The 54,985-nt window shown below is 71.0% G+C and carries 58 protein-coding genes and 1 tRNA gene (2 of these 59 only partly in view); 28 read left to right on the top strand and 31 right to left on the bottom strand.

Annotated elements, in window-relative coordinates; genetic code table 11:
- Nucleotides 1-536 carry the 3' portion of a DUF6578 domain-containing protein gene (locus BGO45_RS00545; protein WP_292689928.1) on the top strand. 121 nt of this gene lie to the left of the window's left edge, so 536 of the gene's 657 nt are visible here — the last part of the coding sequence; its start codon lies off the left edge, out of view; the stop codon is at nucleotides 534-536.
- Here the strand turns inward: BGO45_RS00545 and BGO45_RS00540 are convergent.
- Together BGO45_RS00540 and BGO45_RS00535 are read right to left on the bottom strand one after the other, a co-directional pair.
- Nucleotides 453-764 (bottom strand): hypothetical protein, encoded by a 312-nt coding sequence (locus BGO45_RS00540; RefSeq protein ID WP_292689926.1) that lies wholly within the window; start codon nucleotides 762-764, stop codon nucleotides 453-455. The genes BGO45_RS00545 and BGO45_RS00540 overlap by 84 nt on opposite strands.
- Nucleotides 765-792: 28 nt before the next feature.
- Complete coding sequence (locus BGO45_RS00535; protein ID WP_292689924.1) at nucleotides 793-954, bottom strand: hypothetical protein; 162 nt, start codon at nucleotides 952-954, stop codon at nucleotides 793-795.
- 252 nt (nucleotides 955-1,206) lie between these two features.
- Between BGO45_RS00535 and BGO45_RS00530 the strand changes: the two genes are divergently transcribed.
- From BGO45_RS00530 to BGO45_RS00520, 3 genes are all read left to right on the top strand, one after another.
- On the top strand, nucleotides 1,207-1,968 hold the full coding sequence (locus tag BGO45_RS00530) for an NAD-dependent epimerase/dehydratase family protein (RefSeq protein WP_366515017.1): 762 nt from the start codon (nucleotides 1,207-1,209) through the stop codon (nucleotides 1,966-1,968).
- Nucleotides 1,969-2,052: 84 nt separating this feature from the next.
- Nucleotides 2,053-2,970, top strand: a complete 918-nt coding sequence (locus BGO45_RS00525) for an AEC family transporter (protein ID WP_292689920.1) — start codon at nucleotides 2,053-2,055, stop codon at nucleotides 2,968-2,970.
- Between the two features lie 79 nt (nucleotides 2,971-3,049).
- On the top strand, nucleotides 3,050-3,601 hold the full coding sequence (locus tag BGO45_RS00520) for an HdeD family acid-resistance protein (RefSeq protein WP_292689917.1): 552 nt from the start codon (nucleotides 3,050-3,052) through the stop codon (nucleotides 3,599-3,601).
- Between the two features lie 58 nt (nucleotides 3,602-3,659).
- Here the strand turns inward: BGO45_RS00520 and BGO45_RS00515 are convergent, their stop codons facing one another.
- Together BGO45_RS00515 and BGO45_RS00510 are read right to left on the bottom strand one after the other, a co-directional pair.
- On the bottom strand, nucleotides 3,660-5,630 hold the full coding sequence (locus tag BGO45_RS00515; protein ID WP_292689915.1) for a S9 family peptidase: 1,971 nt from the start codon (nucleotides 5,628-5,630) through the stop codon (nucleotides 3,660-3,662).
- 2 nt (nucleotides 5,631-5,632) lie between these two features.
- Complete coding sequence (locus BGO45_RS00510; RefSeq protein WP_292689913.1) at nucleotides 5,633-6,397, bottom strand: SDR family oxidoreductase; 765 nt, start codon at nucleotides 6,395-6,397, stop codon at nucleotides 5,633-5,635.
- Between the two features lie 177 nt (nucleotides 6,398-6,574).
- On the opposite strand from BGO45_RS00510, the gene BGO45_RS00505 reads away from it, so the two are divergent.
- From BGO45_RS00505 to BGO45_RS00490, 4 genes are all read left to right on the top strand, one after another.
- Nucleotides 6,575-7,048 carry an NfeD family protein gene (locus tag BGO45_RS00505; RefSeq protein ID WP_076490551.1) on the top strand — a complete coding sequence of 158 codons (474 nt, stop codon included), beginning with the start codon at nucleotides 6,575-6,577 and terminating at the stop codon, nucleotides 7,046-7,048.
- Nucleotides 7,045-8,034 (top strand): SPFH domain-containing protein, encoded by a 990-nt coding sequence (locus BGO45_RS00500; RefSeq protein WP_292689911.1) that lies wholly within the window; start codon nucleotides 7,045-7,047, stop codon nucleotides 8,032-8,034. Before BGO45_RS00505 ends, BGO45_RS00500 begins: the two co-directional genes overlap by 4 nt.
- Nucleotides 8,031-8,813 carry a glycerophosphodiester phosphodiesterase family protein gene (locus BGO45_RS00495; protein ID WP_292689910.1) on the top strand — a complete coding sequence of 261 codons (783 nt, stop codon included), beginning with the start codon at nucleotides 8,031-8,033 and terminating at the stop codon, nucleotides 8,811-8,813. Before BGO45_RS00500 ends, BGO45_RS00495 begins: the two co-directional genes overlap by 4 nt.
- A gap of 109 nt (nucleotides 8,814-8,922) precedes the next feature.
- On the top strand, nucleotides 8,923-9,291 hold the full coding sequence (locus BGO45_RS00490) for an RNA polymerase-binding protein RbpA (RefSeq protein ID WP_076490554.1): 369 nt from the start codon (nucleotides 8,923-8,925) through the stop codon (nucleotides 9,289-9,291).
- A gap of 14 nt (nucleotides 9,292-9,305) precedes the next feature.
- On the opposite strand, the gene lnt is transcribed toward BGO45_RS00490, so the two are convergent.
- From lnt to BGO45_RS00445, 9 genes are all read right to left on the bottom strand, one after another.
- On the bottom strand, nucleotides 9,306-10,868 hold the full coding sequence (gene lnt, locus BGO45_RS00485) for an apolipoprotein N-acyltransferase (RefSeq protein WP_292689904.1): 1,563 nt from the start codon (nucleotides 10,866-10,868) through the stop codon (nucleotides 9,306-9,308).
- 70 nt (nucleotides 10,869-10,938) lie between these two features.
- Nucleotides 10,939-13,413, bottom strand: coding sequence for a DEAD/DEAH box helicase (locus BGO45_RS00480; protein ID WP_292689902.1), 2,475 nt, complete (start codon nucleotides 13,411-13,413; stop codon nucleotides 10,939-10,941).
- Entirely contained in the window at nucleotides 13,410-14,168 is a 759-nt protein-coding gene (tatC, locus tag BGO45_RS00475) for a twin-arginine translocase subunit TatC (protein WP_076491790.1), read from the bottom strand. The genes BGO45_RS00480 and tatC overlap by 4 nt, the downstream gene beginning before the upstream one ends.
- 63 nt (nucleotides 14,169-14,231) lie before the next feature.
- On the bottom strand, nucleotides 14,232-14,486 hold the full coding sequence (gene tatA, locus BGO45_RS00470; RefSeq protein ID WP_292689899.1) for a Sec-independent protein translocase subunit TatA: 255 nt from the start codon (nucleotides 14,484-14,486) through the stop codon (nucleotides 14,232-14,234).
- A gap of 79 nt (nucleotides 14,487-14,565) precedes the next feature.
- The gene (locus tag BGO45_RS00465; protein ID WP_292689897.1) at nucleotides 14,566-15,549 is read right to left on the bottom strand and encodes a YafY family protein; all 984 of its coding nucleotides are present in this window, start codon (nucleotides 15,547-15,549) and stop codon (nucleotides 14,566-14,568) included.
- Nucleotides 15,546-16,538, bottom strand: a complete 993-nt coding sequence (locus BGO45_RS00460) for a YafY family protein (protein ID WP_076490558.1) — start codon at nucleotides 16,536-16,538, stop codon at nucleotides 15,546-15,548. Before BGO45_RS00460 ends, BGO45_RS00465 begins: the two co-directional genes overlap by 4 nt.
- Before the next feature lie 26 nt (nucleotides 16,539-16,564).
- Nucleotides 16,565-17,512, bottom strand: coding sequence for an FKBP-type peptidyl-prolyl cis-trans isomerase (locus BGO45_RS00455; protein ID WP_292689892.1), 948 nt, complete (start codon nucleotides 17,510-17,512; stop codon nucleotides 16,565-16,567).
- A 9-nt stretch (nucleotides 17,513-17,521) separates the two neighbouring features.
- Nucleotides 17,522-18,547, bottom strand: coding sequence for a tRNA (adenine-N1)-methyltransferase (locus tag BGO45_RS00450; RefSeq protein WP_292689890.1), 1,026 nt, complete (start codon nucleotides 18,545-18,547; stop codon nucleotides 17,522-17,524).
- Nucleotides 18,544-19,236, bottom strand: a complete 693-nt coding sequence (locus tag BGO45_RS00445; RefSeq protein ID WP_076490561.1) for an HAD family phosphatase — start codon at nucleotides 19,234-19,236, stop codon at nucleotides 18,544-18,546. The genes BGO45_RS00450 and BGO45_RS00445 overlap by 4 nt, the downstream gene beginning before the upstream one ends.
- 99 nt (nucleotides 19,237-19,335) lie before the next feature.
- On the opposite strand from BGO45_RS00445, the gene BGO45_RS00440 reads away from it, so the two are divergent.
- On the top strand, nucleotides 19,336-20,202 hold the full coding sequence (locus tag BGO45_RS00440) for a PAC2 family protein (protein WP_076490562.1): 867 nt from the start codon (nucleotides 19,336-19,338) through the stop codon (nucleotides 20,200-20,202).
- Between the two features lie 53 nt (nucleotides 20,203-20,255).
- Here BGO45_RS00440 and BGO45_RS00435 read toward each other — a convergent pair whose 3' ends face one another.
- Entirely contained in the window at nucleotides 20,256-21,107 is an 852-nt protein-coding gene (locus tag BGO45_RS00435; protein WP_292689887.1) for an undecaprenyl-diphosphate phosphatase, read from the bottom strand.
- Nucleotides 21,108-21,115: 8 nt separating this feature from the next.
- Nucleotides 21,116-22,417: a M20/M25/M40 family metallo-hydrolase gene (locus BGO45_RS00430; protein WP_292689885.1), complete on the bottom strand. Its 1,302-nt coding sequence runs from the start codon at nucleotides 22,415-22,417 to the stop codon at nucleotides 21,116-21,118.
- A 138-nt stretch (nucleotides 22,418-22,555) separates the two neighbouring features.
- On the opposite strand from BGO45_RS00430, the gene BGO45_RS00425 reads away from it, so the two are divergent.
- Together BGO45_RS00425 and BGO45_RS00420 are read left to right on the top strand one after the other, a co-directional pair.
- Nucleotides 22,556-22,640: transfer RNA gene (locus BGO45_RS00425), tRNA-Leu, on the top strand.
- Between the two features lie 146 nt (nucleotides 22,641-22,786).
- Nucleotides 22,787-23,830: a 2-oxoglutarate and iron-dependent oxygenase domain-containing protein gene (locus tag BGO45_RS00420; protein WP_292689883.1), complete on the top strand. Its 1,044-nt coding sequence runs from the start codon at nucleotides 22,787-22,789 to the stop codon at nucleotides 23,828-23,830.
- Nucleotides 23,831-24,026: 196 nt separating this feature from the next.
- On the opposite strand, the gene BGO45_RS00415 is transcribed toward BGO45_RS00420, so the two are convergent.
- Together BGO45_RS00415 and BGO45_RS00410 are read right to left on the bottom strand one after the other, a co-directional pair.
- Nucleotides 24,027-25,106, bottom strand: coding sequence for a VIT1/CCC1 family protein (locus BGO45_RS00415; RefSeq protein ID WP_292689880.1), 1,080 nt, complete (start codon nucleotides 25,104-25,106; stop codon nucleotides 24,027-24,029).
- 171 nt (nucleotides 25,107-25,277) lie between these two features.
- On the bottom strand, nucleotides 25,278-27,188 hold the full coding sequence (locus tag BGO45_RS00410) for a DEAD/DEAH box helicase (RefSeq protein ID WP_292689878.1): 1,911 nt from the start codon (nucleotides 27,186-27,188) through the stop codon (nucleotides 25,278-25,280).
- Nucleotides 27,189-27,459: 271 nt separating this feature from the next.
- On the opposite strand from BGO45_RS00410, the gene BGO45_RS00405 reads away from it, so the two are divergent.
- Complete coding sequence (locus tag BGO45_RS00405) at nucleotides 27,460-28,317, top strand: SGNH/GDSL hydrolase family protein (protein ID WP_076490567.1); 858 nt, start codon at nucleotides 27,460-27,462, stop codon at nucleotides 28,315-28,317.
- Nucleotide 28,318: 1 nt separating this feature from the next.
- On the opposite strand, the gene BGO45_RS00400 is transcribed toward BGO45_RS00405, so the two are convergent.
- Entirely contained in the window at nucleotides 28,319-29,125 is an 807-nt protein-coding gene (locus BGO45_RS00400) for an RNA methyltransferase (RefSeq protein WP_292689876.1), read from the bottom strand.
- Nucleotides 29,126-29,197: 72 nt separating this feature from the next.
- Here BGO45_RS00400 and BGO45_RS00395 point away from each other — a divergent pair, with 72 nt between their 5' ends.
- Complete coding sequence (locus BGO45_RS00395) at nucleotides 29,198-30,046, top strand: Sir2 family NAD-dependent protein deacetylase (RefSeq protein ID WP_292689874.1); 849 nt, start codon at nucleotides 29,198-29,200, stop codon at nucleotides 30,044-30,046.
- Between the two features lie 132 nt (nucleotides 30,047-30,178).
- The gene (locus BGO45_RS00390) at nucleotides 30,179-30,766 is read left to right on the top strand and encodes a histidine phosphatase family protein (RefSeq protein WP_076490570.1); all 588 of its coding nucleotides are present in this window, start codon (nucleotides 30,179-30,181) and stop codon (nucleotides 30,764-30,766) included.
- 11 nt (nucleotides 30,767-30,777) lie between these two features.
- On the opposite strand, the gene BGO45_RS00385 is transcribed toward BGO45_RS00390, so the two are convergent.
- From BGO45_RS00385 to pdhA, 5 genes are all read right to left on the bottom strand, one after another.
- The gene (locus tag BGO45_RS00385) at nucleotides 30,778-31,245 is read right to left on the bottom strand and encodes a MaoC family dehydratase (protein ID WP_076490571.1); all 468 of its coding nucleotides are present in this window, start codon (nucleotides 31,243-31,245) and stop codon (nucleotides 30,778-30,780) included.
- Nucleotides 31,242-32,420 (bottom strand): acyl-CoA dehydrogenase family protein, encoded by a 1,179-nt coding sequence (locus tag BGO45_RS00380; protein ID WP_292689869.1) that lies wholly within the window; start codon nucleotides 32,418-32,420, stop codon nucleotides 31,242-31,244. Before BGO45_RS00380 ends, BGO45_RS00385 begins: the two co-directional genes overlap by 4 nt.
- An 88-nt stretch (nucleotides 32,421-32,508) precedes the next feature.
- Nucleotides 32,509-34,032, bottom strand: coding sequence for a dihydrolipoamide acetyltransferase family protein (locus tag BGO45_RS00375; protein WP_292689866.1), 1,524 nt, complete (start codon nucleotides 34,030-34,032; stop codon nucleotides 32,509-32,511).
- 55 nt (nucleotides 34,033-34,087) lie between these two features.
- The gene (locus BGO45_RS00370) at nucleotides 34,088-35,095 is read right to left on the bottom strand and encodes an alpha-ketoacid dehydrogenase subunit beta (RefSeq protein WP_292689864.1); all 1,008 of its coding nucleotides are present in this window, start codon (nucleotides 35,093-35,095) and stop codon (nucleotides 34,088-34,090) included.
- 58 nt (nucleotides 35,096-35,153) lie between these two features.
- Nucleotides 35,154-36,317: a pyruvate dehydrogenase (acetyl-transferring) E1 component subunit alpha gene (pdhA, locus tag BGO45_RS00365; RefSeq protein ID WP_292689861.1), complete on the bottom strand. Its 1,164-nt coding sequence runs from the start codon at nucleotides 36,315-36,317 to the stop codon at nucleotides 35,154-35,156.
- Nucleotides 36,318-36,493: 176 nt separating this feature from the next.
- On the opposite strand from pdhA, the gene BGO45_RS00360 reads away from it, so the two are divergent.
- On the top strand, nucleotides 36,494-36,967 hold the full coding sequence (locus tag BGO45_RS00360) for an Lrp/AsnC family transcriptional regulator (protein WP_076490574.1): 474 nt from the start codon (nucleotides 36,494-36,496) through the stop codon (nucleotides 36,965-36,967).
- 70 nt (nucleotides 36,968-37,037) lie between these two features.
- On the opposite strand, the gene BGO45_RS00355 is transcribed toward BGO45_RS00360, so the two are convergent.
- The gene (locus BGO45_RS00355) at nucleotides 37,038-38,030 is read right to left on the bottom strand and encodes a DMT family transporter (RefSeq protein WP_292689859.1); all 993 of its coding nucleotides are present in this window, start codon (nucleotides 38,028-38,030) and stop codon (nucleotides 37,038-37,040) included.
- Nucleotides 38,031-38,102: 72 nt separating this feature from the next.
- Here BGO45_RS00355 and BGO45_RS00350 point away from each other — a divergent pair, with 72 nt between their 5' ends.
- The gene (locus tag BGO45_RS00350) at nucleotides 38,103-38,663 is read left to right on the top strand and encodes a CGNR zinc finger domain-containing protein (protein ID WP_292689855.1); all 561 of its coding nucleotides are present in this window, start codon (nucleotides 38,103-38,105) and stop codon (nucleotides 38,661-38,663) included.
- Between the two features lie 81 nt (nucleotides 38,664-38,744).
- On the opposite strand, the gene BGO45_RS00345 is transcribed toward BGO45_RS00350, so the two are convergent.
- Nucleotides 38,745-39,629: an alpha/beta hydrolase gene (locus tag BGO45_RS00345; protein WP_292689854.1), complete on the bottom strand. Its 885-nt coding sequence runs from the start codon at nucleotides 39,627-39,629 to the stop codon at nucleotides 38,745-38,747.
- Between the two features lie 88 nt (nucleotides 39,630-39,717).
- Between BGO45_RS00345 and BGO45_RS00340 the strand changes: the two genes are divergently transcribed.
- The 4 genes from BGO45_RS00340 to BGO45_RS00325 all read left to right on the top strand — a co-directional run bounded on the left by BGO45_RS00340 (nucleotide 39,718) and on the right by BGO45_RS00325 (nucleotide 43,358).
- Nucleotides 39,718-40,452, top strand: coding sequence for an exonuclease domain-containing protein (locus BGO45_RS00340; RefSeq protein ID WP_292689852.1), 735 nt, complete (start codon nucleotides 39,718-39,720; stop codon nucleotides 40,450-40,452).
- Nucleotides 40,453-40,469: 17 nt separating this feature from the next.
- Nucleotides 40,470-40,862: a VOC family protein gene (locus BGO45_RS00335; protein ID WP_292689849.1), complete on the top strand. Its 393-nt coding sequence runs from the start codon at nucleotides 40,470-40,472 to the stop codon at nucleotides 40,860-40,862.
- A 135-nt stretch (nucleotides 40,863-40,997) separates the two neighbouring features.
- Nucleotides 40,998-42,464, top strand: a complete 1,467-nt coding sequence (locus BGO45_RS00330; RefSeq protein ID WP_292689847.1) for an HNH endonuclease signature motif containing protein — start codon at nucleotides 40,998-41,000, stop codon at nucleotides 42,462-42,464.
- A gap of 72 nt (nucleotides 42,465-42,536) precedes the next feature.
- A complete protein-coding gene (locus BGO45_RS00325) occupies nucleotides 42,537-43,358 on the top strand; it encodes a carbon-nitrogen hydrolase family protein (RefSeq protein ID WP_292689846.1) in 822 nt (273 codons plus the stop codon).
- Nucleotides 43,359-43,409: 51 nt separating this feature from the next.
- On the opposite strand, the gene BGO45_RS00320 is transcribed toward BGO45_RS00325, so the two are convergent.
- The 3 genes from BGO45_RS00320 to glgA all read right to left on the bottom strand — a co-directional run bounded on the left by BGO45_RS00320 (nucleotide 43,410) and on the right by glgA (nucleotide 45,893).
- The gene (locus tag BGO45_RS00320; protein WP_076490581.1) at nucleotides 43,410-43,664 is read right to left on the bottom strand and encodes a type B 50S ribosomal protein L31; all 255 of its coding nucleotides are present in this window, start codon (nucleotides 43,662-43,664) and stop codon (nucleotides 43,410-43,412) included.
- A gap of 124 nt (nucleotides 43,665-43,788) precedes the next feature.
- On the bottom strand, nucleotides 43,789-44,571 hold the full coding sequence (locus tag BGO45_RS00315; protein WP_292689842.1) for an ABC transporter ATP-binding protein: 783 nt from the start codon (nucleotides 44,569-44,571) through the stop codon (nucleotides 43,789-43,791).
- Nucleotides 44,572-44,702: 131 nt separating this feature from the next.
- The gene (gene glgA / locus BGO45_RS00310) at nucleotides 44,703-45,893 is read right to left on the bottom strand and encodes a glycogen synthase (RefSeq protein WP_292689841.1); all 1,191 of its coding nucleotides are present in this window, start codon (nucleotides 45,891-45,893) and stop codon (nucleotides 44,703-44,705) included.
- A gap of 76 nt (nucleotides 45,894-45,969) precedes the next feature.
- On the opposite strand from glgA, the gene glgC reads away from it, so the two are divergent.
- Nucleotides 45,970-47,214, top strand: coding sequence for a glucose-1-phosphate adenylyltransferase (gene glgC, locus BGO45_RS00305; RefSeq protein ID WP_076490584.1), 1,245 nt, complete (start codon nucleotides 45,970-45,972; stop codon nucleotides 47,212-47,214).
- A gap of 64 nt (nucleotides 47,215-47,278) precedes the next feature.
- On the opposite strand, the gene BGO45_RS00300 is transcribed toward glgC, so the two are convergent.
- Entirely contained in the window at nucleotides 47,279-47,752 is a 474-nt protein-coding gene (locus BGO45_RS00300; protein ID WP_076490585.1) for an S-ribosylhomocysteine lyase, read from the bottom strand.
- A gap of 102 nt (nucleotides 47,753-47,854) precedes the next feature.
- Between BGO45_RS00300 and serB the strand changes: the two genes are divergently transcribed.
- Nucleotides 47,855-48,496 carry a phosphoserine phosphatase SerB gene (serB, locus tag BGO45_RS00295; RefSeq protein WP_292689837.1) on the top strand — a complete coding sequence of 214 codons (642 nt, stop codon included), beginning with the start codon at nucleotides 47,855-47,857 and terminating at the stop codon, nucleotides 48,494-48,496.
- 48 nt (nucleotides 48,497-48,544) lie between these two features.
- Nucleotides 48,545-49,216 (top strand): alpha/beta hydrolase, encoded by a 672-nt coding sequence (locus BGO45_RS00290; RefSeq protein ID WP_292689836.1) that lies wholly within the window; start codon nucleotides 48,545-48,547, stop codon nucleotides 49,214-49,216.
- A 75-nt stretch (nucleotides 49,217-49,291) separates the two neighbouring features.
- On the opposite strand, the gene fabG is transcribed toward BGO45_RS00290, so the two are convergent.
- Nucleotides 49,292-50,002 carry a 3-oxoacyl-ACP reductase FabG gene (gene fabG, locus BGO45_RS00285; protein WP_076490588.1) on the bottom strand — a complete coding sequence of 237 codons (711 nt, stop codon included), beginning with the start codon at nucleotides 50,000-50,002 and terminating at the stop codon, nucleotides 49,292-49,294.
- 133 nt (nucleotides 50,003-50,135) lie between these two features.
- Between fabG and BGO45_RS00280 the strand changes: the two genes are divergently transcribed.
- From BGO45_RS00280 to BGO45_RS00265, 4 genes are all read left to right on the top strand, one after another.
- On the top strand, nucleotides 50,136-50,741 hold the full coding sequence (locus BGO45_RS00280) for a DUF4190 domain-containing protein (RefSeq protein WP_292689833.1): 606 nt from the start codon (nucleotides 50,136-50,138) through the stop codon (nucleotides 50,739-50,741).
- Nucleotides 50,742-50,784: 43 nt separating this feature from the next.
- Nucleotides 50,785-51,153 (top strand): DUF3099 domain-containing protein, encoded by a 369-nt coding sequence (locus BGO45_RS00275; protein WP_292689831.1) that lies wholly within the window; start codon nucleotides 50,785-50,787, stop codon nucleotides 51,151-51,153.
- A complete protein-coding gene (locus tag BGO45_RS00270) occupies nucleotides 51,150-51,356 on the top strand; it encodes a hypothetical protein (protein WP_292689829.1) in 207 nt (68 codons plus the stop codon). The genes BGO45_RS00275 and BGO45_RS00270 overlap by 4 nt, the downstream gene beginning before the upstream one ends.
- A 150-nt stretch (nucleotides 51,357-51,506) precedes the next feature.
- A complete protein-coding gene (locus tag BGO45_RS00265; protein ID WP_292689827.1) occupies nucleotides 51,507-52,391 on the top strand; it encodes an SURF1 family protein in 885 nt (294 codons plus the stop codon).
- Between the two features lie 273 nt (nucleotides 52,392-52,664).
- Here BGO45_RS00265 and BGO45_RS00260 read toward each other — a convergent pair whose 3' ends face one another.
- Nucleotides 52,665-54,263 (bottom strand): ABC-F family ATP-binding cassette domain-containing protein, encoded by a 1,599-nt coding sequence (locus tag BGO45_RS00260; protein ID WP_292689825.1) that lies wholly within the window; start codon nucleotides 54,261-54,263, stop codon nucleotides 52,665-52,667.
- Nucleotides 54,264-54,440: 177 nt separating this feature from the next.
- On the opposite strand from BGO45_RS00260, the gene BGO45_RS00255 reads away from it, so the two are divergent.
- On the top strand, nucleotides 54,441-54,985 hold the 5' portion of the coding sequence (locus tag BGO45_RS00255) for an iron-siderophore ABC transporter substrate-binding protein (RefSeq protein WP_292689823.1). Its footprint extends 490 nt past the window's final position; 545 of the gene's 1,035 nt are visible here — the first part of the coding sequence; its start codon is at nucleotides 54,441-54,443; its stop codon lies off the right edge, out of view.

Genomic DNA, 54,985 nt, shown 5'->3' with positions numbered 1-54,985 from the left:
GCGCACCCTCGACCGCCTTCGTCGAGAGTGTGGGCCTCGAACTGGCGGCGACCATCGACGCGATCGAATCCCGCCACCAGGAGACGCAGACGATCCCGGAGGACCGCGTGCGGGGTCGGGTGCGCGGCATCCATGCGGTCGTTCAGGAACACCTCGAGACGCGACATCTGCGCCGTCCGGGTTACGGTGCGCCTGCGGATGCCGAGATGCCCGCGGAGGGGGAGGAGTGGCCGTTCTCCGGGCGAGACCTCGGCAACGGCTTCATGGTCGGCTCGCGCCCGACGAAGTGGATGATCGAGAGCGTGCCCGTTCTCGGCGCCGTCACGCTCGCCCCACGGGATCGCGTGCCGGGTCGGACCGCGGAACAGGCCACCGAGCCGTCCGATGAGAACGCGGAGCCGCCGGCCGAGCGACGCACGACGTCGGTCGTGGCGTGGGTCGTCGACGTGGCGTCAGAGCCGCGAGATGAGCAGGAGCCCCACGACGATCTCGAGGAGCACTCCAATGGCGAGGAGGAAGGGGAGCGTCGGGCGTGAGGCCGTGGCGCCGAGACCGAGAGCGATGAAACCGGCGATCCCGAAGACCACCGACGAGCCCCAGAACACGACCATCGGCAGAATCAGCGCCATGCTGGACGCGCCGGACACCGAGGCGTTGAGAGCGAACGTCCACAGCAGCACGAAGGTCAAGGCCGAGAGCGAGATCGTCGAGAGCACGATCGACGTGGTACGTCCGCGGTCACGGGGGAGTCGGGGGGAACTCATCCGCTCAGGCTAGCCAGGAAAGCCCGCCTCACACGCTCATCGGCGCGACGGTGAAGGCCGCGGCCGACATCACGAGGGCCACATAGCCGCAGACGACGATCATCCAGCGACGGAGATCGGCGCCGTCTTCGGCGAACTTCCGGCGAAGGGTCTCGAGGAGACAGCAGCGAGCCTGAGGTGCCGGCCACACGATGGCGAACAGCCGGCGGGACCATGAACGTCAGCCCCGCCACAACGAAGACGAGCCCACCCACCGGCATGCCCGCCCCCTCCGCCGACGTCGGACGAAGTCGACGGCCGGGGAGGGCAGCGCCGTGACGAGAGGCACGGCTCTCGACTCAAGCTGACATAATGTGCATTATCGGCTCTCTCGAGATCGAAGCATCACACACACCGCGCGCCCGTCACGCTGCCAGGATGAGCGGGTGAACCAGGGAGCACGATGAGGGTCGCGATCGCGGGCGCCACGGGAACCGTCGGCAGACACGTCCGGCGCGTCGCCACGGAACGCGGTCATGACGTCGTCCCCCTCTCACGAGCCACGGGCCACGACCTCACGCGAGACGATCTGACGGATGCCCTCGAGGATGTCGACTGCGTGATCGATGTCGTCGGGATCCCCACCTTGTCCCGCGCGCGTGCCACGGCCTTCTTCGAAGCGACGTCCCGACAGCTGCAACGCGGAGGCGCCGCCGCCGGCGTCGGGCATCTCGTCACGCTGTCGATCGTGGGAATCGACGGCGTGCACTCGGGTTACTACGGCGCGAAGCTGGCGCACGAACGGGCGGTGAGCTCGGGCGTCGTGCCGTTCTCTCTGCTCCGCGCCTCTCAGTTCCACGAGTTCGCCGAGCAGACCATCGCCCGCGGGCGCATCGGCTCCCTCGTCCTCGTCCCCACGGCCCCTGTGCGACCGATCGCCGCCGAGGATGTGGCGGAGCGCCTCGTCGACCTCGCCGAGGATGCGCCGAGCGGTCGGGTCGACGACCTCGTCGGACCGCGGGACGAACGCCTGATCGACATGGTCCGCTCGGTCCTCGCTCACGACGGGAGATCGCTCCGGACACGGGAGCTGCGCCTGCCCGGCCCGATGGGCGCCGCGATGGCCTCCGGCGTGCTGCGCGGAACGGACGACGCGCGCCGCGGTCGCCTCACTTTCGGCGAATGGCTGCAGCAGCGCGACCGCGAGCGACACTCCCGGGCATAGCCCCGACCCGCGCGCCGGTAGGCTCGCCTCGATGGAATCGCGATGTCGCCCCCGCGACGTGCGGGTCTGCCCGGGAGCTGCGGCATGAGCGGCATCCTGACCGGGTTCGCCGTCATCGGACTCGCCGTGGTCGTCGGCTACGTCATCGCGCGCATCGATCTGCTCGGGCCGCACGCCCGCCCGGTGCTCAGTCGCCTGACGTTCTTCGTGCTGTCGCCGTTCCTGCTGTTCGTCGTGCTGGCCCGCGCCGACGTCAAGACGCTGTTCTCGGCGCTGCTGCCGGTGTCGATGATCACCGCGGCGGTCATCATCCTCGGCTACGCGCTGGTGTCGCGGTTCGTCCTCCGCCGCCGCACGGCCGAGACGGTCATCGGCTCGCTGTCGGCGGGCCAGGTGAACAGCAACAACATCGGCATCCCGATCTCGCTCTACATGCTGGGCGACGCGGCGTACTCGGCGCCCGTCATCCTGTTCCAGCTGCTGGTGCTCATGCCCATCGCCCTCGGCATCCTGGATGCCGCGACCTCCGGCTCGCGTTCCCCGCGGCGCATCCTCACGCAGACGGCGAAGAACCCCATGCTCATCGGGTCGGCGCTCGGTGTGCTCGTGGCGGTGCTCGGCATCCATCTGCCGCCGATCGTGATGGACCCGCTCGCGTTCTTCGCCGCGGCGTGCGTGCCGATCCTGCTGATGTCGTACGGGATGTCGCTGTACGGGCAGCGTGTGCTGACCGAGCCGGGTCGCCGGGTCGACGTGGTCATCGCGTCGGCTCTCAAGCTCGTCGTGATGCCGGCGGTCGCGTGGGTCGTGGCGCTGGCGTTCGCGTTGCCGGCGGATCAGGTCCTGATCGTCGTGACGCTGGCCGCGCTCCCGACGGCGCAGAACGTCTTCAACTTCGCGCAGCGCTACGGGGTCGGCGAGATCCTGGCCCGCGACGTCGTGTTCATCTCCACCCTCGGGTGTCTCCCGGTGCTGTTCGGAGTCGCCCTGTTACTGGGCTGAGACCGCTCCCCCACAACGTTCACTCCAGGGTCTAAGGTGGGGCTCGAAGCTCTCAGCGTTCACACAGGAAAGGCTCGCCATGTCCACCTCCACCTCGTCCGGCACTCCCGCACTGCGCGCAGTGCGCACGGCTCTGGCCGTCAGCGGTGCGATCTCGCTGATCGTGGGTCTGCTGATCCTGCTCTGGCCCGGGCGCACCGCCCAGGTCGCCGTCGCCATCATCGCCGTGTACGTCATCATCGCCGGTCTGGTCAACATCGGAATCGGCATCTTCTTCCGCGCGGGCTGGGCCCGGATCGGCTACATCGTGCTCGGTCTGCTCTTCATCGTCGCGGGCATCTTCTCGTTCGCGAACCTGGCCGCCACCACCGTGTGGTTCGGCGTCTTCGTGGGCACCCTCGTCGGCATCCTGTGGATCATCGAGGGCGTCGTCTCCCTCACGACCCTCAGCCACGGCTCGGGACGCGGATGGACGATCTTCTTCGCGATCATCAGCATCCTCGCCGGCGTCGTACTGCTGTTCTCGCCGCTGCTCGGTGCGGTCACGCTGTTCATCCTCATCGGCGCCTCGCTCATCGTCCTGGGCGTGTTCCAGATCGTCCGGGCGATCCAGTTCGGCAAGACCGCCTGAGACATCGAACGACGAAGGGGCCGGGAAGCCATGGCATCCCGGCCCCTTCTCGCGTCCGTCAGGCGACGGGAAGGTGTCGCGCCCACCAGTCGAGGACCGCGTCGAACCGCTGCACGCGGTGACGTGGACGGCCCGCGCGGGTGAGTTCGTGGTCCTCGCCGGGGAAGACGAGCATCTCGGCCTCGACCCCGTTGCGCTTCAGCGCCGCGTAGTAGCGCGTCGCCTGTTCCAGCGGGCAGCGGTAGTCGAGCTCCGAGTGCAGCACGAGGGTGGGCGTGCGCACGTCGTCGACCCGCGCCATCGGGCTCTGCGCGGCGATCCGCGCGGGATCCGTGCCCACGTACTCCTGCCCGAAGAACGAGCCGATGTCGCTCGACCCCGGGAACGCCGTGGGATCGAGGAACCCGCGCTCGACGATCGCGCCGGCGAACCGGTGGTCGTGCGCGATGATCCACGCCGTCATGTATCCGCCGTATGACCCGCCCTGGATGCCGACGCGCTCGGCGTCGAGGCGCGGATCGGAGGCGACGACGCCGTCGAAGAAGTCGATGACGTCGAAGTAGTCGAGCGTGCCCATCGCCTGACGGATCGAGCGGCCGTGCGCGCGGCCGTATCCGGCACTCCCCCGCGGGTTGCTGTAGACGACGGCGTAGCCGGCATCCACGAGCACCTGCGTCTCGTCGAAGAGGTGCACGCCGTACGACGCGTACGGTCCGCCGTGGATCTGCAGGATCACCGGGAACGGTCCCTCGCCCTCGGGGACGGCGACCCAGCCGTGGACCGGGTACCCGTCGCGACCGGCGATCTCGCGCTCTTCCGGGACCACGACGCCGCGCTCGCGCGCCGCCGCACCGTGGTCGGTGAGAGTGTGCCGCGCGTCGTCGTCGACGAGGACGAGCTCGCCGAACGATTCCGGAGCAGCGACGGCGGCGACGATCCGCCCGCCGCCGGCCGCGTGTCCGCTGACCTCCACATCACCGCCGAGGAGCTCGGTGATCTCCCCGCCGCGCGTGACGCGCAGCAGACGCAGACGGCCGCGCGTGCGGTCCTGCACGAGCACGTCGTCGCCCGGGAACGACAGGTGGGAGCCGACCTCGCCGAGGTCGATCGTCTCGGGGTCGGTGAGCGGACGTGGACCGTCGGCCTCGAGCAGCCACACGGCCGTGCCCGGTGCCACGAAATCGACGCCGGACTCGCCCACGTCGTTGCCGCGCAGGAAGATCGCGCCGTCGGGGGCGACCGCGACCTCGTCGATCGAGAGGTGCGCCGCGGTTCCCAACAGCTCGTGCTCGGCTCCCCCGTCGACCGACACCGCGACGACCCGCGACCGCAGGTCGGCGACGCGGTCCTCGATCACGTCGGGCACGCTCAGGAGCTCCCGCCCGTCCGCCGTCCAGGCCACGCCCGACCAGCTCGTCGCGCCGTCCGTGAGCTGGCGCGGCGCGGACGCGACGATCCGCTTCTCGGCGGTGACGACATCGGGCGCGGGCTCATAGAACGGCTCGGCGTCCGCGGCCGGTGCGTCCACGACGAACAGATGAGCGGGCCGATCCAGGTAGCCGTGGCCGTTCGCGTGCCACCGGATGCCGGTGATCCGGCGCGGCGGCTCGGCACCGGCATCCCGACCCTCCACCGTGCCGTAGCGACCGGGCTCGACGATCCGGGCGGTGAACGCCAGCCGTGTGCCGTCGGGCGACCAGGACAGATCGGTCACTCCCCCGGCCTGGTCGGTGACCTGCACGGGCTCTCCGCCCGCGGCCGGGACGACGAAGACCTGCGCGCGTCCCCGCGCATCGGAACGCAGGAAGGCGAGCGTGGAATCGTCGGGCGACAGCCGCGGGGCGCGGTCGGCGACACCGCGGGTGAGGCGACGCGGCGCCCCGCCCGGGAGGTCGATCCGCCACAGCTGGCCCACCGCGCGGTCCGCCCCCAGGTCGGGGCGGGACGTCGCGTAGACGCTGAACGCGCCGTCGGACGAGAGCGCGGGGCGCCCGACCGACACGAGGGTCTCGATGTCGTGGGCGCGCATGCTCACTCGCCCCCGAACGAGTCCGTGTCCCCGACGAGGCGCGTGTGATCGGCGGGCACCGGGTCGAGCGCCGCGCGGGCGACCTCCGCGGCGAACTCGGCGACGTTGTAGAGCTTCCCGGCGTCTTCGCGCCGCGCGGCGATGGCGCCGGGGTTGGCGCGCTCGAGCAGCGTCGCCGTGATGGTGCCCTCGATCATGTCGCCGGACACGACGGTGAAGCCGATGCCGCGCTCCTCGAGGGCGGGGATGCGCTCGCGCAGGGCGTCCTCGCCGGCGCGCTTGGACAGTGCGACGGGCTCGTACTCGGGCATCGTCGGCGTCGTGCGGATGAAGTGGGCCTGGTGGCTCGTGACGAACACGACGCGGGCGCCCTCGCGCAGGATCGGCAGTGCCGACTCGAGCACGTTGACCTGCGCGTCGCGGTTGAGCTTCAGCGCGTAGTCCTCGGCCATTCCCGACTCCATGCCGCCCGAGGCGTTGAGCACCAGCACGTCGAGACCGCCGAACGTGCGCTCCACCTCGTCGAACATCGCCTGCACCGACGCCGGGTCGGTGAGGTCGGCGCCGACGACGAGGGCCTCGACGCCCAGCTCGCGCAGCTGCGCCGCGAGCTTCTCCGCGCGGGGGGCCTTGTTGCGGAAGTTGATGACGACGTTCGCGCCGGCCTCGGCGAAGTAGCGGACCGTGTCGGCGCCGATGCCGCGCGACGAGCCGGTGACGAGCGCGGTCTTGCCGCTCAGGGAGCCGGACGGGAGGGTCTGGGACACGGGAACTCCTGATGGTTCGGGATCGGATGCCGCCCACCACGACGTCGGCGGACACGACAAGAGTCCAGCCTACCGACCGGGATGCCGGCAGCCCGAGGAGGACGCCGTCCGAACGGTCCGCGGCATCCGGCCTCGACGTGGGAGGCGCGTGCTACGTTCGGGCACAGGAGGTGCGATATGGACGTTCTCTCCACCATCGACACGTTCGCCTGGATCCTCTGGCTCGTGCTGATCCTGGTCTTCCTCGTCATCGAGATGCTCACGGTCGAGCTGACCTTCCTCATGCTGGCCCTCGGCGGCATCGTCGGACTCGTCGCCGATCTCGGGGGCGCACCGCTGTGGTTGCAGGTGATCATCGCCGCGATGGCGGCCATCGCTCTCGTGGTGTTCCTGCGGCCGCGGATGCTCCATCGGCTGCAGCGATCCGCGGACACCCGCCCCTCGAACGTCGAGGCGCTCCTGGGTCTCGAGGGCGAAGTGCTGATCACCGTCTCACGGGTCGCCGGGCAAGTGAAGCTCGCCAACGGCGACGTCTGGACCGCGCGCAGCGACGGCGACGCGCACCTCGACCCCGGCGCGCGCGTCGAGGTCGCCCGCATCGACGGCGCCACCGCCGTCGTCCGTGCCCGAGGGCAGGAGAACACACCATGAACGCCGAGAATCTGATCCCCGCCGCCATCGGCTGGGCTCTCGCGATCGCCGTCGCGATCCTGGCGATCGTCACGGTCTTCCGGGCGATCCGCATCATCCCGCAGGCCCGCGCGGGCGTGGTCGAGCGCCTCGGTCGCTACCACAAGACGCTTCTGCCGGGTCTCAACATCGTGGTGCCCTTCGTCGATCGCGTGCGACCGCTCATCGACATGCGCGAGCAGGTCGTGTCGTTCCCTCCCCAACCCGTGATCACCGAGGACAACCTCGTGGTCTCGATCGACACGGTCGTCTACTTCCAGGTCACCGACGCCCGCGCGGCGACGTACGAGATCGCCAACTACCTGGGTGCCGTCGAACAGCTCACGACCACGACCCTGCGCAACGTCGTGGGCGGCCTGAACCTCGAAGAGGCGCTGACCAGCCGCGACAACATCAACGGGCAGTTGAGGGTGGTGCTCGACGAAGCCACCGGCAAGTGGGGCATCCGGGTAGGCCGCGTCGAGCTCAAAGCCATCGACCCGCCCGTCTCCATCCAGGACTCGATGGAGAAGCAGATGCGCGCGGAGCGCGACCGCCGCGCCGCCATCCTCACCGCCGAAGGGTCGAAGCAGTCCCAGATCCTCGAGGCGGAGGGGCGCCGACAGGCGTCCATCCTCCAGGCCGAGGGCGACAAGCAGGCCGCCGTCCTCCGCGCCGAGGGCGAGGCCCGGGCCATCCACGCCGTGTTCTCGGCGATCCACGAAGGTCGACCCGACGACAAGCTTCTGGCGTACCAGTACCTCCAGACGCTGCCGAAGATCAGCGACAGCGCCTCCAGCAAACTGTGGATCATCCCGAGCGAGTTCACCGAGGCGTTGAAGGGAATCTCGGGCGCGTTCGGACCGCGCGCGGCCGGGGACGCGGAAGCGGGGGCGGCCGCGACGACTCCGACCGCCCCGTCCGTGGTGACCGACGAGCGCGGCGCCGCCGCCCCCGCCGAGTCATGACGCGCCACCCGTACCTCTCCCCCGCGCCGCCGCGCGTGCTCGCACACCGCGGACTCGTGACCGCGGACGACGCAGCCCACGGGGTCGTCGAGAACTCCTTCGCCGCCGTCGCCGCAGCGCACGCCGCGGGCGTCGCGTACGTGGAGTCCGACTGTCACCTCACCGCCGACGGCGTCGTCATCCTCTTCCACGACGACGATCTGAGCCGCGTCACGGGAGACCCGCGCAAGATCGCCGACGTCCGTCTCCCCGAACTCGAAGAGCTCATGGCCGGCCGCGGAGGCCTCGTGACCCTGCCGCAGGCCCTCGAGGCGTTCCCCGACGTGCGGTTCAATCTCGACGTCAAGGCGGAGGCCGCCGCCGAACCGGTCGGACGCCTGATCGCCCCGCACGCCGAGCGCGTGCTCGTGACGAGCTTCTCCGACGACCGACGGCGCGGGGCGCTCGCTGCCGCCCGGACGGCGGGCGCCGCCCTCCGGCCCGCGACGTCTCCCGGCTCATCGACCGTCGCGCGACTTGTGGCCGCCCAGAGACTCGGGCTCCGCGGGACGGTGCGGCGTCTGCTCACGGATCTCGACGCGCTCCAGATCCCCGAGCGCCAGGGCCCCGTGCGCGTCGTCACCCGCGGGCTCGTCGGCGCCGCGCACGCGGCCGGCGTGGAGGTTCACGTCTGGACGGTGAACGACCCGGAAGACATGCAGCGATTGCTCGATCTGGGTGTCGACGGGCTCGTCACCGACCGCGCGGACCTCGCGCTCGCCGTGGTGAACGAGCGCTGAACACATGATGGCCTGAGCATCCTCTGTGAATCTCGTCGCGCAGCCCCCCGTTCGAATAAAGCGCACAGGTGCGGCCGTTATACATGGGGACCGACGAGAGGACCACACAATGGCAGATCGCAGTCTTCGAGGCATCCGACTCGGCGCACAGAGCCTTCAGAGCGAAGACGGGGTCGTTTTCCACGACCGAGCCCAGCACACCTACGCCTGCAGCACCTGCGGGCGCGAGACGGTGCTCACCTTCGCCGCCGATGCCGAGGTTCCCCCGGCGTGGGAGTGCCGCACGTGCGGCGCCGAGGCGCTGCTGCGCATCGGTGACGGAACCGCCACCGTCGACCACAGCGACGACAAGGCGCCCCGCACGCACTGGGACATGCTCCTGGAGCGTCGCACGATCCCCGAGCTCGAAGAGCTTCTGGAAGAGCGCCTCGCGTTCCTGCGGGCCCGCCGCGGCGGAGATCAGAAGATCAGCGCGTAACGCGGATCACGGATTCAGACGCCGGTTCCCTCGGGAGCCGGCGTCTTGTTCGTGCGCCCGCGCACCAGCACGCCGACACCCGCGGCGATGAGGGCCACGAGACTCCCCCACCCCAGGACGATCTTGATCGCCGGGCCGATGACCACGGCGGGGGTGAGGCCCGTCCGCAGCGGCACGTCGGTCAGCATGTGTCCGGCCGTGTCGACGGGCAGCTGGTCGAGGGTCGCCCCGTCGGGCGCGATGACCTGACTCGTGCCCACGGTCGACAGGTTCACGACCGAGCGCCCCGTCTCGATGGCGCGCATACGCGCGAACGCGAGTTGCTGCAGGTTCTCGTCGGTCCCGCGGAAGTCGGCGTTGTTGGTCTGGAACATGAACACCTCGGCCCCCTGATCGGCACCGTCCCACACCACGTCGTCGTAGATGACGTCGAAGCAGATCGCGAGCCCCACGCCCACCCCGTTCACATCGAACACGGGACTGGCCGTGCCCGGGGTGTACTCGCGGCCGATGAGTCCGATCAGGTCGGGGGCGAACGGCTCCCAGAAGGACCGGTCGGGCACGTACTCGCCGAAGGGCACCGGGTTGCGCTTGTCGTAGGTCTGCTGCGGCCCGCCGTCCGCGGTCCACAACAGGGCCGAGTTGTACAGGCGCGGCCCGCGCTCGGTCACCGCCGAGACCAGGAGCGGCGCGTCGACGCGTCGGGACAGCTCGCCGAGAACGGCCGCGGTGGCCTGGTTGCGGGTCGGATCCGAATCGACGCCGCCCTCCGGCCACAGCAGCACGTCCATGTCCTGGCCGAAGAGCGGGGCGGATGCCGCCAGCTGCGCGTTCAGCACCGCGTTGCGCGCGCGCTGGTCGAAGTAGCCCGCCGGGCCGTTGCCCTGGACCGCGCCGACGCGCATCGAACCCACCGCGGTGGTCGGGAACTGCGGCAGCGCCACGAGGATTACGAGCACGAGTGCCGCGGGCACAGCGGTGAGCAGGCGGCGGAACCGGGCGACTCGGACGTACTCGACGGCCATCGCGCAGAACAGGACGACGAGGAAACTGAGCCCCGACATCCCGACCCACGACGCGACCTCCGCGAACGGCCCGTTGACCTGCGACACCCCGATGCGCCCCCACGGGAAACCGCCGTACGGCCACGAGCCGACGACCTGCTCCCGGAGGGTCCACAGGGCCGCCACCAGCGTCGGCAGCAGCACGAGGCGCCCCCACGGCCCCGGCGCGATCCGCGGCATCCATCGGTACGCCAGCGCGATCGGGACGGCGAACGCGGCCGTCAGCAACGACTCGAGCACCGACAGGGCGATCCACGGGATCGGACCGAGATACCGCGCGGTGAAAAGGAGGTTGACCGAGAAGAACGCGGCGCCGAAGAGGAAGCCCACGAGCGCGGCCGACCACACGCGTCGACCGGCGAGGGCGATCAGCGCCATCGCCACCGCCGGGAACGCCACCGGCCAGAGAGCCGGGGCGGGGAACGCGGCGACCAGGAGCAGGCCCGCGGCCGTCGAGAGCGGCGCGGCGAAGGCGAGGCGGAGGATCGGTCGCGGCACGTCGGCGAGGGGCACCCGTCCAGCCTAAGCGGCGGGGCCGGTGACATCGCCGCGGTCGGGCGACGCCCGCCGTCGAGGGATGCCGCTACGCCGAGGTGTAGGCGACGATTCCGCGCCGCACCGAATCCAGCGCCGTCCGGGCCGTCTTCGCGAGCTTCGGCTCGGCGACGAGCGAGATCTGGTCGAGCAGATCGATGGTCTGCTTCGCCCACCGCACGAAGTCTCCGGCCGCCATGTCGGCGAGCGTCAGCACGCTGTCCAACGGCAACCCGCGGGCCCAGCCGTGCATGGCCGGAGCGAGGCCCGACGCGGGCGTCTCCGACCCCGGGAGACGATGGTCGCGTTCGAGGTCGTCGAGTTCCTGCCACAGCGTCTGCGTGGCATCCAGGGCCGCACGGAAGGGTCCGCGCGGCAGGCCCCGCTCCCCCGGACCCGCCTCGTCGCGACGCGGTTCGTAGACGAGGCAGCACGCGAGGGCGGCGAGCGACGGTGCGTCGAGGGCGCTCCACAGCCCCTGGCGGAGCGACTCGGCCACGAGCAGATCGCGCTCGCCGTAGATGCGGCGCATGGTGCGTCCGGCGGGCGTGAGCGTCGTGGCCCCGTCGGCGTCGACCTCGACGTACTCCAGGGCGGCCAGGACGTCGACCACGCGGTCGAACACCCGCGCCACCGTGCCGGTGCGCTGGTCGATCTGCTGCCGCGTCTTGTCGGTGGAACGCTTGAGCTTCCAGTACCGCTCGGCCCAGCGGGCGTGAGCCTCGCGATCGGGGCAGGAGTGACACGGATGCCTCTGCATGCGGCGCCGCAACGACTGGATCTGCTGCTGCCGCTCGTCGCGCAGGCGACGCGGAGCCGTCGCGTCGCGCCGGTTGATCTTCTCGAGGTCGGAGAGCTCGCGGCGGATCGTGGAGTACTCACGGAAGTCGCCGCGATCGCACGTCATCGCGGTCTCGTACCCCGAGAGCGACTCCTCCGCCTCCTTCACCTGACGAGCGAGGCCGACGACCGAGCGGTCGGCCTGGAACTGCGCGAAAGACGACTCGAGGATCTCGCGGGCACGGGCGCGACCGAACCGGTCGATGAGGTTGACCGCCATGTTGTACGTCGGCCGGAAGCTGGAATTCAGCGGATAGGTGCGGCGCGACGCGAGCGCGGCGACGGACTGCGGTTCGAGCCCCTCGGTCCACTGCACGACCGCGTGACCCTCGACGTCGATGCCTCGACGACCTGCCCGGCCGGTGAGCTGCGTGTACTCCCCCGAGGTGATGGCGACCCTCGCCTCGCCGTTGAACTTCTCGAGCTTCTCCAGCACCACGGTGCGGGCGGGCATGTTGATGCCCAGCGCGAGGGTCTCCGTCGCGAAGACCACCTTGACGAGCTTGCGACGGAAAAGCTCCTCGACGACCTCCTTGAACGCCGGGAGGAGGCCGGCATGGTGGGCGGCGATGCCCCGCTCGAGGTTCTCGCGCCACTCCCAGAAGTGCAGGACCGCCAGGTCTTCGTCCTTGAGCGCGAACGTGAGCTCCTCCACGACCCGACGGATCTCGGCGCGCTCCTCCGGCGAAGTGAGCCGCACGTCGGCCCGTCGCAGCTGCTGCACGGCGGCGTCGCAGCCGGCACGACTGAAGATGAAGAAGATCGCGGGGAGCAGGTGGTTCCGCCGCAACAGGTCGACGACCTGCGGGCGATCGATCCGTTCGATGCGCGGGGCGTGCGCCGCGCGCAACGGTCGCTGCCCTCCCCGCGGCTGACGCTTCCCGCCCGCGTGACGGGCCGAGCGGTACTCCTGCGCGCGCCGGTTGCTCTCGAACGTCGCGGCGTGACCCCCGCGGATCCGCAGCAGCTCCTGGTTCACCTGCGCGGTGGCGACTCCCGCGCGGTCGTCGAAGAGCGGAAGCAGATCTCCGCGGACGAGGACGTGCTGCTCGAGCGGCACGGGGCGCGTCTCGGACACGATGACCTCGGTGTCACCGCGGACGGTGTCGAGCCAGTCACCGAACTCCTCGGCGTTGGAGACCGTTGCCGACAGCGACACCAGTCGGACCGAGCGGGGAAGGTGGATGATGACCTCCTCCCACACCGCGCCGCGGAAACGGTCGGCGAGATAGTGCACCTCGTCCATCACCACGAACCGGAGCCCGCGCAGCGCCGGGGAATCGGCGTAGAGCATGTTCCGCAGCACCTCGGTGGTCATCACCACGACGCGCGCCGACGCGTTGATGTTGGTGTCGCCGGTGAGCAGCCCCACCTCGTCCTCGCCGTACACCTCTTGAAGCTCGCGGAACTTCTGGTTCGACAGCGCCTTGATCGGCGTCGTGTAGAACGCCTTGTCACCCGGCTCGAGCATCGCCAGATGAATGGCGAACTCCCCCACGATCGTCTTCCCGGCTCCGGTGGGGGCTGCCACCAGAACGCTCCTGCCGTCCTCGAGGGCCTGGCATCCGGCGATCTGGAACGCGTCCAGGTCGAATCGCTGGGACTCCGCGAAATCGGCGGTCAGGGGGTGCCGGGCACGGGCCGAGGCCCGCGCGAATCGATCTGCCGCGCTGAGTCCGCTCACACGATCGATTTTGGCAGACCCATCGCGTCGAGGCGCTTGGCCTTGCGGCGGTCGAAGAGCAGGGATACTCCCGCGGCGGCGAAGAAGAGCACGACGAGGATGCCGGCGAGCATCACCATGCTGATCACGTCGGCGGCCGGCGTCGCCAGGGCGGCGAACACGGTGGCGACGATGATGGCGACGCGCCACCCCTTGAGGATCGCCTTGCCGGTCAGGACCCCCGCGACGTTGAGCGCGACCAGGAACACCGGCAGCACGAATGCGACCCCGATGACGAGCATGAGCTTGAAGACGAAGTCGTAGTACTCGGTCGCGCTGAACAGGTTCGCCGCCCCGTCGGGGGTGAAGCCCGCCATCAGCTCGATCACGTGCGGAACGATCAGGAGTCCGACCCAGCAGCCGATGAAGAACAGCGGGATGGCCGCGCCGACGAAACTCGCCGTGTACCGGATCTCTTTGCGCGTGAGACCCGGCACGACGAACGCCCAGATCTGCCAGATCCACACCGGGGCGGAGAGGAAGATGCCGATCGTGAAAGCGATCCGGATGCGGAGATCGAACGCCGACGTCACCGTCGGGAAGTTCAGCATCGATTGCGCGTCGCCGCGCTGCTCGTTGATCACACGGATGGGCTCGGTGATCAACTGGATCACCGGATCGGTGATGATGAACGCGATCACCATGCCGACGACCAGGCCGAGCGCGGCGATCACCAGCCGCTTGCGAAGTTCGACGAGGTGAGCGCCGATCGACATGCGCTTGTCGCGCCGCGGTCCTTCCGGCACGTCGATCCGCGGCGGCCCTGCCGTGGCCACGCGCTACGCGGAGGTGTCGTTCGACGCCCGCTTCTCGGGCGTCACAGACGAAGCGGTTCCGGCCTCGGTGGCGCGGGGAGCCTCGGGAGACGGTGCGGCGACCTCGTCGTCGCGCTTCATCTCCTTCATCTCGCTCCGGAAGACGCGCGCGGACTGCCCCATGCTCTTGGCCAGGGCGGGGAGCTTCGCGGCACCGAACAGCAGCAGGATGACCGCGAGAACGATCAGCAGGTGCCATCCGTTCAGATTGCCTAGCATGAGGACTCCTCAGTCTCGTTCGGGCGTGTCCTCCAGTGTAGCCCGTGCGCTTCGACGGCGGTCGGAGAACGCTCCGCGTTCACCCCTCGGGCGAGACGTCGCCGCGGTACTGCGCGAGACCCGCGGCCGCCCACGCCGCCGCCGCGGTGCGCGCACCGGTCGGTTCGAGCAGCTCGACCTCGCCGCCGCGGCGGGCGGCCAGGCGCTTCAGGCTCTGCTCGTCGGCGAGACGGAGAGAGGCGACGGCCACCTCGCCCTCGCCCTCGATCGTGGCGCGCTCGAGGTAGTCCGACAGCAGCGGCGCCACCGCGCGGGGGAACCGGAAGCGGGCGACCACCTCGTCGTCGGAGGGGGCGAAGAGCTCGGGCACGGGGTCGGCGCCATGGACGGCCGGGATGTCGGTGAGCTCGGGATCGCCGACGCGTTCGAGATGGAAGGTCCGCACCGCCTCGCGCGTGTGGCACCACCCCTGCAGATACCACTGCCCGCCGGCGATGTGCACCTTGATCGGGTCGACGGTGCGGATCGTGGGTTCCGCGCCCGGAGCGCGGTAGGTGAACGAGACCGCCACTCCCCGCCGGAGCGCACGGTCGACCACGTCGCGGACGCCGTCGACCGGTCCCGGCGCGACGATCACGGCGGGCGGAGTCGACGAGGCCCCGCGCCGCAGCTTGGCGAGCAGGCCCGTGAAGAGCGCGCTGTCGCCGACGCCCGGGAGGGTGCGGGTCAGCTGGAGCCCGGCGAGCAACGCGGCCGCCTCGCGGGCGGTGAGGCGCGGCGACCGCTCGAGACCGACGGTGTTCGTGATCGAGATGACGTCGTCCCGGTCGAGGAGATCCCAGTCGATGTCGAACAGTTCGTTCGGGAGCTGCCAGTAGCCGCCCTCGCCGGGCAGTCCGATGACGGTCAGTCTCTCGACCATCGCCCGCATCTGGTCGGCGGTGACGTCGAAATCGGCCGCGGCCTCGGCGATGGACACCTCGCCCTTGCCGATGATGTAGGGCACGAGTTGGAGCAGGAGGGCCGCTCGGTCGAGGGCCGGGAGCGCGCGGTCGGAACTCATGCGGCACCCCCGTGCAACGCGAGCGTCGCGCTGAGGCGGCGGATCACCTGGTCGCGGAGGTCGTCCGGCGCGACGACCCGCACCTCGGGCCCGTAGGACGCGAGCTCGTCGGCGAACACGTGCAGGTCGACGTACGGGACGATGATGCCCTGGGGGGCGGACTCCGCCCGACGCGACAACCGCAGCGCGGCCTCCGTCCCGGGATGGACCTCCAGCAGCGCCCGCTGCCGCCGCGCGACCGCCTCGAGCCCCGCGAGCGCCCGCTCCCCCGCTCCCACCCGCAACGCCTCGTCGAAACGCTCCCGGGTCACCGCGACGTCCCCGACGATGCGCGAGAGCAGGAACGTGCGCTCGGCATCCATCGTCAGATCGAAGCCGAACACGTGCCACCGGGCTTCGTACTCCAGGAGCGCCAGTGGACGGATGCGACGCTCGCGCGACCGCGCGTCACCGGGACGCAGGTAGCTGAACGTGACCACGCGGCATTGCTCGATCGCGCGCTGCAGCGCGGGGAACGCGGCATCCCGCGCCCGGATGCGCGGCGCGTAGCCGATGATCGGCTCATCGACGGGGATGCCGAGCGCGCGGATCTTGCGCAGTCCACTGCGCGCGTCGAGGGAGAGCGATTCGCTCCCCCACACGCTGCCGGCGATGTTCAACAGCGCGACCTCGGCAGGGCTGAAGGAGATGTCGTCGGGGAGGGCGTATTCGGCGGTCGGCACGCGATAGCGCGCCTCGCGCAGGTCTTCGGGGTCGGCACGGTCGCCGATGGTCTCGATGGGAACGCCGAGCCCGCGCAGGTTCTCTTTGTCGCGCTCGAACATCTTCTCGAGCGCGTCCTTCGACGCCCCGGCCTCCCACTGCTCGCGGTAGCCCGCGACCGACGACAGGATCGTGTCCTTCGTCAGCCCCTGCTCGGTCGCCATGAGGGCGACGACGAGGTTGACCAGGCGCTCCTCCGGAGCGGGTCGGGACGAGGTGGCGGACACCCGCCCATCCTAGGCGCGGTGGTCGGTCAGCCGACGACGCCGAGGATGTCGACCACGTACACGAGGGCCTTGTCCGCGGGCGCCTTCAGCGCCTGCTGGTCGGGCTGCGTCTGGTCGGCGGGGACGACGACGAGGACCTGCGAGCCGACGGTCTGCCCCTCGAGGGCCGAGGCGAGCGCCGGCGGCAGCTTCGACACGGTGGCCTGCCCGGGTGCGCCGTTGTCCCAGGTGGACGCGAAAGTGGTCGAGGCGCCCCAGGCGATCCCCTGGAGGTGGATCACGACCGACGAGTCGGCGGTGACCTCTTCGCCCGTTCCCTTCTTGATGGTCTGCGACCGCGCCTCGGTGGGAGCGTTGCCGGCGGGGATGACGACGCCCGGCTGACCGTCGGGCGCGCGCGTGACGGACGGCATTCCGGAATCGGCGTTGAACTGGTCGGCACCGTCGGCCGCCGGCAGGAACACCTTCCGGACGTCGAAGACGAAGACCGCGCCATCGCCCTCGTTCACGCCGAGGGCCTGCGCGCCCTGCGCACCGAGATCGGAGCCGGGGATGGCCACCGCGACACGCGATCCCTCCGACACGCAGTGCAGGAGCGGCGCGATGGCCGGGATCGACTGCGCGAGCTTGGGCAGCGGGGTCGCCGCGGCGATGTCCGACTTGTATCCGGTGGCGACGAGCTTGTCGCCCGTCGTGGCGTCGAACACCGTCACATCGACCAGCGCGAGCTGGTTGTCGGCGGTGATCCGCTCGCCGTCGCCCTGGATGAGGGTCTGCGTGCCGGACTGCTCGGGCAGGAACGGCGAACGCACCGTGATCGTGGGCGCCGTCCCGAAATCGCCCTCGGCCTGGACCGCGGCCCCGATCGCGCTGTCGGTGGGGTCGGAGCACGACGCGGAGGGGGATGCCGAGCATCCGACGAGGCCGATTCCGGCCAGGGCGGTCACGGCGACGAGGGCGGGGAGTCTGCGCACCGGATCAGTTTAGGCGGTCGCGTCGGGTGTCTCCGTCGCACCCGCGGGGTCGCCCTCGCGTCGACGCACACCGTCGGCGGCCTTCTGCGCCTCGCGGACGCGCTTGCGGAGGTTCTTGTCGGTGATCTCGCGGTCCCCGACGGCGCCGGGGGTCCACAGCTCGACGTCTTCGTCGCCGTAGCTCGACTTCGACGCGCGACGCTTGACCTCGGGCGGGACCGCCCCGGGGGCCAGACGTCTTGCCGTGAGCAGGAAGCCCGTGTGCGCGACCATCCGGTGGTCCGGACGCACCGCGAGCCCCTCGACGTGCCAGCCGCGGACCATGGTCTCGGAGGCATCCGGGTCGGTGAAGAGCCCCGTCGCGCGGATGTACTCCGCGACGCGGCTCAGCTGGGTGGCGGTGGCGACGTAGCAGAGCACGACACCACCCGGGGTGAGTGCGTCGGCCGCGGCGTCGATGCACTCCCACGGCGCGAGCATGTCGAGCACGACGCGATCGACGGATGCCGGGGCGACGGCATCCGGAAGGTTCTCGACGAGGTCGCCCACGACGACCTCCCACGTCGACGGGGTCGCGCCGAGGAAGGTCTCGACGTTGGCGCGCGCGACGTCGGCGAACTCCTCGCGGCGCTCGAACGACACCAGGCGGCCGCTCGGTCCGATCGCGCGCAGGAGCCACAGCGACAGGGCGCCCGACCCGACGCCGGCCTCGACGACGGTGGCGCCCGGGAAGATGTCGGCCTGCGAGAGGATCTGCGCCGCATCCTTCGGGTAGACGATCGCCGCTCCCCGCGGCATCGACATCACGAAGTCGCGCAGGAGCGGGCGGAGCGCCAGGTAGTCGTGGCCGGAGCTGTTGGTGACGACGCTGCCGTCGGGCTGGCCAACCAGGAGCTCGTGCTTGAGCACGCCGTTGTGCGTGTGCAGCTCGCCGTTCTCACGGAGCGTGATGGTGTGCATCCGCGCCTTGGGTCCGGTCAGCTGCACACGGTCACCGACCCGGAAGGGTCCGCTCAGGTGCGGGGTCTCGCTCATCGGGTCTCCTGCGGGTTCGTCGCTGCTGCGTGGGTGAGGTGGAGGGCCGCGAGGTCCGCGGCGCCGCGGCCTTCCAGAGTCGGCCAGAGATCGTGGGCGCCCACGCCGTCCAGCGACACCAGGAGGGGCACGCCGAGAGTGACCGCGCCGCTGGCGATCGCCGAGCGCAGGCCGTTGGGCGAATCCTCGATCGCGACGGTGTCGACGATCGAGACCCCGAGGGCGTCGGCCGCCTGGAGGTACGGATCGGGGTGGGGCTTGGGCCGGGTGACGTCGTCACCGGCGACGACCACGTCGAACGCGGGGAAGTCGATGAGCTCGACGACCGACAGCGCCATGCGCCGCATCGACATCGTCACGAGGGCGGTCTTCACACCGGAGCGGCGCAGGTCGGCGAGCAGTTCGCGCGCGCCGGGCCGGAACGGCACCCCCTCGACGGCGAGCTGCCGCAGCACCTCGTCGGTCAGGTGGGCGATGATCTCGTCCACTCCCCACGGAACGCCGGCGTTCTGCAGCAGGCGGGCGGAGTCCTCCAGCGCGAGCCCGACCATCCCCAGCGCCTGCGCGTGCGACCACGTGCCGCCGAACCGCTCCACGAGGGGGGTCTCCGCCGCCATCCAGAAGGGTTCGGTGTCGACCAGGGTGCCGTCCATGTCCCACAGGACGGCGGCGGGGGCGGGGGAAGTCATCGTTCCATCGTATCGAGCGCCCCGGCGGTGGCCTCGCGCTCCGCCCGGGCGCATGCGCCTATCCTGGATATCCAGCCCCGCAGGGGCAGAGGAGGTTGCGTGGACGCACTGGGTCGCCGGATCATCGTCGCCGCTTTCGACGGGTGGAACGACGCCGGAGAGGCGGCCTCGGCCGCGGCGTCGATGCTGCGCACCGGCGGCGACTACGAGGTCGTGCACTCGGTCGATCCGGAGCTGTACTTTGACTACCAGTACACGCGCCCGCAGGTCGGACTCGACGCGGAAGGCCGCCGCACGCTCACCTGGCCCGAGGCCACCCTCCTGCGCCCGGCCGGGCGCACCGACGAACCCGAGATCTGGCTGCTCGTGGGGGTCGAACCCGCCCGCGCCTGGCAGGCCTTCGCCGCGGAGTTCATCGACGTCGCCCTGCGCGAGGACGTCTCGGGCTTCGTCGCGCTGGGCTCCATGATGTCCGACGTCCCGCACACCCGGCCGATCTCGGTCTTCGCGGGCAGCGACAACGACGCGGTGCGCCAGTCCCTCGGGCTCGAGCGGAGCCTGTACGAGGGACCGGTCGGCATCCTGAGCGCGCTCGGCGATGCGGCCGAACGCGCCGGCATCCCCACCGCGAGCCTCTGGGCCAGCGTCCCGCACTACGTGGCGGGCCACACGCCGTCCCCCAAGGCCACCCTGGCGCTCCTCGACCGTCTCGAGACCGTCTCCGGCATCCCGGTGCCGCGGGGCGAGCTCGCCGCCGAGGCGATCGCGTGGGAGGCCTCCATCGACGCGGCCGCCGCCGACGACGACGAGATGCGCGATTACATCCACCAGCTCGAGCAGACCCGCGACACGTGGGATTCGCCCGAGGCGTCCGGGGATGCCATCGCGCAGGAGTTCGAGCGATACCTGCGCCGCGGCGGTGACGGCCCGACGAAACCGGGCCGCGACGACCCGCCGCGCCGCTGAGTGCGAGAACGGCGCCGTCCCCGAGGGGGCGGCGCCGTTCTCGCGTGTGGCGATCAGCCGGAGATGATGGTCGATTCGGCCGGGACCACTCCGGTCAGGAGCAGGACGATCACGACGATTCCGAGGACGATGCGGTAGATCACGAACGGCAGGAAGCTGCCCTTCTTGAGGTACTGCATGAGGAACGCGATGACGAGGAAGCCGACGACGAACGCGATGACCGTCGCCAGCCCCGTCTCGGCGAGGTTGTACGGCCCGGTGCCCTCGTCGAAGCTCTTGTACAGCTCGTAGAGCCCGCTGACGAACACCGCGGGGACGGCGAGCAGGAACGAGTATTCGGCGACGGCGGTGCGCTTGTACCCCAGCGCGCGACCCAGGGTGGTGGTCGCACCCGAGCGGGACACGCCCGGCACGAGGGCGAGGGCCTGCGCGAACCCATAGGCCAGGCCGTGGGGGTAGGTCAGGTCGTCCAGGTCGCGACGGCGTTTTCCGTAGTGATCGGCGAGCCCCAGGAGGATGCCGAACACGATCAGCACGATCGCCGTGATCCACAGGCTCCGGAAGTTGTCGCGGATCAGGCTCTGCAGCAGGAACCCCGCCACGCCGATGGGGATCGTGCCGATGATGATCAGCCATCCCATGCGGGCGTCCGGGTCGTTGCGCGGCACTCGACCGGTGAGCGATCCGAACCAGCGGGAGATCACCCGCCCGATCTTCTTACGGAAGTAGAGGAGGACGGCCAGCTCGGTGCCCAATTGCGTGATCGCGGTGAACGTCGCACCCGGGTCGGTCTGCGACGGGAGGAACTCCCCCACGATGCGGATATGCGCGCTGGAGGAGATGGGGAGGAACTCGGTCAGGCCCTGGACGAGCCCGAGGATGATGACCTCGAAGATGTTCTGCATGTGTTCCTTCAGTACGTCCGGATGAGGTCGGCGAGAACTCGACGACCGAACTCGAGCGCGTCGACGGGGACGCGCTCATCCACACCGTGGAACATCCCGGTGAAGTCGAGATCGGACGGGAGTCGCAACGGCGCGAACCCGTAACCGGAGATTCCGAGGGAGGCGAGGGCCTTGTTGTCGGTGCCGCCGCCCATGAGGTACGGGATCACCGGGACCCCGGGGTCGTGGCGGGCGAGCTGTCCGACCATGGCATCCACGAGGTCGCCCGCGAACGGCACCTCGAGGCCGATGTCCTGATGGACGATCTCGACCTCGATGCCCGGACCGACGATGCGACGGATATCGGCGAGCGCCGCGTCCTCGGTGCCGGGCAGCACCCGCACGTCGATGAGGGCCTCGGCGCGATCGGGGATGACGTTGTGCTTGTATCCCGCCGTCAGGCCCGTGGGGTTGGTCGTCGTGCGGAGCGTCGAGCGCAGGAATCCGGATGCCGCGCCCGCGCGCTGCGCGAGGGCATCGGGGTCGCCGTCATCGACTCCGGTCAGCTCGGCCAACCCCGCGAGGAGCTGCGTCGTGGTGTCGGTCAGCCGGACGGGCCACTGCGTGCGCCCGAGCGCCGCGACGGCCTCCGCGACCGCGGTCACCGCGTTGTCGGGGTGCAACGCGCTGCCGTGGCCGGCGCGCCCCCGCGCCACGAGCTTGATCCAGAGGAGTGCTTTCTCGCCGACCTGCAGCAGGTACGCGCGGCGGTCGTCCACGGAGATCGAGTAGCCCCCGACCTCACTGATCGCCTCCGTCGCACCGGCGAACCATTCGGGGCGGTCGCGGACGACGAGAGCCGAACCCTCGACCCCGCCGTTCTCCTCGTCGGCGAAGAACGTGACGATGATGTCGCGCTCCGGCTGCTCCCCCGACCGCAGCACGTCAGCCGCGGCAGTGAGGATCATGGCATCCATGTCCTTCATGTCGACCGCGCCGCGGCCCCACAGGACGCCGTCGCGGATCTCGCCCGCGAACGGGTCGACGCTCCAGTCCTCGGCGACGGCGGGGACGACGTCGAGATGGCCGTGGAGGATGATCGCGGGCTTGTCGGGGTTGCGGCCCGGAATGCGCGTCGAGAGGTTGGTGCGGCGGTCGATCGGCTCGTAGTAGTCGACGTCCAGGCCGAGGGCCTCGAGGTACGCCCCCGCATACTCGGCGGCCTCGCGCTCGCCGCGGGACCGGCCGCCTCCGAAGTTCGTCGTGTCGAAGCGGATGAGGTCGGCGGCCACGCGGGCGACCTCGGGCGGGTCGGCGTCGTGCTCGGACATGCGCACTACGGTACCCGGACGCCGCCCCCTTCCCCGTCCACGCCGCAGCGGGACGCGCCCGGGCTGTCACCCCGGTTCGGGGGTGCGCCCCGGGCGTGGTAATGTCGTTCTTCGTTGCGAAAGCGACCAACACCCAATGCGCGGGTGGCGGAATAGGTAGACGCGCTAGCTTGAGGTGCTAGTGCCCGTATAGGGCGTGGGGGTTCAAGTCCCCCCTCGCGCACAGATGAGAAAGACCCCCGGGTTCATCCCCGGGGGTCTTTCTCGTTTCTGCGGGAGTGGGAGGGCTGCTCGACCCGTGACACCGGCGAAACGCCGACGTGACATCGCGGCCGTAGCGTCGAGGCATCCCGGAAGGATGGATGCCACATGTACCGGTTCCACGTTCCCACCATCGACATCTCCGCCTGGGTCGGCCGCGGCCCCGAAGCGGCCCGCGCGGCCGTGGTCGCGGCCGTCGACCATGCCTGCCGCACCGTCGGATTCATGCAGATCGTCGGGCACGGCGTGCCGGACCGCGTGATCGCCGACCTCGAAGACGCGCTCGACGGCTTCTTCGGGCTCTCCCTGGATGCCAAGAAGCGGTACGTCCGCCCGGCGGCGGAGAATCGCGGGTACACGCCACCCAAGAGCGAGTCGCTCAGCTACAGCCTCGGCATCGACCCGGTGACGCGGATGAACGACTTCTTCGAGGCGTTCAACGTCGGCACGTCATGGCGCGAGTACCCGGGGACGACCGCGACGGCGGCGGATTACGCCGAGAACACGTGGCCGGATGCGGTTCCCGCGTTCCGCCCGTCGGTCGAGACCTACTTCGACGAGGCGCGCCGTGTGGCGCGGACGCTCACCCAGATCTTCGCCGCGGCGCTGCGGGTGCCCGAGGACTCCCTCGATGCGCTCACCGATCACTCGATCGACGTGCTCAGGATGAACAACTACGCCCTGCCTCCGGGGTCGATCGAACTCGGCGCGGAGTTGACCGGGATGGGCGAGCACACCGACTTCGGTCTCGTCACGGTGCTGTGGGCCGACCGGGTCGCGGGTTTGCAGGTGCTGGGGCTCGACGGCTCGTGGAACGACGTCCTGCCCGCCGAGGGCGCGCTGCTGGTGAACATCGGCGACGTGGCCGCGCGCCTCACGAACGACAAGTGGCTGTCGACGCTGCACCGGGTGAAGCCACCGGTCATCGACGGGACCATCGAGCGGCGGCGGTCGGCCGCGTTCTTCCACGACGGCAACGCCGACGCGGTGGTGGGGGTGCTCCCTCACTTCGCGTCGCGCGAGTCTCCCGCGCTGTACGAGCCGGTGACGGTCGCGCAGCACATCGCGGCCAAGCTCGCGGGGTCCCGCGCGGGCCGGAAGAACGCGTCCGCGGTGCGCGAGGCGGCGCGGCTGACCGCGAGCCGCGGCTGAGCGCAGGCTCGGCGCAGCGCGGGTCGTAGCCCAGCGCGGCTGAGCGCGGGTCGTAGCGCAGCGCAGCTGAGCGCAGGCCCGGCTCCGCCCGGCATCCCGCGATGAACGCGATCCACGCCCAGAAACGCGGGGTCGTCCCGTTTCTCGTCGTGGATCGCGTTTATCGGGGAGGGAGGGGCGAGCGGATGCCGGGGCCTCAGGCCGCGGACACCCCGAACAGCAGACCCAGCACGTACGTCACGGCGGCGGCGCCGAAGCCGATCGCGAGCTGCCGCAGGCCGCGCTTGAGCGGCGAGGCGCCGGAGAGCAGGCCCACCATCGCACCGGTGCCGAGCAGGGCGACGCCCACGAGACCGAGGGCGAGCGCGACCGCCCCGACACCGCTCATGCCGAAGATCCACGGCAGCACCGGGATGATCGCGCCGGAGGCGAAGAACAGGAAGCTGGAGATGGCCGCGCCCCAGGCGCTCCCGACGACCTCGTGCGACGACTCCCCCGGTGCCGCGGCGGCCGGGGCGGTGCCGGCCTGGGCGGCGGTGACGACCTCGCGCGCCTTGGCCAGGGCCTCCTCGGCATCCATCCCCCGGGTGCGGTAGACGAGCGCGAGCTCGTTGGCATCCAGGTCGAGGTGCGGAATCGCCGCGTCGGCGAAGTCGCTCTCTTCGGTGGCCTCGAGGAGTTCGCGCTGCGAGCGCACGGACACGAACTCCCCCGCGCCCATCGACAGGGCGCCGGCGAGGAGACCGGCGATGCCGCTGAACAGCACGAAGCTCGGGGCGACGCCGGTGGCGCCGACGCCCATCACGAGCGCCAGGTTCGACACGAGTCCGTCGTTCGCCCCGAACACGGCGGCGCGGAACGTGCCGGACAGGCGCCGGCGTCCTCGGGCCGCGAGGCCGCGGACGACCTCGTGATGCACCTGCTCGTCGGCGGCCATCTGCGCGGTCGCGTACGGTTCGTCGGCGTAGGGCGAGCGGGCCTCGGCGTTCTGGGCGAGCGCGAGCACGAAGATCGAGCCGAAGCGGCGCGCCATCCAGGCCAGCAGCGTCGTGCCGAGGCCGGGCCGGGGAAGTCGATGCGGGGTGTCGCCGAGCAGGTCGATCCAGTGCTGTTCGTGGCGTCCTTCGGCCTCGGCGAGCGCGAGGAGGATCTCGCGTTCCTCGCCCGTGCGGCGGCTCGCGAGGTCGCGGTACACGCGGGCCTCGGCACGCTCGTCGACGAGATAGCGCGCCCAGCGGCGGCGGTCGCGGGCGGTGGGTGTGGCGGCGATCGTCACGGTTCTCCTTCGGGTCGCCCCCACGTTAGGCGGCGCGCACCCCTCCCCCGGGCGCGTCGGCCGATACTGACAGCATTTCGGGCCTCCGAAGCCCGGAACGACGCGGCTCCGGGGAACCGGATGCCAGCATTTCGGGGTCGCGAAACCACCCCGGCGGAGCAGGGCGAGGTCTCAGGACCGGACGCGTTTGCGCAGCACTTCGATGCGCGCCTGGAGCTGCGCGACCGTCGCGTGCGAGACGGCGGGTCCGCCGCAGATGCGGCGCAGTTCGGCGTGCACGAGACCGTGCGCCTCGCCGGTCCGGCGCGCGTAGAGCCCGACGAGGCTGTTGAGCAGCTGCCGTTGCTCTTTCAGGGTGCGGTGCAGCGGCTGCGGAAGTCCGCCCTCGTCGACGCCGGGCGGTTCTCGCCCGCTCTCCTTCTCTTTCGCCTCGCGCGAGGAGCGGTGCCGCGATTGGCGCGAGGCGCGGGTCATGAGCACCTCGTGCACCTGCTCGGGTTCGAGGAGCCCCGGGATGCCGAGGAACTCCTCCTCCTCCACCGTGCCGGGGACGGCGAGCTGGCCGAACTCCTGCCCGTCGAACAGCACACGGTCGAAGTGCGCGAGCGAACCGAGGGCCTGATACTCGAACTCCTGCTCGAGCGCATCGGACGCCTTGTCCTCGCGCTCGGCGGCGTCCATCATGTCTTCTTCGGCGTTCCACTGGTCTTCCGCGTCGCTGTCGCGGTCGAGGGCGTGGTCGCGCTGGGCCTCCATCTCCCCGGCGAGGGCGAGAAGCGGGGGGACGTTGGGGAGGAACACGCTCGCGGTCTCCCCTCGCCGGCGGGCGCGCACGAAGCGGCCGATCGCCTGGGCGAAGAACAGCGGCGTCGAGGCGCTCGTGGCGTACACGCCGACGGCGAGGCGCGGCACGTCGACGCCCTCGGACACCATGCGGACGGCGACCATCCACCGGCTCGTGCCCTTCGAGAACGTCTCGATGCGACTCGACGCCTCAGCCTCGTCGGAGAGGACCACCGTGACCTTCTCGCCGCTGATGTCCTCGAGGATCGTGGCGTAGGCGCGGGCCGCGGTCTGGTCGGTCGCGATGATGAGGCCACCGGCATCCGGGACCGTCTCGCGCACCTCGGTGAGGCGGCGGTCGGCGGACCGCAGGACCGCCGGGATCCAGTCGCCGTTGGGGTCGAGCGCGGTGCGCCACGCCTGCGAGGTGATGTCCTTGGTGTTGTCCTGCCCGAGCTGGGCCTCCATCTCTTCCCCGGCCTTGGTGCGCCAGCGCATCTGCCCGGCGTAGACGAGGAAGAAGACGGGGCGGACGACACCGTCGTCGAGCGCGCGCCGGTAGCCGTAGGCGTAGTCGGTGCGCGAGAGGCGGATGCCCTTGTCGTTCGGGTGGTACTCCACGAACGGGATGGGGGCGGTGTCGCTGCGGAACGGCGTTCCCGACAGCAGGAGCCGGCGCGTGGCGCGTCCGTACGCTTCGCGGAGCGCGTCGCCCCAGCTGAGCGCGTCGCCGCCGTGGTGCACCTCGTCGAGGATCACCAGGGTCCTGGCATCCATCGTCAGGCGCTGGTGCACCTCGGCCTTCACGGCCACCTGCGCGTACGTGACCGCGACGCCGTGGTACTGCCGTGACGGGGTGGCGTGCCGGTTGGAGAAGTACGGGTCGAGACGGATGCCGACCCGCGCCGCCGCCTCGGCCCACTGGGTCTTGAGGTGCTCGGTGGGGGCCACGACGACGATGCGGTCGACGACGCGGCGACGCATGAGTTCGGATGCGAGGCGGAGGGCGAAGGTCGTCTTACCGGCGCCGGGGGTGGCGGCGGCGAGGAAGTCGCGGGGGCCCTTGCCGACCCCGTCGGGTCCGTCGGAGCCGAAGTACTGGTCGAGCGCCTCGGCCTGCCACGCGCGGAGGCGCTGGGCGGTGCCCCACGGGGCGCGCTGCGGGAACGAGGGCGAGAGATGCTCGGCGGCGAAGCTTCCGAAGTGGTGCTCGTCGGCGGAGTCACCGAAGGAGAGTTCGGACTCGGCCGCGTCGGAGGTGTCCGGGAGGGCTGATGCGCGGGCTTCTTCTTCCAGCATCGAACCTCCTTCCCTCGCGAGCGCGAACATCCACGATAGGCGAGATCGCGGAGGTGCGGTGGCCGCCTGGGGAGCGTTCCGCGACACCATCAGCGATAAACGCGATCGGCGACCAGAAACGTGCCGCCGTCCCGTGTTTCGCCGTGGATGCCGTTTATCAGGACAGAGTGAGACGGCGAGCAGGGCGGCCCCGCCGGGCGCAGCGGAGAGGGGTACGGGCAGGCCCCTTGCCGTGTCGGAGGGCGGGGTTAGCCTGGAGGCGGAGGTTTCGATGACACTCGATCCGCACTCGCCCGCTCCGTCTCCGTCCGACAACGCCGGCCCGCATCCCTGGCGCCGCTTCGTCGCCCTCGGCGACTCCTTCACCGAGGGGATCGGCGACCCCCTGCCCGACGGCGGACACCGCGGCTGGGCCGACCGTGTCGCCGAGGTCCTGGCATCCCAGGTCGACGACTTCGCGTACGCCAACCTCGCCGTGCGCGGGAAGCTGATCGGCCAGATCGTCGCCGACCAGATCGAACCGGCGTTGGCGCTGAAGCCCGACCTCATCACGTTCTCGGCGGGCGGCAACGACGTCATCCGCCCCGGCACCGACCCCGACGTGGTGTCGCAGCAGTTCGAGGATGCCGTCGTGCGGCTGCGCCGCGACGGCGCGACGCTCGTCGTGTTCACCGGGATCGACACCGAGTTCACGCCGGTGTTCCGCGGCATCCGCGGCAAGGTCGCGATCTACAACGAGAACATCCGCTCGATCGCCGACCGCTACGACTGCATCGTCGCGAACCAGTGGGGGCTGAAAGAAGTGCAGGACATGCGCTTCTTCGACGACGACCGCCTCCACTACAACACCCTCGGCCACCACGAGGTCGCCCGGATGGTGCTGCGCGCACTCAACGTCCCCAACGAGCTGCAGCCGATGCAGCCCGAGGCCCTGCCGCCGACGACGTGGCGCGCCGCACGCGAGAAAGACCTCGTCTGGGCCCGCGCCTACCTCGTGCCGTGGGTGCTGCGGCGTCTGCGCCACGAATCGTCGGGCGACCATATCCAGCCCAAGCGCCCCGAGCCGCTGCCCGTGGTGACCCTCGCCCCGGGCCGGGATGCCGCGGCCTCGCGCGGGACGCAGGTCTGAGTCAGCGCAACCCGCGCCCCAGTTCCCACAGCGCCACCGCGCTCGCGGCGGCGACGTTGAGCGAGTCCACTCCCCCGGCCATCGGGATCGTCACGACCGTGTCGGCGGCGGCGAGCGCCCCGCGGCTCAGCCCGTCGCCCTCGGCGCCCATCAGCAGTGCCACCCGCTCGTGCCCGGCCGCGGCGAACGCGTCGAGGGTGACGGCGTCCTCGGCGAGCGCGAGGGCGGCGAGGTGCAGCCCCGCGTTCTGGAGCAGCGGCTTGGCCTCCGGCCACTCGGGCAGCCGCGTCCACGGCACCTGGAACACCGTTCCCATGCTCACCCGCACGCTCCGGCGGTAGAGGGGGTCGGCGCAGCGCGGGGTGACGAGCACGGCGTCGGCGCCGAGGGCCGCCGCCGAACGGAACGCGGCGCCGACGTTGGTGTGGTCGACGATGTCCTCGAGCACGACCACGAGCCGGGCGCCCGCGACGACGTCGGCGACGGATGCCAGGACGGGCCGGTGCATGGATGCCAGCAGCCCCCGGTGCACGGTGTATCCCGTCACCTGTTCCGCGACCTCGGCCGGAACGACGTAGATCTCGGCATCCTCGCCGGCGAGGGCGAGCGCGTCGTCGAGGAATTTCTCCTGAACGAGCACGGAGCGCGGACGATGACCGGCGCGCAGCGCCCGATCCAGTACCTTGGCGGACTCCGCGATGTACAGCCCGCCCGCGGGCTCCGACACCCGCCGCAACGACACGTCGGTGAGGTCGCGGTAGTCCGCCAGTCGGGGGTCGGTGGCGGCGTCGATGGAGATCACGGGCATCGTCCCACTCTGCCAGCACCCCGGACGACGGTGCCCGCGGGCGGTCCTAGACTCGATCCGACGGAGGTGGGTATGACGGACACGACGAAGGATGCCGAGACCCTGGCATCCATCGATCGAGCCGTCGAAGTGCTCGCCGGTCGGCGCGTGGCCGTGCTCACCGGCGCCGGGGTGTCCACGGACTCGGGGATCCCCGACTACCGCGGCAAGGGCGCGCCGACGCGGACGCCGATGACGGCGCAGCAGTTCCTCGCCAACGCCGACGCGCGTCGTCGGTACTGGGTGGGCAGCCACCTCGGGTGGAAGGTGTTCGCCGCCGCCGAGCCGAACGACGGTCACCGTGCGCTCGCCGCGCTCGAGAACGCGGGCGTCTCCAACGGCGTCATCACGCAGAACGTCGACGGGCTCCACGTCCGCGCGGGCAGCCACCGGGTCGTCGAGCTGCACGGCACGATGCGGCGGGTGGGGTGCCTGCACTGCGGTCAGGTGTTCGACCGGCGCGATCTCGCGGCCCGCGTCGAGGCCGACAACCCGTGGATCTCACTTCCCGAGAACGTCGAGCTCGGCCCCGACGGTGACGTCACCCCGGCTTCGGCCGAGGGATTCATCGTCCCGGTGTGCTCGGTGTGCGGGGGCACGCTGAAACCCGACGTGGTGTTCTTCGGCGAGTACATCCCGGTCGAGAAGTTCCGCGAGGCCGAGCAGCTCGTCCACGCGAGCCAGGCGCTCGTCGTCGCGGGGTCCTCGCTGGTCGTGAACAGCGGCATCCGCCTGGTCGAGCGCGCGCGGCGCCGCCGCCTCCCCGTCGTCATCATCAACCGCGGCGCGACCCGAGCCGACCAGCGGGCCGCGGTGAAGATCGACGCGGGCACCAGCGATGTGCTGAACATCTTCGCCCAACGCCTGCCGGGCCTGCTCTGAACGTCGGACACCGCCGCGGGCACCAGCCACGTGCTCAGCGTCTTCACCCAACGCCTGCCGGGCCTGCTCTGAACGTCGGACACCGCCGACCCTCACGGCGACCCTTCCGGTAGCCGCGGGTAGGCTCGAACGGTGACGATCCTCACCCTCGTACGCCACGGCGAGACCGACTGGAATGCCGGCGGACGCGTCCAGGGCTCGACCGACATCCCCCTCAACGACACCGGGCGGCTCCAGGCCCGCGGTGTCGCCGAGACGCTGGCCGCCGAAAACGCCGGGCGCGAGGTCATCGTCGTCTCGAGCGACCTGTCGCGCGCGGCCGAGACCGCCGACATCGTCGCGGCAGCTCTCGGCACCACGGTGCGACGCCGTCTCCCGGGCCTGCGCGAGCGGTCCTACGGCGACGCCGAGGGGATGGACGCGCAGACGTTCGCCGAGACGTACGGCCCGTGGCACGCGGCCGAGGTGCCGGGTGCCGAGGCCTGGCCCGCCGTCCGTGAGCGTGCGCTCGCCGCGATCGCCGACGCGGTCGCCGAGGCTCCCGACGGAGTGGACGTCATCGCGGTCGCGCACGGCGCCCTCATCCGCGAGGTCATCATGCACGCCACCGACGGTGAGTTCCCGCGCGTCGGCGAGCGTCTGCCGAACTGCTCCGCCACCGTCTTCCGCCTGGACGGCGAGGGGTGGGAGATGCTGGCCTACGCCGGCGTCGCGAACTGACCGTCAGCGCTTCATCCCGCTGATTCCTTCGACCAGACCAGCACCGTTCGGGTCGCGGTCGCCACCACCTCGTCGTTCTGCGAACGGCCGGTGTGTGCGAGCACGACCACGCCCTGACCGGGACGCGACGCCGACGGACGCACCGACACCACCTCCGTCTCCGCGGTGAGGGTGTCCCCCACGAACAGCGGCGCGGGGAAGCTCACATCGCTGAGGCCCAGCTGCGCCACGAGCGTCCCCTGGGTGAGCTGCGCCACCGAGAGCCCGACGAGCGTGGACAGCGTCCACATCGAGTTCACCAGGGGCCGGCCGAACGGCTGGGTCGCCGCGTACGCGGCATCCAGGTGGAGGGCCTGCGCGTTCATCGTGAGGGTCGTGAACAGGACGTTGTCGGCGTCGGTGACGGTGCGCCCAGGTCGGTGACCGTAGCGCTCACCGACGACGAACTCCTCCAGATACAGGCCCCGCTGCTCGATCATGCGGCAACGGTACTCCCGACCAGGCCGAGCGCCCGCGAGATCACCATCAGCTGCACCTCGGTCGTGCCCTCACCGATCTCGAGGATCTTCGAGTCGCGGTAGTGCCGTGCCACGGGGTACTCGTTGATGAAGCCGTTGCCGCCGAAGATCTGCGTCGCGTCCCGGGCGTTGGCCATGGCCGCGTCGCTCGCGGTCATCTTCGCCACCGCCGCGTCCACCGCGAAGGGCTTGCCGGCGTCGCACAGGCGTGCCGCGTGCACCCACGCCAGTCGCGCGGTGTGGACCCGCGCGTGCATCCGCGCGAGCAGGAACTGCACGTTCTGCTTCGTCGACAGCCGCTCGCCGAACACGGTGCGGCTGCGGGCGTAGTCCACCGCCGCTTCGAGGCATCCCTCGGCTGCACCCGTCGCCAGGGCCGCGATCGCCACGCGGCCTTCGTCCAGGGTGCGCAGGAAGTTCTTGAACCCCTGCCCGCGCTCGCCGAGCAGGTTCGCCGCGGGAACCCGCGCGGCGTCGAAGGTGAGCGGGTGGGTGTCGGAGGCATTCCACCCGACCTTGTCGTACGCCGCCCCGACGGTGAACCCGGGGGTGCCGCGGGGCACGATGATCGTCGAGATCTCGGGGCGCTCCCCGCTGCGGTCCGTGACCGCGGTGACGGCGACGTAGCTGGTGATGGCGGTCCCGGAGTTGGTGATGAACTGCTTCGACCCGTCGATGACCCACTCGTCGCCGTCGAGCCGCGCGGTCGTGCGCGTCGCACCGGCGTCGCTGCCGGCCTCGGCCTCGGTGAGCCCGAACCCGGCGAGCGCGCGCCCGGCGACCAGGTCGGGCAGATACTCCGCCTTCTGGGCGTCGCTGCCGAACCGGTACAGCGGCATCGCGCCGAGTCCCACACCGGCTTCGAGCGTGATGGCGAGGGACTGGTCGACACGGGCGATCGCCTCGATCGCCACGCACAGGGCCGCGTAGTCGCCGCCCTGCCCCCCGACCTCCTCCGGGAACGGCAACCCGAACAGGCCCAGGTCGCCCATCTGGGCGACGATGTCGAGCGGCAGTTCGTGGGCGCGGTCCGCCTCGTAGGAGCGCGGCGCGATCACCTCGTCGGCGAACTCGCGCACCATCCCGGCGAGCTCGCGCTCGTCGTCGGTGAAGGCCTGCTGGCTGTCGATGCTCACGGGGATCCTCCTGGGGATCGAAGGGGCGGATGCCGCGGACGCGGCGGAACGGACGGGGCGGGGTGGAGGGGGCGAGGCGGGGCGCACGTCAGCGCAGGAGCATCGCCCTCCCCGGTTCGCGCAGGACACCGGCGACGTCGGTGAGGAAGCGCGCGGCCTCGGCCCCGTCGACGAGCCGATGGTCGAACGAGAGGCTGAGGGTCAGCACGTCTCTCAGCGCGATCCCGCCCTGGTGCTCCCACGGGGTGCGGCGCACCGCTCCGACGGCGAGGATGCCGGCCTCGCCCGGATTGAGGATCGGGGTACCGGCATCCACGCCGAAGACGCCGACGTTGGTGATCGAGAACGTCCCGCCCGTCATGTCGGCCGGGGCCGTGCGTCCGGCGCGGGCGGTCGCCGCGAGCTCGGCGATGGCGTCGGCGAGGTCGACGAGCGGCAGCGTGTCGGCGTCGCGGATCACCGGCACCACCAGACCCCGGTCGGTCGCCGCCGCGATGCCGAGGGTGACGAAGTGGTGCTCGACGATCTCGCCGGCCTCCTCGTCCCACCGGGAGTTGAGCGCGGGGGTGCGGCCGAGCGCCAGGCACACGGCCTTCGCCACGATCGCCAGCACGCCGATGCGGTGCCCGTCGAGGGCCCGATCGGTCTTGAGCGAGGCGAGCAGATCGGTGGTCGCGGTGACGTCGAGGGTGAGGAACGTCGTGGCGTGCGGCGCGGTGAAAGCGCTGCGCACCATCGCGGCGGCGGTGTGCTTGCGCACGCCGCGGATCGGAGTGCGCGTGGTGCGCGGACCGGTGGAGACAGCCGGGGGGACCGTCGACGCGAGGGGAACGGGGTCGGCGCGCGGGGCTCGCGACCGCGACGCGTCAGCCGGGGCGACCGTCGACGTGAGGGAGAACGGACCTGCGTGCGCCGGTTCCGTCGTGGATGCCATGCGCGCGGCGAACTCCTCGACGTGCGCCCGCGTCACGAGGTCGCCGGGGTGGGTGGCGGCGACGAGGTCGAGATCGACGCCGAGGTCTTTCGCGAGCTTGCGGACCGGCGGTGTGGACCGGGGACGTTCGAGGACCGGCTCGGCCGCGGTCGCGGGGACGACGTCGTGCGGCGCCGACCGGTGCACCGCCTGTTCGATGTCGAGCGTGCCGGGCGTCCCGGCGGTGCGGGCGCGGCGGCGCGGACGGGTCCCGGGTGCCGGCGCGGCACCGTAGCCGACGAGGTTCGGCGTCGCCGCGGGCGCCGCCGGTTCCGCCGTGCGGAGTTCGTCGGCGACACGCCGTTCGCCGCCCTCGGGGACCGGTGTGTCGGCCACGGACTCCGCGGGTCGGCCCGCGGCCCCGGCTGCGGTCGGACCCGCAGGGGCCGCCGGGTCGGTCTCACCCACCGCGAACGACACGAGGGGCGACCCGACGGCGACGACGTCTCCGGCGGCGGCGTGGAGACCGCGCACGGTCCCGGCGTAGGGCGACGGGATCTCCACGACCGCCTTGGCCGTCTCGACCTCGGCGATCGTCTGGTTGAGGGTCACCTCGTCGCCCTCGTCGACGAGCCATTGCACGATCTCTGCCTCGGGCAGCCCCTCGCCGAGATCGGGCAGCAGGAATTCGGCGATCATCGCACGTCTCCCGTCGGGGTCGAGGTCGTCCTGCGGGAGGCGCGGTGTTCGGCGATCATCGCGCCACCTCCCGGTCACCGCTCCGCTCGAGCACGGCATCCACCGCGTACAGGAGACGATCGATGTCGGGCACGTGGTGCTTCTCGAGCTTCGACGGCGGGTAGGGGATGTCGTGCCCCGTCACGCGCTCGGGCGGCGCCTCGAGATGGTGGAAGCAACGTTCGGTGATGCTCGCGACGATCTCGGCGCCGAGCCCCGCCTGCCGGGCCGCTTCGTGCGCCACGACGACCCGGCCGGTCTTGCGCACGGAGGCGGCCACCGTGGTGAGGTCCATGGGCGACAGCGACCGCAGGTCGATCACCTCGAGCGAGATCCCTTCGTCCTCCGCGGCGAGCGCGGCGTCCAGCGCCGTGCGGACGAGCGCTCCGTACGTGACGATCGTCGCGTCCGTTCCTTCGCGGGCGACGCGGGCGAGGTGCAGGGGCGGGGCGTCGGCGAGGTCGGCATCCAGATCGACCTCCCCCTTGGAGTGGTAGAGACGCTTGGGCTCGAAGAAGACGACCGGGTCATCGGATGCCACGGCCTGCCGCAGCATGACGTACGCGTCCTGCGGGGTGCTGGCGGCGACCACCCGCAGCCCGGCGGTGTGGGCGAAGTACGCTTCGGGCGACTCGGAGTGGTGCTCGGCGGCCCCGACTCCCCCGGCCCACGGGATGCGGATGACCATCGGCATCCGGATCCGGCCGTTGCTGCGGTAGTGGAGCTTGGCCACCTGGCACACGATCTGGTCGAACGCCGGGTACACGAAGCCGTCGAACTGGATCTCGACGATCGGGCGGTAGCCGCGCAGGGCGAGGCCGACGGCCGTGCCGACGATGCCCGCCTCGGCGAGCGGGGTGTCGACGACGCGCTGAGCGCCGAAGCGCTGCTGCAACCCGTCGGTGACCCGGAAGACCCCGCCGAGTCTGCCGATGTCCTCTCCCATGAGCAGGACCCGGTCGTCGTCGGCGAGGGAACGGGCGAGTCCCGCGTTGATCGCGGCGCCCATCGTGAGCGCGGTCATTCGAGTCCCTCCCCTGCCGACGTGCGGACGCGGGTGGCGACGTCCTTCCGATCGATGCTCATCGTGCGTCCTCCGTCGCGAATCCGGCGAGGTACTGCGCGTAGTCCGCCTTCTGCTGGGCCAGGGCCGCGTGGGGCTCGGCGTAGACGTGGTCGAACACCGTCTCGGGGGCGCGGGTGGTCGCGCCGATGCACGCGGCACGGACCTCCGCGGCGAGGGTGTCCGCGGCCGCCGCGACCTCGGCGAGGGCGGAGTCGTCGAGCACTCCCTCGGCGCACAGGTACGCCTCGAAGCGGGCGATCGGGTCGCGCTGCGCCCAGCTGTCGACCTCCTCCGACGTGCGATAGCGGGTGGGGTCGTCCGAGGTGGTGTGGGGGCCCATCCGGTAGGTCACCGCCTCGAGGAAGGAGGGGCCCTCGCCTCGGCGGGCACGGTCGAGCGCCCAGCGCATCGCGGCGACGCAGGCGAGCACGTCGTTGCCGTCGACCCGCAGACTCGGGATGCCGAAGCCCGGAGCGCGACCCGCGATGGGGTACTTCGTCTGCACGGTGACCGGCTCGGAGATCGCCCACTGGTTGTTCGAGCACACGAACACGACGGGCGCCCGGAACGTGGAGGCGAAGACCATCGCTTCGTTGACGTCGCCCTGGCTGGTCGCCCCGTCGCCGAAGTAGGCGACGGCGACGTCGTCGGAGTCGTCGCGCTGCGCCCCCATCGCCCATCCGGTGGCGTGGAGCGTCTGCGCCCCGATGATGATCTGCGGCGGGGCCGCGTTGATCGTGGTGTGGTCGTACGCGGAGTGCTCTTCGCCGCGCCAGGCCAGGACGTAGCCCTCGGGCCGGGCGCCGCGGGCCAGCAGCACGCCGTGCTCGCGGTAGCTGGGGAAGACGAAGTCACCGGCGGCGAGCGCGTGGGCGGTGCCGATCTGGACGGCCTCCTGGCCACGACACGGGGCCCACAGCGCGAGCTGGCCCTGACGCTGGAGGGCGACGCCCTCGGCGTCGAGGCGACGGGTCAGGACCATGTCGCGGTGGAGGGCGCGCAGTTCGTGCGGCGAGAGGTCGGTGATCCAGGGGTCGAGCACGGCGTCGGGCACGCGGGTCCCGTCCGGTTCGAGCACGCGGACGACGTCGTCGACGTCTCCGACGCTCGCGCGGGGGGCGTCCGCCGGGGTTCCGGGGGCGGCCGGTCCGTGGTCGGGCTGGGTCTGGGTGTACGTCATCGTCATCCCTCCAGGTGCGGCCCGCGATCCTCGTGGGAGCGGGGGCGATCCGGGTGCCGGCGGCGTCGCCGACAGGGCCGACCGTACGCGTGGCGGGCAAGGCGCTCAAGACCTCCGCCGCAGGTTCAGCAATGTGCGCATTGCGGAGACCTGGCGTCCTGCTAATGTTTCGCACCATGACCAAACTCGACGCGGTCGACCTCGACCTCCTCCGCGCCCTGTCCCACGACCCGCGCGCCACCGTCGTCGCGCTCGCCGAGAAGCTGGGGCTCTCGCGCAACACCGTCCAGGCGCGCATGAGCCGCCTCGAGAAGAGCGGGGTGTTCCTCGCGTTCGAGCGCACCCTGTCGGCCGAGGCGCTGGGCTTCCCGATCGAGGCGTTCCTGCAGGTGACGGTGCGGCAGGCGGAGCTCCCGGCGATCCGCGAGGCGCTCGCTCAGGTGCCCGAGGTGCTGCAGGCGCACGGTCTCAGCGGTCAGGTCGACCTCCTCGTGCGAGTGGCCTGCCGCGACACGCAGCATCTGTTCGACACCGACGCGCGGATCCTCTCGATCGAGGGCGTCGAGCGCACCGAGACCTCCCTCGTCATGGGAGAGGTCATCGGCTACCGCGTGGGCCCGCTGATGAACCTGGCGCGCGAACGACTGTAGGGCCCCGTCGACCGCCGCCGGCTCGCGGCGGACGCGGGCGCCGCGGCTACGACCGGTCCCCCAGCCCCGTCTACGGCGAGGGCACCACCGGGATGGTCGCCGTCTCGGTCCGCTGCTCCACCGGGTCACCGGCATCCATCCGGACGAGCACGACACCGGCGAGGAGCACCGCTCCTCCGATGAACTGCACCGGCGCCGGCGTCTCACCGAGCAGCAGCCAGGCGAACCCGAGCGCGAAGAGCACCTCGCTGAGCCCGACGAACGACGCCACGCGCGAGCCGATGAGCGGCACGGCGATGACCCCGAGCGCGTAGCCGAGGGTGGTGGCCACGGCGCCGACCCAGAGCAGCGGCAGGATGCCGGGGACCTCGAGGCCGACGATCGAGACGGTGATCGAGGGGGCGGCGAAGGGCAGCATCCCCGAGATCACGAGCAGAGCCATGACGACGGTCCCGACGATGAGACCACCGGCGGCGAGCGCGAGCGGAGGGAGGGAGTCGCCGGCGCGCGCGGCGATCACGAAGTACACCGCCGTGCACGCCGCGGCGCACAGGGCGAACAGGGTTCCGAGGAGGTCGAACCGCGCACCGCTGATGTCGACGACCAGCACGAGGCCCACCATCGCCACGACCGAGCCGACGATGACGAGCTTCGAGGGGGCGCGTCGCGTGCGCACCCACACCGCCGCGACGAGCAGCACGGGCGCGATGTACTGGATCAGCAGCGCGACGGCCACCGGCATGCGCTGCATGGCGGCGAAGTAGAACAGCTGGCATCCGGCGACCGCGGTGAGCCCGAAGGCCGCGATGAGGAGTCCGTGCTGCCGCAGGAACCCGCGCTGGCGACGCATCGCGCGGATGAGCGCGGGCGAGAGCAGCAGGGATGCCAGCCCCATGCGCACGAGGAGCACCGCGCCGAGCGACCACCCGCCCTCGAGGAGCGGTTTGACGAACGGTCCGCTGGAGGAGAACGCGAGCGCGGAGCCGACAGCGATGGCGAGTCCCGTGACGGCGCCCGACGCGCGGTGGGTCGGACGTGGGAGGGTGGAGGAGGAAGTGGTCATGCAGTGCCCGCTGTCAGGAGTCAAGTACGTTTACACTCGTGACAGTAGGGCCTTCGCCTGTCAGGAGTCAACATGGTCTTCATTCGTGACACCGAGCTGGTGCTCCGCGCCACGGTCGAGCTGGTCAACACGCTCCCCCACACCGACACCACGGGGGTCGACACTCTCGTGTCCGCGGACCAGCTCGACGACTTCGCGACCCGGCACGCCTACACCGGGTCGCGCACGCACGACGAACGCGAACTCGCCGCGGTGCGCGGCATCCGCTCCCGCATCTACGAGCTGTGGACCGTCGACCGCGACGAGGCCGTACCGCTCGTGAACGCGATGCTCCGCGACGGCAAGGCCCTCCCCCAGCTCGTCCGGCACGACGACTTCGACTGGCACATCCACGCCTCCGACCCGTCCGACGCCCTCGCCCAACGCATGCTCGTCGAGGCCGCGATGGCGTTCGTCGACGTCATCCGCGCCGACGAGTACGCGCGCGTTCGCGTGTGCGACGCCGACGACTGCAGCGGCGTGTACATCGACTTCTCGAAGAACGGGTCGAAGCGCTACTGCGATGCCGGGAACTGCGGGAACCGCATGAACGTCAACGCCTACCGCCGACGCAAGGCCGACCAGCCGGCCTGACGCCGTAACCGCATGAACGTCAACGCCTACCGCCGACGCAAGGCCGACCAGCCGGCCTGAGCTGCGGCTGCCGCGCGGGGCTCAGGGCTCGGAACGCTCGAGGAACAGGCGGATCGCGGACGCCGCGGCGGCGGGCGTCTCGTAGTGGATCAGATGACCGACCGCGGGGATCTCGACGAGTTCGGCATCCGGGAACAGCGTGGCGAGGTGACGCTCGGCTTCGATCGGGGTGATGTCGTCCTTCTCGGCCGCGATCAGGAGCGTGGGCTGGACGATGCGCGGCGCGAACTCCCGCACGTCGTGCGAGACGCTCGTGACGAACGCCTCGTGGAGCACGTCGCGATCGGCGAAGCGCGAGAAGTAGGCGTCGTGCTGCTCGTGCACGAAGCGGCGCAGCTCGGGTTCGCGGGTCTTCGCCATCGCGATGCTCATGACGCGCACGATGACACCGTTGCGCAGGAGCGCGTCGCCGAGGGCGCGGGGCAGCCGTGCCCCGGCGAGGTAGTAGAACACCGCCAGCCGCGTGAGCAGACCGCGGGGTCCTTCGAGAGCGGGGGCGCCGATCGGGTTGACGAGGATCAGCCGCGGGGTCGCCAGGCCGCCGGCGACCGCCGCGGACGCGACGATCGAGCCGAACGAATGCCCGAGCACGATCGCGCCCGGGGCCTCGGACTCGACGAACGCGCGGAGCCAGTCCGCGTACGCGTCGAGGTCGTGCGCGCGTCCGGGCAGCGGAGCGGTCTCGCCGAATCCCGGAAGATCGGGCGAGACCACCCGGATGCCGGGCAGGTGCGCCACGACCGGTTCGAGCCCGTGGTGCTCACCGCGGAACCCGTGCACCGCGACGATGGTGGTCTCGGCGGTGTCGTCGCCATAGGTCCAGTACGCCGTCATGCCGCCCAGGATCCCAGCCGTGCGCCGTTGCACCGGGATCTCGGCCAGGAGCGGGGCGTAGGGATTCGGCATCCGTCGATTCTAGGCGGGGAGGCTCGACGCACTGGGCCTCCCGGTGCGCCTCGGGGGCCGTGTCGGTACCCCGTCCTAGCCTGAACGCATGACCACGTGGCAGGCCGAGCCGCTCCCGATGTTCCAGACACCGGAGTGGGCGCGCGTCGTCGGTGTGTTCGACCTCGAAACGACCGGGGTGGATGTCGTGCGCGACCGCATCGTCACCGCCCACGTGGGCGTGCTCGACGCCGACGGCCACGTGATCGACGCGCGCGACTGGCTCGCCGACCCCGGTGTCCCGATTCCCGCCGGGGCCGCCGCGATCCACGGCGTCACGACCGCCCGGGCCCGCGCCGAAGGAGCACCGGCCGCCGCGGTGGTGTCCGAGGTCGTCGAGGCGCTCCGAGCGCTCTTCGATGCGGGCATCCCGGTGGTCGCCTACAACGCGCCCTTCGACTTCTCCCTGCTGAGGAACGAGGCGGTGCGTCATGGCATCCCGCCGATCGACGCTCCCTCCCCGGTGATCGATCCGCTGGTCGTCGACAAGACCTACGACCGCTACCGTCGCGGCAAGCGCACCCTCTCGCACGTCGCCGCGCACTACGCCGTGCCCTTGGAGTCCGCTCACGAGGCGTGCGCGGACGCCGTCGCCGCCGGTCGCCTCGCCCTGGCGCTCGCCGAACGCTACGCCGCGTGGCTGCCGCCGACCCTCGACGAACTGCACACGCGCCAGATCGCGTGGGCGCGCGCGCAGGCGGCGAGCCTCACGGAGTACTTCGTGAAGATCGGTCGTCTGGATGCCACGGCTCCGCCGATCGACGGGGCCTGGCCGATCCGCTGAGCGGGGCGGGTGGCACGATGGCCGGATTTCACCACGTCGAGGTGTGGGTCGCCGACCTCGCACAAGCTCTCAGGGAATGGGGGTGGCTGCTCGACCGCGTCGGCTTCGAACGACAGAGCGCGTGGAGCGAGGGTGAGACCTGGTCGGCGGGCGGAGCGTACCTCTCGCTGACCGCGTCCCCCACCCTCTCGGGCACGACGCATGATCGCCGGGCGCCGGGGGTGAACCACCTGGCCTTCGTCACGGAGGGGCGAGACCGAGTGGATGCCATCATGGCCGCCGCCCCGGCACACGGATGGCGGCCGCTGTACCACGACCGCTATCCCCACGCGGGCGGCCCCGACCACTACGCCGGATGGCTGGAGAACTCGGCGGGATTCAAGGCAGAGGTCGTCGCGGAAGATCGGTGAGCACGTGCTCCCGACACCGAGATTCCACCGTGATGAAAGAGCCCGACGAGGGTGCCGACGCTGCGTGCACCGCGAGATGTCGCGCATTCGACCGCTGCCCCGGGTGATGTCGGACCCCCTCATTAGTGTTCGAATATGGAGATCCCGGCACCCCCTCGCGATCGGTCGTCGACGACCGGCGCGCAGGTCTGGGCGCCCTGGCCCGACGGTGATCGTCTGCAGGCCGACGCGGATTCCGCCTGGGCGATCGCACTCGGGCTCGTCGACGAAGCCGACGTGGGCGGCGCCGATCGCGGAACGTCTCACGGTCCCGCCGCGCTGCTCGACCGCCTCGACGACGCGGCGGTCGCCCGCCATCGGGCCACCGCCGCCGAGTACGACCTGATCCATCGGGTGCTGCGCGACGCGCTCGATGACCCCGACCCCTGGGTCGGCCCCGACCCCACACTCGACGGACTGTGGCACGACCCGCGGGGCCGTACGCCCGCGGCCGTCCGACGCGACCGCCTCGACATGGCCGAGCGCGCCGCGGTCGCCGAGATCGCGGTGCGGCTCCGACTCGCCGAACAGACCGTGCGCAGCCGCGCGGCGCACGCGGGCGTCCTTCGCGAGCGCTGCCCGGGGATGTGGGCCGCGTTCACCGAGGGACGGGTCTCGGAGCGTCACGCGGTCGAGGCCGCGCGGCTGGCCGCGACTCTGCCGGAGGATCGTGACGCATGGGGAGCGTTCGACCTCGGTGCCCTCGACCGGGCGCTGAGGCTCGCGCCCGCGCGGTTCGCCACCGCCGCGCGCGTCCTGCGCGAACGCGTGCACGCCGAGTCGCTCGAGGCGCGCCACGGCCGCGCCCGCGGTGACCGCGGAGTCTGGATGACGGCCGAACTCGACGGCATGGCCACGCTCACCGCCTTCCTTCCCGCCGACCGCGCCGCCGCGGCGATGACGCGCCTCGACCGCACGGCCCGGCATCTCGCCACCGCCGACGACGAGACGCGCACGCTCGCCCAGCTCCGCGCCGACGTGTTCGCCGATCTGCTCTCCGGCGCGGGACCGGCGGTGGAGGCCACGCACACTCACGTGTCCGCGACGCCGGGCACGCGCGACCGCGCCGCGAGCACCACGCCGGCCCCCGCTCGCCCCAGCGTGATCGTCACGATCCCCGCTCTGACTCTGCTCGGCGCCGACGACGCTCCCGCGACCCTCGACGGCTACGGCCCGATCGACCTCGACACGGCTCGGCGGCTGGCGGGAGACGCGCCCTCATGGATCCGCGTGCTCACCCACCCCGTCACCGGCGCGCCCGTCGCCCTCGACCGCACGACCTACCGGGTCCCCACGGCCCTGCGCCGCTGGCTCGGGATCACCTCGCCGACGTGCGCCTTCCCCGGGTGCGCCCGTCCGACGCGGGACTGCGACCTCGACCACCTCCACGCGTGGAGCGACGGCGGCGCGACCGACCACGACAACCTCGATCCCGAGTGCCGCCACCATCACCGTATGCGCCATGAGACCCGTTGGGCCGCCAGCCGCGATCCCGATACCGGCTACCTCGCGTGGATCAGTCCGCTGGGGGCGCACGTCGACGCCGACCCGCCGCCGTTCTAGACGCGCAACGCGACGCTCGTCGCGCAGCCCACCGCGCGCGCCGCGCGATCACACGCCTGCCAGACTCTTTCCGTGACCCTCCGCATCGCCACCGTTCAAGCCGAGGCGACGCCCGGCGACCTCGACGCCAACCTGTCGCGCGCTGCGGACTGGATCGAACGAGCCGGCGCGCAGAACGTGGACGTCATCGTCTTCCCCGAGGCGTTCACGACCGGTTACGACGACGCCGTCCTCTCCGGCGCGCTCCCGGACGCCGCCGACACCCGCTGGCTGGCCGCGGTGCAGCGGGCCGTCGACCGCACCGGCATCGTCGCGATCCTCAACACCGCCCTCGACCGCGGTGACCGCCGCACGTTGACCGACGTCGTCGTCACGCCGCACCGACCGGCCGTCGTGGCGTACGACAAGCAGCACCTGTACGACAGCGAGCGCACCGTCTTCGCCGCGGGCGACGCCGGATTCTCGTTCGTGGTGAACGACCTGCGCCTCGCACTGTCGGTCTGCTACGACGCGAACTTCCCCGAGCATGCCGCGGCGGCCGCGGCGGCGGGCGCCGACGTATACGTGAACAGCGGCGCGTATTTCCCGGGCGGCGCACACCGCCGCGACCTCCACTACGCCGCTCGCGCCCTCGACAACGGCATGTACGTCGTGTTCAGCGGCCTCGTCGGCGGGACGAACCACTTCATCGGCGGCTCGGCGATCTTCGACCCGACGGGCCGCCGCATCGCCGCGGTCGACGACGTCGAGGGGCTGGCCATCGCCGACCTCGATCGCGACGAGATCGTGCGCATCCGCGACGACCAGAGGATGTGGGCCGATCGTCGCGCAGAACTCGGCCCGCAGCGCACGTTCGGACCGCTCACCGGCGCCGCGTCCGCCGCCGCCGAATGACGGAAGCCCCCGTCCCGAGGGACGAGGGCTTCCGGCGAGAACCGCTGCGACTCAGCGCGAGCCGCCGAAGTTCTTGAAGCGCTGGTTGAACTTCTCGACACGACCGGCCGAGTCCATGATGCGCTGCTTACCCGTGTAGAAGGGGTGCGAAGCCGACGAGATCTCCACGTCGATGACGGGGTACTCGACGCCGTCGAGCTCGATCGTCTTGTCGCTCGAGACCGTCGAACGGGTGAGGAAGGTCTCGCCCGAGCCGAGGTCGCGGAACACGACGGCCTTGTACGTGGGGTGGATGTCAGTCTTCATGGGAGGTCCTTTGAGAAGTGGTGCCCTGGATTCTGCCAGGACGGTCAAAGTCTGCGGCGCCGGGGGCACCAAAGGACGAGTCTATCAGGCCCGTGGCTCCGCGACGACGCAGCTTCCGAAGCGATCAGGACGCGCGTGCCGCGTAGCGGCCGGCATCCTGGGTCAGGCTGATCTGCACCCCGAACGTCGCCGACAGATTCTCGGCCGTGAGCGCCTCGGACAGGGGCCCGGATGCCACGATCTCGCCGTCGCGCAGCAGCAGGACGTGCGTGAACCCGACGGGGATCTCCTCGACGTGGTGGGTGACCATGATCATCGCCGGCGTGGTCGGGGCCGACGCGTAGCCGGAGAGGAGGGCGAGGAGTTCTTCGCGGGCGCCGAGGTCGAGGCTGGCGGTCGGCTCGTCGAGCAGCAGCAGCTCGGGGTCGGTCATGACCGCCCGGGCGATCTGCACGCGCTTCTGCTCGCCGTCCGACAGCGTCCCGAACGTGCGGTCGGCGAGGTGGTCGAGGCGCCACTCGGCGAGCACGCGCAGCGCGCGGCGCTCGTCGATGTCGTCGTACTGCTCGCGCCACCGACCCGTGACCGAGTACGCGGCGGTCAGGACGACGTCGAGCACCGTCTCTTCCGGCGGCACCCGGCGCGCCATGGCCGACGATGCGAATCCGATGCGCGGACGCAGCTCGAACACGTCCGTCCGCCCGAGACGCTCGCCGAGGATCGTCACCGAGCCCGACGTGGGATGGATCAGCGTGTCGGCGAGCTGGAGCACGGTGGTCTTGCCGGCACCGTTGGGGCCGAGAACGACCCAGCGTTCATCGTCGGAGACGGTCCAGTCGAGGTGGGACACGATGTCCCGGGCGTTCCGGCGGACGACGACGTCGGAGAACTCCAGAACCTGCGGCATGCGTCCAGCCTAACGGCCTCGGCGCACCGGCGACGGCGCGCCACCCCGGCCTGGGGAGAGGCCCGTCGCTCGCCCTCGACCTCCGCGGACGTCGTGCCCACCGAGACCGCCCTGCGCGCCAGAGCACGGAGCTACTTCCCCGCGACCTCCGCGTACAGCGCCGCGGTCGTCTGGGCGATCGCGGCCCAGCTGAAGTCGTCGATCGCGCGTCGGCGCCCGGCCTCGCCGTACTCCGCCGCGCGGGCGGCATCCGTCACCACCTCGGTGAGGACACGGGCGAGATCATCGACGAAACGTTCCGGATCGACGGGGGTGCCGGTGCCGTCCTGCACCTGTTCGATCGGCACGAGACGACCCGTGACACCGTCCACGACGACCTCGGGAATGCCCCCGGTGGCCGTGCCGACGACGGCGGCGCCGCAGGCCATGGCTTCGAGGTTCACGATGCCGAGCGGCTCGTACACCGACGGGCAGACGAACGTCGTGGCCGCCGTGAGGATCGCGCACAGTTCGTGGCGGGGAAGCAGCCGGTCGATCCACACGACGCCCTCGCGCGTGGACTGGAGACCGCGGACGAGCTCCTCGACCTCGGCGAGGATCTGCGGGGTGTCGGGCGCACCGGCGCACAGCACGAGCTGCACGTCGGGCGGCAGCTGCTCCGCGGCGCGCAGCAGGTAGGGCAGCCCCTTCTGGCGGGTGATGCGCCCCACGAACACCACCGAGGGCCGCGACGCGTCGATGCCGACGGACGCGAGGAACGCGTCGTCGGACACCGGATGCCACGCCTCGGTGTCGATGCCGTTGTAGATCACGCGCACCTTGGCGGGATCCAGCGAGGGATAGCTGCGCAGGATGTCCTGACGCATGCCCTCGCTCACCGCGACGACCGCGGCGGCGCCCTCGTACGCGGTCTTCTCGATGAAGCTCGACACGGCGTAGCCGCCGCCGAGCTGCTCGGCCTTCCAGGGACGCAGCGGCTCCAGGCTGTGGGCGGTGACCACGTGCGGGATGCCGTGCAGCAACGACGCGAGATGCCCGGCGAAGTTCGCGTACCAGGTGTGGGAGTGCACGACATCCGCGCCGGCGACGTCGGAGACGATCTCGAGGTCGGTGCCGAGGGTCTGGATCGCCCCGTTCGCGGAGGCCAGTTCGGTCGGCACCGCGTACGAGGTCGTGTCGGGTTCGTCGCGCGGCGCGCCGAACGCCCGTACCTGCACCTCGGTGCCCTCCGCGCGGAGGGCACGGACCAGCTCGGTCGCGTGGACACCCGCTCCTCCGTAGATCTCCGGCGGGTACTCCTTGGTCACGACATCGACGCGCATGACACGAACCGTAGCGCAGCGAAACCCCCGCCGCGCGTCGGTTCCCGGGATCGCGCTCGCACCTTATGGTGGTGCCATGCCTGCAGCGCCGAAGGTCTTCGGAATCATCCTCGCCGGCGGCGAGGGAAAGCGACTCATGCCCCTGACGGCCGACCGCGCCAAACCCGCCGTGCCCTTCGGGGGTCAGTACCGCCTGATCGACTTCGCGATCTCGAATCTCATCAACTCGGGACTCCGCCAGCTCGTCGTCCTGACGCAGTACAAGTCGCACAGTCTCGACCGGCACATCTCCCAGACGTGGCGGATGTCGCCGATGCTCGGGTCGTACGTGGCATCCGTCCCCGCCCAGCAGCGGCTCGGCAAGCGCTGGTTCTCCGGCTCGGCGGACGCGATCCTGCAGTCGATGAACCTCATCCGCGACGAGAAGCCCGACATCGTCGTCGTCATCGGCGCCGATCACGTGTACCGCATGGACTTCGCGCAGATGCTCGACGCGCACATCGCCTCCGATGCGCGCGCCACGGTCGCCGGCATCCGTCAGCCCATCTCGCTCGCGAACCAGTTCGGCGTCATCGACACCGACCCGTCCGATCCGACGATGATCCGCGAGTTCCTCGAGAAGCCGCAGAACCCGACCGGGCTCGCCGACGCACCGCACGAGGTGCTCGCTTCGATGGGCAACTACATCTTCGACGCCGACGCGCTCGTCGAGGCCGTCACGCACGACGGCGAACTGCCGACCTCCGCGCACGACATGGGCGGCGACATCGTTCCGTACTTCGTCAATCGCGGCGAAGCGGCGGTCTACGACTTCCAGCGCAACGACGTTCCCGGGTCGACCTCGCGCGACCGGTCGTACTGGCGCGACGTCGGCACGATCGAGTCGTTCTACGACGCCCACATGGATCTGATCTCGACGCTGCCCATCTTCAACCTCTACAACACCGACTGGCCGATCTACTCGCAGACCGTCAACGCTCCCCCGGCGAAGTTCGTACGCGACTCGGTGGGCCGGATCGGCAACGCCATCGACTCGATCGTCTCCCTCGGTTCCGTGCTCTCGGGCACGCATCTCGAGCGCAGCGTCGTCGGGCCGTGGGCACTGGCCGGCGGCGGATCGACGATCACCGACTCGGTGCTCTTCGACGGCGTGCAGGTCGGTGCGGGAGCGCGTATCCACCGCGCGATCCTCGACAAGAACGTGACCCTGGCCCCCGGCGCGACCATCGGTGTCGACCGCGAACGCGACCTCGCGCGCGGGTTCACCGTGACCGAGACCGGCATCACCGTCGTCGGGAAGGACGTCCGCGTCGAGGGCTGAGCAGCCCGGATGCCGGAAGGGGCGGTGACCGCGATGGTCACCGCCCCTTCCGCGTCTCAGCGGATCAGACGCCCACGCGCGCGAACGCGTCGCGGCTGATTCCCTGGGCCAGGACGACCTTGGACCACTCGCGGGCGGTGTGCAGGCTGTGGTCGCGGTAGTTGCCGCAGCTGAACGCGTCGGTCCCGGGGACGTCGTCCCACTCCACGTCCTCGGCGATGGCGCGGAGCGAGTCGGTGACGGCGACGACGACATCGCCGAGGTCGGGCTCACCCCACATGATCAGGTGGAAGCCGGTGCGGCATCCGAACGGCGAGATGTCGATCACGCCGTCGATCCGGTCGCGGAGGAGGCTCGCGAGCAGGTGCTCGATCGTGTGGATGCCGGCGGTCGGGATCTCGCCCTCGTTCGGCTGCACCAGCCGCACGTCGAAGTTCGAGATGACATCGCCGCGCGGACCCGACTCGGTGCCGATGAGGCGGATGTAGGGGGCGAGCACGGCGGTGTGGTCGAGCGTGAAGCTCTCGACGTCGGCCATGGAGGGGTCCTTTCGGCGGCGGGCACAGACATCCCCAGGGTACGCGCGACCTCGTCGGCCGGCGCCGCGTGGGTCGCCGCGTGACGCGCTAGGGTCGAGGCCGTGGCCGCACCCGCTCGTTTCCTCGTCGTCCTGGACGCCGACTCCACCCTCATCCGCAACGAAGTCATCGAGCTCCTGGCCGACGAAGCCGGCCGCGGGGCCGAGGTGGCCGCGGCCACGGAAGCCGCGATGCGCGGCGAGGTCGACTTCGCCGACAGCCTGCGGTCGCGGGTCGCCGCCCTCGCCGGGGTTCCGGTCGAGGCGTTCTCGCGCGCGATCGCGCGCATCGAGCCGACGCCCGGGGTGCGCGTCCTCATCGACGCCGTCCATGCCCGCGGCGGCGTGGTCGGGGTCGTGTCGGGCGGGTTCCACGAGGTCCTCGACACCGTCGCCCCCGATCTCGGCGTCGACGTGTGGCGCGCCAACCGGCTCGTCGTCGCCGACGGCGCGCTGACCGGAGAGGTGGACGGGCCGATCGTGGATGCCACGGCCAAGGCCGACACCCTGCGCGAGTGGGCCTCCGCTCACGGCGTGCCGATGCCGCTCACGTTCGCGATCGGCGACGGCGCCAACGACCTGCGGATGATGGAGGCCGCGGGCCTCGGTCTCGCGTTCAACGCCAAGCCCGCGGTGCGCGCCGCGGCCGACCTCGTGATCGGCCCCGTCGATCTGGCCGAGGTCGTCCCGCTGCTCCCCCGCTGAGCGAGCGCCGCCCTCCGCGATGTCGGAGGCCCCTCCTACAGTGACGTCATGGACGTGATTCTGGTTCCGGGCCTCTGGCTCGACGCATCGTCGTGGGATGCCGTTGTCCCCGCGCTCACCGAGGCGGGGCACCGCGTGCACCCGCTGACCCTCCCGACCGACGTCGACGCCGGTATCCGCGACTGGGTCGACGCGGTCGTCGCGCACGTCGACGCCGCTGCGGGCCCTGTGGTGCTCGTCGGTCACTCCGGCGGGGGGAACGTCGTCTGGGGCGCCGCCGACGCGCGGCCCGACCGCATCTCACGTGTCGTGTTCGTCGACACGATGCCCCCGCCCCCGGGCGCCATGATCTCGGAGTTCCCCGTCGAGAACGGCGTGGTGCCGTTCCCGGGCTGGGACTTCTTCGACGAGCCCGACATCGCCGATCTCGACGACGAGACGCGCCGACGTGTCGCCGCGTCGGTGATCGACGTGCCCGGGAGCGTCCCGACCGATCCGATCCCGCTGTCGGACGAGCGGCGCCACGACATCCCGGTGACCGTGCTGTCGGGTCGGCTCGACGAGGACGGCATCCGCGAAGCCCTCACCCAGTGGGGCGCGTTCGCCGACGAGTTCGAACGCATCGGCGATGTCGAGGTCATCACGCTGGACAGCGGCCACTGGCCCCAGTTCTCGCAGCCCGAGGCCTTCGCCGCGCGATTGGTTCAGACGGTGCGCTGAGAGGGGGTGCGGGGTTCGCCGAGCCCCCGGCTCGGCGGACGGCGAACCGTCGACTCCTGACGGGAGAACCCGCGCTCAGTGCCCCATCCCGAGGCCGCCGTCGACCGGGATGACCGCGCCCGAGATGTACGCGGCGTCATCGCCCGCGAGCCACGTGACGACACCCGCGACCTCGTCGGCCGAGGCGAATCGGCCCGCGGGGATGTTCTTCTTGTACTCGGCCTGGGTGTCGGCCGGCAGTTCGGCGGTCATGTCCGTCTCGATGAACCCGGGCGCCACGACGTTCGCGGTGATGCCGCGGCCGCCGAGTTCGCGGGTGAGCGAGCGGGCGAAGCCGACGAGGGCGCTCTTGGAGGCGGCGTAGTTGATCTGCCCGGCCGAGCCGTACAGACCGACCACGCTCGAGATCAGGATCACGCGCCCCCAGCGCGCCTTGAGCATGCCTTTCGACGCGCGCTTGACCACGCGGAACGCGCCGCCCAGGTTGGTCGAGACCACGCTGTCGAAGTCGTCCTCGCTCATCCGCAGGAGCAGCGTGTCCTTGGTGATGCCGGCGTTGGCGACGACCACGGCGATCGGTCCGAGCTCGGCCTCGATCTGCGTGAACGCGGCGTCCACCGCGGCGGCATCGGTGACGTCCGCGCGGACCGTCAGGGTCCCGGCCGGTCCCTCGCCCGAACGTGCGGTGACCGCGACACGCCAGCCCTCGGTGACGAAGCGTTCGGCGATGGCTCGTCCGATGCCGCGGTTTCCTCCGGTGACGACGACGACGCGGTCCTGGGACATGTGAGACTCCTGCGGTGCGAGGGACGGAACCGGCCCAGCCTACCGACGACCCCGGCCCCGCCGGTCCTCGGGCGTTTGACACGGCCCGCGCCGCGCTGGAAGCCTGGACACGAATACGACGAAAGGGACGCCCGTGAGCGACGACCAGACCTCCGCCCCGCGCAACGACGGCGACACGCCCGCGACCGCCGGCGCATCCGACGCCGCCGCGTACACCGCTCCCCCGGCACCGCCCGTTCCGCCCGCGCCCGCCGCCGACGCACCGTCGTCCGCTTTCCCCACCGCCGACGCCCCCGGATACGACGCCCCCGCGGCCCCCGCCTACGCGGCCCCCGCCTACGGCGCGCCCGCGGCCCCCGCCTACGGTGCGCCCGCGTACGGGCAGGCGCCCGCGTACGGGCAGACCCCGGGCTCGGCGTACGGGCAGGCTCCCTACGGATCGGCCCCCGCCGCCGCGTACGGCTCCGCCGTGCGCACCAACGTGCTCGCGATCATCTCGCTCGTGGCATCCATCGCCGGATTCATCGGGCTGATCCCGGTCATCGGTCCGATCGCAGCCGTCATCACCGGCCACATCTCGCTGGGCCAGATCAAGCGCACGGGAGAGCAGGGACGCGGCATGGCCCTGGCCGGCACCATCGTCGGCTGGGTCGGAATCGGCGTGATCGTCCTGATCGCGATCTTCTTCATCGTCTTCGTGGGGATCGCCGCGAGCCAGTCGTCTCGATACGGCGCCTAATCCCGCCCGAGCACCCCGCGACGGGCGTACTCTGGGTCTCACCGTGAAGACATCGCCCCGCGCTCAGTCAGCGACGTCGCTCCCGCAGGCTCCGGGAGACGACGCCGGATCCCGTTTCGCCAAGTACATGGTGATGATGGGCATCCGCGTCGCGTGCTTCGCGGCGATGTTCCTCATCACTCCGTACGGCTGGTACACCTTCGTCTTCGCCGCCGGTGCGATCTTCCTCCCCTACCTCGCCGTGGTCGTCGCGAACGTCGGGCAGGATGCCGACGTGGTCGACGCCGTCGCACCGGAGCGCATGATCGAGGCGGCGCCGTCGACCCCCGCCGTGGCCGACTCGGACGCGCCGACCGTCATCCGCATCGCCGAGACTCCGCGTCTCGAGCAGCCGCGCGACGAGCGGTCGTGACCGACGCCCCCGTCGATTGCTCCCGTGCCGGTTGCCGCGCGCCCGCGGAGTGGGCGATCCGGTGGCGGAACCCGCGCATCCATTCCGCGGATCGTCGCAAGACCTGGGTCGCCTGCGGTGAGCACGTCGGGTACCTCCGCGAATTCCTGAGGGCGCGGGACTTCCCCGTCGAGGTCTCCGCGCTGACGGGAGATCCGGCGTGAACACCGACCCAGCGACCGACGTACGCTGGATGACGTGGTCAGGCCTGTTGAGATGAGTGCGCGCGCCGCGCGGCGGCACCGTCCAGCCCGCTCCCCGCTGGCGCACCGCGAGCCACCCCGGTCGGGAGGGCCGTCATGAACGGGCGCGAGATGCCCGCTGCCGCACGCTGGAGCATGTACGTCGGCATCGCGATCCTCTTCGCCATCGCCTGCGGGTTCCTCTCGAACTGGCAGTTCTCGCGCAACGCCGACCGCAGCGAGCAGCTGCAGCTGGTGGCCGACAACTATGACGCCGCACCCGTGCCCCTCGGCGATCTGCTCGCGCCGGGCGCGGAGTTGAACCCCGCCGACGAGTGGCGCCCGGTGCGCCTGGAGGGGCGGTACCTCCCCGACGAGCAGCTCCTCGTGCGCAACCGGCCGCACGGCGGGACGGCGGCCTTCGAGCAGCTCGTGCCCTTCCGCCTCGACGACGGTCGCACGTTCCTCGTCGATCGCGGCTGGCTCCCGCCGGGCGATCGCCAGGCGGATCCGGACGAGATCCCAGCGCCACCGTCGGGCGACGTCACCGTCGAAGTCCGGCTGCGCCCCGAAGAAGCCGCGCCCACCTCGGGTCGTACCGCCGAGCTCGGGCAGGTGCCCACGATCAACCTCGGTCTCGTCGCCGAGCAGTCGGGCCCCATCGAGCAGGGCGCGTACGGCCTGTTGATGTCGGAGTCCCCCGCCCCGGCGACCGCCCCGACGCCGGTCGATCCGCCCAGCAACGACCCCGGACCGTACCTCTCCTACGCGGTGCAGTGGATCCTGTTCGCCGTGATGGGATTCGGCTTCATCACGTACGTCATCGTGAACGAGCGCAAGCTCCGTCGCGAGGAGGCAGAGGATGCCGAAGTCGACGGAGCGCCGGAGGCGACACCGGAGCCGGAGAAGGTCCCGCACGAGCGCCGCCGGGTCGACCCCGTCGCCCTCCACCGGGCACGCAAACGCCCGAAGGATCGCGACGCCGACGACGAGGACGCCCTGCTCGACGCCCGCTGAGCGCGCACAATCCCGGCTGCCGCGGCATCCGCTCGGCTCGAAGGGGCGGTACGCCAGTGTGATCAGATCCGCGTAGTCGCGGCCCCGGATGTCTTCCACAGACATCATCGACAGACGTCGGGCTCACGCCAGTGTGATCAGATCCGCGTAGTCGCGGCCCCAGATGTCTTCCACAGACATCATCGACAGACGTCCGGCTTACGCCAGTGTGATCAGATCCGCGTAGTCGCGGCCCCGGATGTCTTCCACAGACATCATCGACAGACGTCCGGCTTACGCCAGTGTGATCAGATCCGCGTAGTCGCGGCCCCAGATGTCTTCCACGCCATCGGGCAGGATGAGCACGCGCTCGGGGTTGAGCGCCTCGACGGCTCCCTCGTCGTGCGACACGAGCACGACCGCGCCCTCGTAATGCGCCAGGGCGCCGAGGATCTCCTCGCGCGAGGCGGGGTCGAGGTTGTTCGTGGGCTCGTCGAGCAGCAACATGTTCGCCGACGACACCACGAGCGTCGCGAGCGACAGACGCGTCTTCTCGCCGCCCGAGAGGACACCGGCGGGCTTCAGCACGTCGTCGCCGACGAACAGGAACGAGCCGAGCACCTTCCGGGCCTCGGTCGCGGTGATGTCGGGGGCGGCGGACATCATGTTGTCCAGCACCGACCGGGTGACGTCGAGGTTCTCGTGCTCCTGGGCGTAGTAGCCGATCTTCAGACCGTGCCCGGGCTCGAGCTGACCGGTGTCGGGCTTGTCGACGCCCGCGAGGATGCGGAGGAGAGTGGTCTTGCCGGCACCGTTGAGCCCCAGGATGACGACGCGCGAGCCGCGGTCGATCGCGAGGTCCACGTCGGTGAAGATCTCCAGCGACCCGTACGACTTCGACAGACCGGATGCCATGAGCGGGGTCTTGCCGCACGGGGCCGGCTTGGGGAACCGGAGCTTGGCGACCCGCTCGTCCTGGCGCACGTCGTCGAGGCCCTTGAGCATCTTCTCGGCGCGCGCGACCATCTGGTGGGCGGCGGCGGCCTTGGAGGCCTTCGCGCCGAAGCGCGCGGCCTGCAGCTGCAGGGCCGTCGCCTTCTTCTCGACGTTGGCGCGCTCCTTCTTGCGGCGCTCCTCGTCGGCCACCCGCTGGCGCAGGTAGTTCTTCCAGTTCATGTTGTAGACGTCGATGACCTGGCGGTTGGCATCGAGGTAGAACACCCGGTTCACGGTCTCGCCGACGAGCTCGACGTCGTGCGAGATCACGATGAGCCCGCCCTTGTACCCCTTGAGGAACTCGCGCAGCCACACGACGCTGTCGGCGTCGAGGTGGTTGGTCGGCTCGTCGAGGATCATCGTCTGCGCGTCCGAGAACAGGATGCGCGCCAACTCGATGCGCCGGCGCTGACCGCCCGAGAGCGTCTTCAGGGGCTGGTCGAGGATCCGGTCGGGGAGCGACAGGTTGTGGGCGATGGATGCCGCCTCCGCTTCCGCCGCGTAGCCGCCGGCGGCCTCGAACTGCTCGGTGAGGCGGCCGTACTTCTTCATCGCCTTCGCCGCGACCGCGGGGTCGTCGTCGCCCATCGCCATCGACGCCTCGTGCATGCCGAGGGCCAGGGAGCCGAGGCCGCGGGCGTCGAGGATGCGGGTGCGCGCCAGCATCTCGGGGTCACCCGAACGCGGATCCTGCGGGAGGTAGCCGAGCTCGCCGCTGCGGTCGACGCCGCCGTGGGCGGGGAGCAGGTCGCCCGCGAGCACCTTCGTGAGCGTCGTCTTCCCGGCGCCGTTGCGGCCCACGAGGCCGATCTTGTCGCCGTCCGAGACGCGGAACGACACCTCCGACATCAGCACGCGCGCGCCGACGCGGATCTCGAGATCGTGCACGGCGAGCACAGCAGACGTCCGTTCGTCGAAGGAAAGGGATGGTGGCCGATGGTGGCCAGCCACCCAGTATACGGCGCGTGCGGATTGCCTCGCCGTCGAGACGTTCCGGCGACCCCGGGTTTGCGGTCGCGGCGAGACCGTGATCTAAACTAAGCCTATCCTTACCTAAATCGCAGGAGGTCCTCTGTGTCCCGTTTCCGCGCGCTGGCTGCTCTCGCCGCCGCCACGGCCCTCGTCCTGACCGGCTGCGCCGGCACCTCCGCCGCCCCGGGCGCGCAGGACGCCTCCACGGCCGCCGACGGCTCGTTCCCCGTGACGATCGACCACGCCTTCGGCGAGACGACCATCGAGAGCGAACCGAAGCGCGTCGTGACGGTGAGCTGGGGCAACCAGGAAGCCGCCCTCGCTCTCGGTGTCGTGCCCGTGGCGATGCCCAAGGTCACCTGGGGCGACGAGGACGGCGACGGACTCCTCCCCTGGGTGAAGGACAAGCTCGACGAGCTCGGCGCCGAGACCCCGACCCTCATGGACGAGACGAACGGCTTCGACTACGAGGCGATCGCCGACGCGAAGCCCGACGTCATCCTCGGCGCGTACTCGGGCATGACCCAGGAGCAGTACGACACCCTCAGCAAGATCGCCCCCGTGGTCGCGTACCCGGAGATCGCCTGGGGCACCACCTGGCAGGACATGACCCTGACGGATGCCAAGGCCCTCGGCCGCGAGACGCA

Origin of the sequence: Microbacterium sp. 71-36 (genome assembly GCF_001898305.1) — a bacterium.
Classification (GTDB): Bacteria; Actinomycetota; Actinomycetes; order Actinomycetales; family Microbacteriaceae; genus Microbacterium.
This window is presented reverse-complemented; position numbering and strand designations above follow the sequence as displayed.

Bases quoted from the DNA above. Each gene is read 5' to 3' on its own strand.
- BGO45_RS00540 (WP_292689926.1), bottom strand. From the start codon at position 764: ATGAGTTCCCCCCGACTCCCCCGTGACCGCGGACGTACCACGTCGATC.
- BGO45_RS00530 (WP_366515017.1), top strand. From the start codon at position 1,207: ATGAGGGTCGCGATCGCGGGCGCCACGGGAACCGTCGGCAGACACGTC.
- BGO45_RS00525 (WP_292689920.1), top strand. From the start codon at position 2,053: ATGAGCGGCATCCTGACCGGGTTCGCCGTCATCGGACTCGCCGTGGTC.
- BGO45_RS00520 (WP_292689917.1), top strand. From the start codon at position 3,050: ATGTCCACCTCCACCTCGTCCGGCACTCCCGCACTGCGCGCAGTGCGC.
- BGO45_RS00515 (WP_292689915.1), bottom strand. From the start codon at position 5,630: ATGCGCGCCCACGACATCGAGACCCTCGTGTCGGTCGGGCGCCCCGCG.
- BGO45_RS00505 (WP_076490551.1), top strand. From the start codon at position 6,575: ATGGACGTTCTCTCCACCATCGACACGTTCGCCTGGATCCTCTGGCTC.
- BGO45_RS00500 (WP_292689911.1), top strand. From the start codon at position 7,045: ATGAACGCCGAGAATCTGATCCCCGCCGCCATCGGCTGGGCTCTCGCG.
- BGO45_RS00495 (WP_292689910.1), top strand. From the start codon at position 8,031: ATGACGCGCCACCCGTACCTCTCCCCCGCGCCGCCGCGCGTGCTCGCA.
- BGO45_RS00490 (WP_076490554.1), top strand. From the start codon at position 8,923: ATGGCAGATCGCAGTCTTCGAGGCATCCGACTCGGCGCACAGAGCCTT.
- tatC (WP_076491790.1), bottom strand. From the start codon at position 14,168: ATGTCGATCGGCGCTCACCTCGTCGAACTTCGCAAGCGGCTGGTGATC.
- tatA (WP_292689899.1), bottom strand. From the start codon at position 14,486: ATGCTAGGCAATCTGAACGGATGGCACCTGCTGATCGTTCTCGCGGTC.
- BGO45_RS00465 (WP_292689897.1), bottom strand. From the start codon at position 15,549: ATGAGTTCCGACCGCGCGCTCCCGGCCCTCGACCGAGCGGCCCTCCTG.
- BGO45_RS00450 (WP_292689890.1), bottom strand. From the start codon at position 18,547: ATGAGCGAGACCCCGCACCTGAGCGGACCCTTCCGGGTCGGTGACCGT.
- BGO45_RS00445 (WP_076490561.1), bottom strand. From the start codon at position 19,236: ATGACTTCCCCCGCCCCCGCCGCCGTCCTGTGGGACATGGACGGCACC.
- BGO45_RS00435 (WP_292689887.1), bottom strand. From the start codon at position 21,107: ATGCAGAACATCTTCGAGGTCATCATCCTCGGGCTCGTCCAGGGCCTG.
- BGO45_RS00430 (WP_292689885.1), bottom strand. From the start codon at position 22,417: ATGTCCGAGCACGACGCCGACCCGCCCGAGGTCGCCCGCGTGGCCGCC.
- BGO45_RS00420 (WP_292689883.1), top strand. From the start codon at position 22,787: ATGTACCGGTTCCACGTTCCCACCATCGACATCTCCGCCTGGGTCGGC.
- BGO45_RS00410 (WP_292689878.1), bottom strand. From the start codon at position 27,188: ATGCTGGAAGAAGAAGCCCGCGCATCAGCCCTCCCGGACACCTCCGAC.
- BGO45_RS00405 (WP_076490567.1), top strand. From the start codon at position 27,460: ATGACACTCGATCCGCACTCGCCCGCTCCGTCTCCGTCCGACAACGCC.
- BGO45_RS00400 (WP_292689876.1), bottom strand. From the start codon at position 29,125: ATGCCCGTGATCTCCATCGACGCCGCCACCGACCCCCGACTGGCGGAC.
- BGO45_RS00395 (WP_292689874.1), top strand. From the start codon at position 29,198: ATGACGGACACGACGAAGGATGCCGAGACCCTGGCATCCATCGATCGA.
- BGO45_RS00385 (WP_076490571.1), bottom strand. From the start codon at position 31,245: ATGATCGAGCAGCGGGGCCTGTATCTGGAGGAGTTCGTCGTCGGTGAG.
- BGO45_RS00375 (WP_292689866.1), bottom strand. From the start codon at position 34,032: ATGATCGCCGAATTCCTGCTGCCCGATCTCGGCGAGGGGCTGCCCGAG.
- BGO45_RS00370 (WP_292689864.1), bottom strand. From the start codon at position 35,095: ATGACCGCGCTCACGATGGGCGCCGCGATCAACGCGGGACTCGCCCGT.
- pdhA (WP_292689861.1), bottom strand. From the start codon at position 36,317: ATGACGTACACCCAGACCCAGCCCGACCACGGACCGGCCGCCCCCGGA.
- BGO45_RS00360 (WP_076490574.1), top strand. From the start codon at position 36,494: ATGACCAAACTCGACGCGGTCGACCTCGACCTCCTCCGCGCCCTGTCC.
- BGO45_RS00355 (WP_292689859.1), bottom strand. From the start codon at position 38,030: ATGACCACTTCCTCCTCCACCCTCCCACGTCCGACCCACCGCGCGTCG.
- BGO45_RS00350 (WP_292689855.1), top strand. From the start codon at position 38,103: ATGGTCTTCATTCGTGACACCGAGCTGGTGCTCCGCGCCACGGTCGAG.
- BGO45_RS00345 (WP_292689854.1), bottom strand. From the start codon at position 39,629: ATGCCGAATCCCTACGCCCCGCTCCTGGCCGAGATCCCGGTGCAACGG.
- BGO45_RS00340 (WP_292689852.1), top strand. From the start codon at position 39,718: ATGACCACGTGGCAGGCCGAGCCGCTCCCGATGTTCCAGACACCGGAG.
- BGO45_RS00335 (WP_292689849.1), top strand. From the start codon at position 40,470: ATGGCCGGATTTCACCACGTCGAGGTGTGGGTCGCCGACCTCGCACAA.
- BGO45_RS00330 (WP_292689847.1), top strand. From the start codon at position 40,998: ATGGAGATCCCGGCACCCCCTCGCGATCGGTCGTCGACGACCGGCGCG.
- BGO45_RS00320 (WP_076490581.1), bottom strand. From the start codon at position 43,664: ATGAAGACTGACATCCACCCCACGTACAAGGCCGTCGTGTTCCGCGAC.
- BGO45_RS00315 (WP_292689842.1), bottom strand. From the start codon at position 44,571: ATGCCGCAGGTTCTGGAGTTCTCCGACGTCGTCGTCCGCCGGAACGCC.
- glgA (WP_292689841.1), bottom strand. From the start codon at position 45,893: ATGCGCGTCGATGTCGTGACCAAGGAGTACCCGCCGGAGATCTACGGA.
- glgC (WP_076490584.1), top strand. From the start codon at position 45,970: ATGCCTGCAGCGCCGAAGGTCTTCGGAATCATCCTCGCCGGCGGCGAG.
- BGO45_RS00300 (WP_076490585.1), bottom strand. From the start codon at position 47,752: ATGGCCGACGTCGAGAGCTTCACGCTCGACCACACCGCCGTGCTCGCC.
- BGO45_RS00290 (WP_292689836.1), top strand. From the start codon at position 48,545: ATGGACGTGATTCTGGTTCCGGGCCTCTGGCTCGACGCATCGTCGTGG.
- fabG (WP_076490588.1), bottom strand. From the start codon at position 50,002: ATGTCCCAGGACCGCGTCGTCGTCGTCACCGGAGGAAACCGCGGCATC.
- BGO45_RS00265 (WP_292689827.1), top strand. From the start codon at position 51,507: ATGCCCGCTGCCGCACGCTGGAGCATGTACGTCGGCATCGCGATCCTC.